A 57,671-nucleotide genomic window follows, 5' to 3' on the forward strand; every position below is an offset into this window, starting at 1 on the left:
CTGGTACGGCGGGCATTACGGCTGGTCCTGGCCGCACGGCTGGTACAGCGTCGGGCAGGCCGCGACCGTGGCGGCACTGGCGTCCGTCGCGGCCACCGGCGACGAGTCGTTCCTCGACCTGGTCCGGTCCACTCTGGACGAGGCCATCGCGCAGGGCAAGACCATGGCGTTCGCTGAGGCGGACTCCAGCCTGCGGTCCAGGTGGGTGGCGCAGTTGGGCGACGACGTCCGTACACCCACGCTGCACGTGCCGATCCGGTACGCCGACCACGGCTGGTTCGACTACAACCCGATGCTGATGGCGGTACCCACGGCGTTGTGGCACCACTCCGCCGATCCCGCCGACCGGGAACGCATCGAGCGGCTACGCGCGGCCAGCGGCCACGACTGGCGCACTGTGCGAGCGTTCCGCGGTAAAGAGGAGGCCGGCCACGAGGAGCCGTGGCTCGCGTTCCTGGCCGGGGACAACCCCGACTACCCGGAGCGGATCCTGGCAGCGGCGCAAGCCCAGGTGCGGCACCGGCTGGCCCGGATGGAGCGCTACCGGGATCAGGACGTGACCGAGGCCGACATCCACTTGTGGCAGCAGTCGAACCCCGTGGTCACCGAGGCATTGGTGCAGCTGACCTGGGGCGGTCCGCAGGTGATGTACAACGGTGGGCTGCAGCAGGCGCGGGTGCGGTACCACGACGCCCAGGCCCGGCGGCCCGGCCTTCCGCCGTCGGTGGCGGCGCTGGTGTCCGGCATCGATCCGGAGGCGACCACAGTCGACCTGGTCAACCTCCATCCGGCAGTCTCGCGATCCGTTGTGGTGCAAGCAGGTGCGTTCGCCGAGCACACCATTCGATCCGTGTCCCACACGGTCTGCGAGGACTCGTCCTGGATCGGCGATCTCTACGACTACGGACACCGCGAGCCGGTGGTCACTTCGGCGTCCACACAGGTCGACGGGCCGTGGCTACGGGTGGAGCTGCCCCGCTCCACCCGTGTCCGCCTGACGTTGCGCCTCGACCTGCGCGACCGGCTCCCGTCCTACCGGACACCCTTCGAGACCTGACGTTCATCCACCCTGCACTCCGGAAAGGTGAAGAAGTCCATGCCTCCCTGCACCAGACAGGTGGTCGCCGCGCTCGCGGCGGCGACTACCGCACTCACCGTGGTGACGCTCGCCGCCGCGCCGGCGCAAGCCGCCGACGCGGCGATCGCGCGAATAGTCGTCTCCCCGGCCGGGAACGACCTCGCTTCGGGCGATCGTGATCGTCCGGTCGCGACGCTCGTCAAGGCCCAGGAAATGGCACGCGCCCTGTCGGACAAAACCGATGTGGTCGTGGAACTCGCGGGCGGCGTGCACCGGCTGTCGGCCCCACTGCGGTTCACCAGCGCGGACTCCGGCCGCAACGGTCACACCGTCACCTGGCAGGCCCTGCCCGGCGCGACACCGACGGTGTCCGGCGGGCAGCCGGTGACCGGCTGGACCCAGCACGACCCGGCCGCGAACATCTGGGTCGCACCGGTGCCCCAGGGCGCCGAGTCCCGGCAGCTCTACGTGGACGGAACGCTGGCACCCCGCGCGTCGATCGGCATCTCACGCAACGACGTACAGATCACCGCCACCGGCATGACGATCACGAACCCCGCCCTCAACTACCTGGCCACGTTGCCCCAGCAGAACCGCATCGAGCTGGAGAGCCTGAACTCGTTCACCGACCGGTACTCGCCCGTGCAGAGCATCAGCGGGACCACGATCACCATGCAGCAGCCCGCGTGGAACAACAACAACTGGGGCTACGACACCCTCGCGCGGCCCTTCGCCGGTGGTGGGCTGACGCTGCACAATTCGTACTCGTTCCTGCGGACCGCAGGCCAGTGGTACCTGGACCCACCCGCCGGGCGGCTCTACTACAAGGCGGCAGCCGGGCAGTCACCGGTCGGACGCGACATCGTGCTGCCGCGGTTGACCTCGCTGGTCCAGATCAGCGCCAGCCACGCCGACCCGGTCCGCGACATCACCATGCGCGACGTGGTGTTCGAGCACACCACCTGGCTCCAGCCGGGAACATCGGTCGGCTACGCCAACCAGCAGAGCGGCACGTTCATCCCGGCCGCCTACCAGATGCCGTCGAACTTCCTGACGTCCTGCCAGTCCGGCTGCCCGATGTTCGAGGCCGCACGCAACGGCTGGGGCCAGATGCCCGCCGCCGTGCAGGTCTCGGCCGCCACCGGGATCACGTTCACCGGCAACACCTTCCGCCACCTCGGTCAGGTCGGCCTGGGCATCGGCAACGACGCCAACGCCAACCAGTCGGGCGTCGGCCTGGGCGCGTCGGCCGTCACCGTCTCCCAGAACACCTTCACCAACCTTTCCGGGGGCGCGATCGTCGTCGGCGGAGTCCGGCCGGACGCCCACCACCCCGCCGGCCCGGCGATGGTGAACAAGGACATCACGATCAGGAACAACCTGGTGACCGATGTCGCGAAGGACTACAAGGACATGGCGGGCATCCTGTCCACGTACGTCACCCACGCCGTCATCGAGCACAACGAGGTGGCCAACCTCGCCTACGACGGAATCGACGTCGGCTGGGGCTGGGGCGCCAACGACCCGGGCGGCAGCCAGGACTACCGCAACCGTGGCCTGTACAACTACCAGCCCGTCTACACGACACCGACGACCCTGCGCGACACCGTCGTCAGGTACAACGTCATCCACGGCACCAAGAAATCCCTGCACGACGGCGGCAGCCTCTACAACCTGTCCGCCAACCCAGGCGGCTCGATCGACCACAACCTCATCTACGACAACCGCGGCACCGTCGGCCTGTACCTGGACGAAGGATCACGCTACGTCTCGGTGTCCAACAACGTGGTCATCGACAGCGGGGTCTGGGCCTTCACCAACGCCAGCGCCACCAACAACACCAACGACAACGTCTTCGCTGGAAACTGGTACAACACCGGTGTCGCCAACGTGGCCACCGGCCCGCCGCACAACAACGTCCTGACGGGAAATGTCCCGGTGACCGGAACATGGCCCACCGGCGCGCAGCAGGTGATGGCCCAGGCGGGCATCGAACCCGCCCTGCGGCCCAGAACCGGTGACGTCCTCGCGCTGGGCGCGGGCAAGTGCCTGGATGTCAACGGCGGCAGTACGACGCCGGGCACGCAGTTGCAGATCTGGGGCTGCAACGGCGGGGCCGGCCAGGTCTGGACGCGGACCGCGTCCGGTCAGCTGACCGTCTACAGCGGCGCCAACACCAGGTGCATGACTGCCCTCAACAACCAGACCGCCCCTGGCACACAGGTCGTGATCGCGCAGTGTGACAGTGGAGCCGGCCAGCAGTGGCAGATCAACGCCAATGGCACTATCACCGGAACGCAATCCGGGATATGTCTGGACATCAACGGCGGCGCCACCGCCAACGGCGGCAAGACCATCTTGTGGACGTGCCACGGCGGCGCCAACCAGCAATGGACCCTTTCGTAGCACCTGTCCTCACCACCCCGGAGGAGTGGCAATGAGACACAGATTCGCGCGCCTGTTATCAGTCATCGGCGGCGCTTTGCTGGTGATCGGGCTGGCCTCGCCGGTCGCCACCGCACACCCGGAAGGTCTGCACGTCCTGCTGTTCAGCAAGACCACGGGCTACCGGCACGACTCGATCCCGGCCGGGATCACGATGTTCGACCAGTTGGCCGCGCAGAACCAATGGGAGGTGACCAAGAGCGAGAATTCGACGGTCTTCAACGACGCCACGCTCGCCACGTTCGACGTGGTCGTGATGTTGCAGACCTCGGGAATGGTGTGGGACAACGACGCCCAGCGCGCCGCCGTGCAGAAGTACGTGCGCGGCGGTGGTGGCATCGTGGCGATCCACAACGCGACGGACATGAACATCGAGCAGCAGTTCCCGTGGTGGGACCAGATGCTCGGCATGACGATGACGCAGCACTCGGCGATCGTGTCCGGCACCGCCAAGGTGGCCGACCGCGAACACCCGTCCGGGCAAGGACTTCCGGACCGGTGGACGCGCACCGAGGAGTGGTACAACTTCAACCGCTCCGCACGCGGTGACGTGCACGTGCTGGCCACCGCGGACGAGACCACCTACGACGCCGGTCCGAACAAGATGGGCCACGACCACCCGATCTCGTGGTGCCGCAACTTCGAGGGCGGACGGTTGTGGGCCACCGCCATGGGCCACCAGGCTTCCAGTTACTCCGAGCCGCTGTTCCGCGAGCACGTCAAGGGCGGCGTGGAATCGGCCGGTGGCCGGGTCGCGGCGGACTGCGGTCCCACGGTGTGGAGCAGCTTCGAGAAGGTCACCCTGGACGACAACACCGTCGGGCCCGCCGCGCTGGACGTCGCCAAGGACGGCCGCGTGTTCTACGCCGAGTACGGCGGCAAGGTGAAGATCCACAAGCCGGACACCCGCACCACCGTCACGGCGGCCACGATCAACGTGTACACCGGGGGCGAGGACGGCCTGACCGGTCTCGCGCTCGACCCGGACTTCGCCACCACCAGGTGGATCTACCTGATGTACTCGCCGGCGGGCGGCAGCGAGCACATCGCGAGGGTTTCCCGGTTCACCGTCAACGGTGACACGCTGGACATGGCCACCGAGCAGGTGATCATGAAGGTGCCGTCGTCACGTCAGGCGCCCGAGCCGGGCCACACCGGCGGTTACATCACGTTCGGACCGAACGGCAACCTCTACATCGGCACCGGTGACGACATCGAGCCGTTCCGCTCCGACGGGTACGCGCCGATCGACGAGCGGCCGGGCTGGGCGAACAACGACGTCCAGGGCACCTCGGCGAACACCAACGACCTGCGGGGCAAGATCCTGCGCATCCACCCGGAGGCCAACGGGACCTACACGATCCCGTCCGGCAACATGTTCGCGCCGGGTACGGCCAGGACGAAGCCCGAGATCTACGCGATGGGCTTCCGCAACCCGTTCCGGTTCTCGGTGCACCCGACGACGGGCGTGATCTACGCGGCCGACTACGGCCCGGACGCGGCCAACGACAACGCCAACCGGGGCCCGGCGGCGATCGTCGAATGGAACATCATCAGCTCGCCGGGCTTCTACGGCTGGCCGTACTGCGTCGGCGACAACATCGCGTACAACGACTACAACTTCGCCACCGGGCAGTCGAGCGGGAAGTTCAACTGCGCCAACCCGGTGAACAACTCGCCGAACAACACCGGGCTGACCCAGCTGCCGGCCGCTCGCAAGGCCGACGTCTGGTACGGCAACGGCGCCAACGGGTTCAAGTTCCCGGAGGTCGGCGACGGTGGCGAGGCGCCGCACGCGTTCCCGGTCTACCAGTACGACCCGGCCAACCCGTCACCGACGAAGTTCCCGGAGTACTTCGACCAGACACCGTTCTTCGGCGAGTGGTCCCGCAACAAGATGTTCGAGTTCCGGCTCGGCCAGGACGGGAAATTGCTGAAGATAAACAGCTTCCTGTCGAACCTGAGCTTCAAGTCGCCGATGGACGCCAAGTTCGGCCCCGACGGCGCGATGTACCTCCTGGAGTGGGGGACCGGATTCGGCCGGGACAACCCGGACTCCGGGCTCTACCGCATCGACTACACCACCGGCGACCGCAGCCCGGTCGCCACGGCGACAGCCACCCCGAGTTCGGGTGGCTCGCCGCTGACGGTGCAGTTCTCCAGCGCCGGATCGAGGGACCCGGAAGGCGGTCCGGTGACCTACCGGTGGGAGTTCGGTGACGGCGGCACGTCCACCGCGGCCAACCCCAGTCACACCTACACGTCGAAGGGACAGTTCAACGCCAAGCTGACGGTCACCGACGCGGGCGGCAAGACAGGCGTGGCGAACGTGATCGTGACCTCGGGCAACACCGCTCCGACGGTCAACCTCAGCATCCCGGACGGCGGCATGTTCGACTGGGGCACCACCATCCCGTACACGGTCACAGTCACCGATCCCGAAGACGGCACCGTCGACTGCACGAAGGTGAGCACGACACCAGCGCTGGGACATGACCAGCACGCCCACGACCTCACGCCGATCCCGGGCTGCTCCGGCACACTGAACCCGCAGACCGACAGTGCGCACGCCGCGGTGAACGTGTTCTACGTCGCGGACGCCAAGTACACCGACAAGGGCGCGACCGGGGTTCCCCCGCTGACCGGCAGCCGAAAGATCGTGCTGCAACCCAAGCACAAGCAGGCCGAGTTCTTCACCGGCTCGTCCGGCGTGCGCGTCGTCTCGCAGTCCGGCGCGCAGTCAGGCGCCCGGGTCGGCGACATCAGCAACAACGACTGGATCTCGTTCAAGCCGTACAACTTCACCGGCATCGACCAGGTGTCGGTCAGGTTGTCCTCGCCGTCCGGTGGCGGCACGGTCGAACTGCGTGCCGGTTCGCCGACAGGCACGCTGATCGCGTCGGTGCCGGTCCAGAGCACCGGCGGCTGGGACAACTACGCCAGCATGCCGGCGGCGAACGTCACCAATCCCGGCGGTACCACGGAGTTGTTCCTGGTGTTCAAGGCGAGCGCGAACAACTCCTACGACATCGACTCGATGACGTTCACCGGTCCCGGTGTCGGCACGCCGGGCAACGGCGGGGCGATCGTCGGTATCGGCGGCAAGTGCGTCGACGTCAACGGCGGCGCCACCGCCGACGGCACCAAAGTCCAGCTGTGGACCTGTAGCGGCGGTGCGAACCAGGCATGGACCCGCACGGGGCAGACACTCCGGAGCCTGGGCAAGTGCCTGAACGTCAACGGCGGCAGCACCGCTGACGGCGCCCTCGTGCAGCTGTGGACCTGCGACGGCAGCTCGGCGCAGAACTGGTCCGTGCAGTCCGACGGCACCATCCGCAACGGCACCAAGTGCCTGGACGCCACCGGCGGCAGCTCCGCGGACGGAACGCAGCTGATCATCTGGACGTGCAACGGCGGCACCAACCAAAGATGGACGCTGTCCTGACAACCAGCTCATTAACCCCACCAAACCCCTCGTGAGTGTTTATCCGGGTTCTAACCCTGATAAACACTCACGAGGGGGTTTCTGGGGGCTAGGCTTTGGTCCAGCGTTGGCCGGCGCCGCCGTTGCACGTTGCCACGTTCACGGCCGCACCGTTGCCGGTGCCACCGATGTTCAGGCACAGGCCGGTTTGGACGTTGGTGATCGTGCCGGTGCCGGTGAGGTTCCACTGTTGGTTCGCGCCGCCGTGGCAGTCCCAGATCTGTGTTCTGGTGCCGGGTGCCGCGTTGGGCGGCGCGTCCAGGCATTTGCCCATGACCTGGAGGGCCTGCCCGTTCTGGGTGAAGTGCTGGTTGGCGTTGGTGTGGCAGTCCCAGACGATCATCTGGGTGCCGTTGGCCGAGCCGCCGCCGTTGGCGTCCAGGCACCGGCCCGCGGACTCGCCGCGCAGCCGGAAGGACGGTGTCGGCGTGGGTGTCTCCCCGGTGAAGAACTTCCACACCTCGTTCTTGACCCAGCTCCTGGCGCCGCTCTCACAGCCCGCGCACCCGTCGACGGGACCTTGCTGGTGGCCGCCGTCGAACGCCGCCCAGACGACCGGGTATCCGGCGCGGCAGCCGGAGTAGGTGGTGGTGATGTGGGTGCGGCTGCCCGACGCGGGCTCGGGCGGGTTCATCGGCGTGCAGCCGTTGTTCCTGACGAACCTGTCCCGCAGTCCTCGTCCCGCGGCGGGGTTGTCCCCGATGCCGTGGATTCCCATGTAGGCGAATGGTTCGTTACCACCGCTGCATCCGCTGATCGGCCCGGGAGCGGCGATCGCCGCGACCGCACGGAAGCTCGTCGCACGGGCACAGGCGAGCGCGTAACTCATCGCTCCGCCGTAGCTGAAGCCGAGGGCGAAGCGTTGTGCCGTGTCGACGCAGAGGTCGTTCTCGATCCGTCTGATCATGTCGTCGGTGAAGGTGACGTCCTCGCCGCCGGAGTTGGCCCAGCCGTTGCCGATGCCCTGGGGCGCGACGAAGATCGCCGTGTTGTTCGCCAGCCGGCGCAGTCCGTAGTGGGCGTAGACGTCACCGTCGCTGCCGCCGGAGGCGACCTGCTCCGCGGTGCCGCCCCACCAGTGGAATCCGAAGACCAGCCGGTGCTGGCGGGTGTTGTCGTAGTTGTCCGGGACGCTGAGGATGAAGCTGCGGTTCTTGCCGTTGCTCTGAATGGTGTGGGTGCCGCTCCGCAATGTGGGAGCCTTGCCGCATCCGGGGGATGCGGCAAGGGGACCGGGATCCGCGGATGCCGCCCCCGCACTGGCGAGAACCAGTGCGGCAGCGGCGATCGGCGTCCACCAGTGCCGAAGTCTCATGGATGCTCCCTAGGCCTTGGCCCAGCGTTGACCGGCGCCGCCGTTGCACGTCGTCACGTTCACGGCCGCGTTGTTCGCGGTGCCGGTGACGTCAAGGCACAGGCCGGTCTGCGCATTGGTGATCGTGCCGGTGCTGGTGAGGTTCCACTGTTGGTTCGCTCCGCCGTGGCAGTCCCAGATCTGGACCCGGCTGCCCGATGCGGCGTTGTTGGGCGCGTCCAGGCACTTGCCCAGCACCTGGAGGGCCTGGCCGTTCTGCGTGAACTGCTGGTTGGAGTTCGTGTGGCAGTCCCAGATGATCAGCTGGGTGCCGTTCGCCGAGTTCGCGCCGGTGACGTCCGCGCACCGGCCGGAGGACTCACCGCGCAGCCGGAACGCGGTCGGGTTCGGGTCCGGAGGCGTCGTGCCACCGGTGAAGAACTTCCACACCTCACCCGAGGTCCACGTCCGCCAGCCCTCACCACCGCCGTCGATGGGGCCGGGGGTGTGGCCGCCGTCGAACGCCGCCCAGACGACCGGATACCCGGAGCGGCAACCCGAATAGGTGGTGGTGATGTGGGTCCGGCTGCCCGCTGCGGGCTCACGCGGGTTCTGCGCTGTGCAACCGTTGTTCCTGACGAACGTATCACGCAACGACCGCCCCATCGAGATGTTGAGCACCGAGTCGCTGATGCCGTGTATTCCCATGTACGCGATGGGCTGCGTACCGCCGCTGCATCCACTCAGCTGAGCGCCGGAGTACACCGCGACCGCACGGAACACGTTCGCCCGGCTGCACGCGAGTGAGTAGCTCATCCCGCCGCCGTAGCTGAAGCCCAGCGCGAAGCGCTGTGTCGTGTCGACACACAGGTCGTTCTCGATCCGCTGGAGCATGGCGTCGGTGAAGGCGACGTCCTGACCGCCGGAGTTCGGCCAGCCGTTGTTGATGCCCTGCGGCGCCACGAAGATCGCGCCGTTGTTGGACAGCCGCCGCAGGCCGTAGTACGACCAGTTGTAGCCGTCGCTCCCGCCTGAGTCGACGTCGTTGGCGGTGCCGTTCAGCCAGTGGTATCCGAAGAACAGCCGGTACTGGGTGTTGCTGTTGTAGTTGTCGGGCAGCCGCAGGATGAAGGAGCGGTTCTGGCCGCCGCTCTGGATCGTGTGCGTGCCACTGGTCAGCGTCGGTGCCTTGCCGCATCCGGGGGACGCGGCGAGCGTCCCGGTGTTCGTGGGTGCGGGTGCGGTGGTCTGCCGGGCGTCGGCCGCGCTGGCACCGGTGAGAACCAGTGCGATGGCGGCGATCGGTGCCCACCAGCGACCGAGAAGGTGCTTCTTCCTCATGGTTGTGCTCCTGTCTGGGTTCAGGGCAGGGTCCAGCGTTGGTTGGTGCCGCCGTGGCAGGTCCAGATGATCAGCTGCGTGCCGTCGGCGGAGCTGCCACCGTTGGCGTCCAGGCACTTGCCCGACTGGGTGTTGACCAGCGAGCCGTTGGCGCCGGCGGTCCAGTTCTGCGCGCCGCTGCCGTTACAGGCCGAGAGCTGGACCTGGGCGCCGTTCGCGGTGCTACCGCCCGCGACGTTCATACACTTGTTCAACGCGCGCACTGTGTTCGCGTTGACCGTCCATTGTTGATTGGCACCGTTGGTGCAGCTCCACAGCTGGATCTTGGTGCCGTCCGCGGTACTGCCTCCACTGACGTCCACACACTTGCCGCCGGCGCCGGTGATCGGCCCGGTGCGGGGAGACGTGCCACCGAGCTCCTTGATCCGGATGTTGCGGAAGGACACGTCGTCGCCGGTGCCGTGGTTCTGGATGCCGATGTGGCCGGAAGCCAGCGACCGCACCGGGTCGGTGTTGGTGAAGTCGTTGATCTTCACGCCGTTCAGGAACACCTGCAGCCGCTCGCCCTCGACGAGCAGTTCGAACGTGTTCCACTCACCCGGCGGGTTGAGCGCGGCGTCCCGGGCGGTCACGTCGGCCGCCTTGAACCCGTAGATCGAGCCCGTGGTCTTGTCCGCCGTGTCGGTGGCGTCGATCTGCACCTCGTGGCCCTGGCTGAGCGCCGCGGCCGGATCGCTGCCCGCCGGGAAGCCGACGATCACGCCGGAGTTGTCGTCGCCGGGCATCCGCCAGTCCAGTTTGAGCGAGTACGAGCGGAACTCCTTGGTGCTGTACCAGAGCATGCCCATTCCGCCCGTGGACGTCAGCGTGGCGTCGTTGTTGGTGAAGCCACCCGGCCCGGCCTGGCTCCAGCCGCTGGTGGATCCGTTGTACAGCGTGGTGTATCCGGTCTCCGGCCGGCAGTCCGCCTTGGTCCGGCCGGCCGCGTACCGGATGCCGCCGAGAACCATGGACCGGAACCCGGGTTCGGCGTAACTCGCCTGGGTGTGACCGCTTCCGGTGTAGAACGAGCGTCCGCTTTGGACCGGCTTGCACCAGGTGTGCGGGTGGTCGCCGCCCATCGAGCCACCGGAGTAGGTCGATTCGTCCAGTGTGGACAGAACGCGGGCGCTGGACCGGACGTTGGTGCGGTAGTTGTACCACTCGTCGGTGCGTACCCAGGCGGGGCTCAGGTGCTGGGTGGCCTGGTGCGCCCGGTTCTCCACGCGCACGGTCGCCTGCTGGATCGCCGGGTGCGAGGCGAAGTACGCGCCGACCAGTTCGCCGTAGAACGGCCAGTCGTACTCGGTGTCGGACGCCGAGTGGATGCCGACGTAGCCGCCTCCACCCCGGATGTAGGACTCGAACGCGCTCTGCTGCGTGGAGTTGAGTACGTCCCCTGTCGTGTTGAGGAACACCACAGCCTCGTACTGGGCCAAGGCGGTGGCGTTGAACTGGTTGCTGTCCTCGGTGGCCGTCACGGTGAAGCTGTTGGCCGAACCGAGGTCCCGGATCAGCTGGATGCCCGCCGGGATCGCGTCGTGCCGGAAACCGGCGGTCTTGGAGAACACCAGCACGTCGTAGGGCGTATCGGCGGAACTGGCAGGCGGACTGGAACTGACGGTGAAGGCGACGAGCGCCGCGGCGGTCGTGCCGAGCGCGCGCCGGGTGAACGAGTGTTTCATCTCCTGGCCTCCGTGCGGGCGGATCAGGGCAGCGACCAGCGTTGGTTGGTGCCGCCGTGGCAGGTCCAGATGATCAGCTGCGTGCCGTCGGCGGTGCTGCCGCCGTTGGCGTCCAGGCATTTGCCGGACGGGGTGTTGATCAGCGAGCCGTTGGCGCCGGCGGTCCAGTTCTGCGCGCCGCTGCCGTTACAGGTCGAGAGCTGCACCTGGGCGCCGTCAGCCGTGCTGCCACCGGCGACAGTCATGCATTTGCCGAGCGCCCGCCAGGTGTCACCGGTGCGGGTCCACTGCTGGTTGGTCCCGCCACCACACGTCCAGAGCTGGATCTTGGTGCCGTCCGCGGTGGCGCCGCCGTTGACGTCGACGCACTTGCTGCCGGGACCGGTGATCGGGCCGGTGCGAGGACCACCTGACGACGCGCCGAACGTGAACGCGTCCACATCGAACAGGAAACCGCTGCCGCCCGCGAACGTGAGGTACAGCGTGCCCGTTCCCGCCGGGGCGTTGGACAGGGCGGTGGACACCTCGGTGAACGTGTCCCAGCCACCGGTGACCGGAACCGTCACGGTTCCGAGCACCGTCCCGGTCGGCGAACCGGTCCGTACGGACAGCGTGCCGCCGGAGCCGCCGGAGGACACCCGTGCGGTGAAGCGGGTTTCGCCCGCGAGCGCGTAGGGCTCGAACGCGATCCAGTCACCGTTGTGGATGTCGCCGACGGTCTTGCCACCCTCGGCGGCAGCCTTGTCGAACAGACTGGTTCCCGACTGGCTGCCGTGGTGCTCGGCCTGGCGGTGCCGCAGTTGCAGGACGTGCTGTGTGTGCGTGGTCAGCGCGGGCTGGCCGTTCGCGCCGAGGTCGGTGTACTCGGCGTCGAACACGGCGTACAAGTTCGCCGCCGTGTCGTGCTCACCGTCCACCGGGACGGGCAAGGTTCCCGAGCACCCGGTCCGGGACGTGATCAGATGCGCGTGGCTGTCATGACCGAGCAGGTAGCTCAGCTTCACCCGGCCGCAGTCGATCGTGCCGTCCTCCGGGTCCGACACAGTGATCGTGTACGGCACGGTGTCACCGAAGTTGACCAACGATCCGTTCACCGGCGTGCTCAACGTGACCGTGGGCGCGGTGTTGCCGACCGTGATCGCCACACTGGCGGAAGCGGTGAGACCGGCTGGATCCCTCACGGTGAGCGTCGCCGTGTGCTGGCCGTTGGCTGTGTACGTGTGGCTCGGGTTGGCCGCGGTGGATGTGGTGCCGTCGCCGAAGTTCCACGAGTAGGTCAGCGTGCCGCCTTCCGGGTCCGAAGATCCTGCCGACGAGAAGCTCACCGTCAGGGGCGCCACACCGGAGGTGCGGTTCGCGCCGGCCCGCGCGGTCGGAGCGCCGTTGGCGTTCCCCTTGTACTCGATACGGTAGAGCGCTGAGCTGGCGTTCCCGCTGCCCCAGCCGGTGCCGTAGTCCAGCACGTACAACGCGCCGTCCGGGCCGAAGGTGCTGTCCATGACCTGGGTGCCCTGCCACGGGAAGTCGTTGATCTGCCCGGCGGACCCGTCGGAGTTCACGTCGACGACCTTGATCCAGCGCCTGCCGAACTCGGTGGCGAAGACGTGCCCGTCCAGCGCGGCGGGGAATTTCACCGTCGACGGGTTCGCGGCGTCGTACCGGTACACCGGCGCGCTCATCGGGGACTCCGAGCCGCAGCCGAACGCGGCCAGCGAGCAGTTGTCGTACTTGATCCACGCCGCGCGTGCGGCAGGCAGGTTGGTCAACCCGGTGTTGCGTGGGGAGTTGTTGACCGGCGCGGCGCAGTTGAACCGCGATCCGGACGGCCCGGACGGGAACGTGTAGTCCACGTAGGCTTCCGCGGTCGTGTTGCCGCCGACGCAGTAAGGCCAGCCGTAGTTGCCCGCCGACGTGATCCGGTTGAACTCCACCATGCCCGCGGGGCCGCGCGTGTTGCTCGACGTGCCCGCGTCCGGCCCGTAGTCGCCGAGATAGACCACGCCGGTGGCCTTGTCCACGTTCATCCGGAACGGGTTGCGGAAGCCCATCGCGTAGATCTCCGGACGAGTCCGCGCGGTGCCGGGCGGGAACAGGTTTCCCGCCGGGATCGAGTACGACCCGTCGGCGTTGACCTTGATCCGCAGTACTTTGCCGCGCAGGTCGTTGGTGTTGCCCGAACTGCGCTGCGCGTCGAACGCGGGATTGCGGGTGGTGCGTTCGTCGATGGGGGTGTAGCCGTCCGAGGCGAACGGATTCGAGTCGTCCCCTGTGGACAGATAGAGGTTGCCCGCCGCGTCGAAGTCGATGTCCCCGCCGACGTGGCAGCAGACACCCCGGTTGGTCGGCACGTCCAGCACCGTCACCTGGCTGGCCATGTTGAGCGTGAAGTCGGCGTTCAGGGTGAACCGCGACAGCCGGTTCACCCCGTTCCACGCGGAGAAGTCCGTCCCGTTCTCCGGGGCGTCCCCGCCCGGGGTGGACAGGGGCGGCGAGTAGTACAGGTAGATGAACCGGTTGGCGGCGAAACCGGGGTCGACGCCGACGCCTTGCAGCCCCTCCTCGTCGTGCGAGTAGACCTGGAGGGTGCCGATCACGCTCGTTGTCCCGGCCGCCGTGGTCCGCCGCAGGGTTCCGTTGCGGGCCGTGTGCAGCACCGAGCGGTCCGGTAACACGGCCAGTGACATCGGTTCGCCCATCTCGGACACCCCACGGGCCAGTTCGATCTGCTGGAAGTCGGCGGGGTTGACCGCGTGCGCCGCGGCGGGCGGCGCGGAACCGATCATGGTCGCCGCCGTGCCGGCGACGACGAGGAGGGCGGCGGAGATCGCCGCCCTGGCTCGGTTTCTCATGGCAGGATCACACCTTTGCTCTCGACAGGCTGGTCAGCCAGGCGCGCCGGGCGGCTCACGTGCGCGCCCACTTCTGGTTGGCCTGGTTGTTGCAGGACCACAGGATCAGCCGTGAGCCGTTCGCCGTGGCGGCCTGGTTGACGTCCAGGCAGAGTCCGGAATGGACGCTGGTGATCGACCCGTCGGGGTTGAGCGTCCACTTCTGGTTGCTCTGGCCGTTGCACGACCAGATGACCACCCGGGTGCCGTTGCTGGTGCCCGAGTTCTCGGCATCCAGGCACTTGTCGCCGTAGACGCGGATCTCGCCGGTGGGCCACGTTGTCCACGTCTGGCTCGCGGGGGTGTGGCAGTCCCAGATCACCACGCCCGCGCCGGATGCGGTCGACGAGCCGGCCACGTCCAGGCAACGGCCGGAGCCGGTGCCCCGCAGCCGGGACGTCGTGCTGGGCACCGGGGTACCGCCAGAGACCCGGTACGCCACCACGCCGTGCGCTGGAACGCTGGCGCTGATCTGCCCGCTGTTGCTGGATGTCGCTCCGGTCCACAGGTCGGTCACGGTGAACGATCCGCCGGACAGGCCGACCTGTGCCGCGGTGGTGGTGATGGTCGCGGTCGAGCTGCCACGGTTGAACAGGCCGACCGCGACCGAACCGTCCGACAACGGCTTGGCGAAGACTTCGGTGTTGCCGTCGTCGCGTACCCGGCGCCCGCCCGCGCCGAGCTTGTCCTGGTTCACCGCCAACAGGTGCTGGTTCCGCAGGATCGCGCTCACGTCGGCGGACATGCCCCGGATGTCGTTGCCCGCCATGAGCGGTGCGGCCATCAGCGCCCAGAGTGTGAAGTGTGAGCGGGATTCGGTGAGTGTGAGGCCGGGACGCCCGACGACCAGCATGTCCGGGTCGTTCCAGTGGCCCGGGCCGGCCTGCGAGGCCAGGGGAGCGGTGACGTCCACGACGTTGCCGACACCCATCGGATAGCTGTTGGTGTTGCCGTTCTGCCAGATGTCGAGCAGGTCCTCGGTGGTGCGCCACAGGTCGGCGACCTCGCCCCAGTCGTACTTGTCGCCGGTGGCGGCGTGATAGCTGTTCGGGTTGATGCTGTAGACGATCGGGCGTCCGGTGGCGCGCAGGGCGTCGCGCATGATGGTGAACCGGGCGACCTGTTGGTCTCGCGTGCCCTCCGGGGAGCACCAGTCGTATTTCAGGTAGTCCACGCCCCATGAGGCGAACGTGCGAGCGTCCTGCACCTCGTGGCCCATGCTGCCGGTGGCCCCTGGGTGCGTGCCGCCTCGCTGGGCGCAGGTGCGTTCGGTGGGCACCTGGTAGATCCCGAATTTCAGGCCGCGGCTGTGAATGTAGTCGCCCAGCGCCTTCATGCCGCTGGGGAACTTCGTCGGGTGGGCCCGCAGGTTGCCCTGAGCGTCGCGCTGCGGATCGAACCAGCAGTCGTCGACGACCACGTACTGGTATCCCGCGTCCCGCATTCCCGAGGAGACCATCGTGTCCGCCGCCTGACGGATCACTGTCTCGTTGACGCCGGCGCAGCCGAAGCTGTTCCAGCTGTTCCAGCCCAGCGGGGGAGTGTCCGCCGGGCTTCCCGGCGCGGCCTGTGCCACGGGCCGGTCGGGTGCGACCGTGACCATCGCCAACGCCGTGGCCGCGACCGCCAGCAGGTGGACGAGCCGTCCACGTGATCGGGTGAGCATCATTGCCCCTTGTCGTGTGCAGGGTTGAATTCCTGGGCTACCTACCGCCCCCGGTAGCCTCGTGAGCGTTTATCAGGGTTAGAACACGGATAAACGCTCACGAGGTCAGTTGGTTGGCGCCCAGCCGAAGACGTCAGGGCCGAGCACTGTTAGCGCTAACATTTCAGTGCCGGTGGCCTGGCATCGCAGCGGGGCATATGCCGTCTGCTTGTCGATCAGACGCGCTGGAGCTGGAAACGCTGGTTGGCGTTGCCGGTGTTGGTCCACTGCGAGATGCGTGCGCCGTCGGCGGTGGACACCTCCCACACGTCCATCGCCAGGCCGCTCTGCCGGTTGACCAGACCGATCACGCCGCCGCCCTGGTCGATCACCTGCCACTGCTGACCGGTGGCGTTGGTGTCCGGCTGCTGGGTGATGTCCGCGCCGCTGGCCGAGCCCGTCACCTGAAGCACCAAGCCGCTGTGCCGTGCCCTGATCCGGAAGTAGCCGCCGCCGGAGTCGAGGAAGTCGAACTGCTGGTTGGTCGCGCCGGTGGCCGACCACTGCCGCAGCACGGCACCAGCGGCCGTGGACGAGTTGGCGATCTCGGCGGTTTTACCGCTGTGCTGGGCCACCAGCCGATACTGCACGCCGACTTGTACCGGGCTTCCGCCGCCCACGCTGTTCAACGTGGCGAGCACCGACTCGTACGCGGCTTTCTTGTTGCCGCTACGGTCGAACAGCAGCGGGTTCTCGCTGGAGCGCCAGGAGTCGCTGTCCCGGATGCCCCACGTGGTGATGCCGGTGCATCGCGGCACGTTCAGGCACGCCCGGACGGAGTTGGCATACCCGCTCGACGGCGCCTGCGCGATGTCGAGTTCGGTGATCTGCACGTCGACGCCGAGCGCGGCGAGGTTGGCCACGGTGGTCTGGAACGTGCTGGGCGGGCCGCCGCTGCCGAAGTGCGCCTGAAGGCCGACACAGTCGATCGGCACCCCGCGGGATTTGAAGTCGCGCACCAGGTTGTAGACACCCTGTGTCTTGGCGGCGTTCCAGTCCTCGATGTTGTAGTCGTTGTAGCAAAGCTTGGCCGCGGGGTCGGCGGTGCGGGCGGTGCGGAACGCCTCCTCGATGAAGCCGGTACCGAGCACGTCACGGAACACCGAGGAGCGCAGCTGTCCGCTGTTGCCGTCGGCGAAGGCCTCGTTGACGACGTCCCACGAGTGGATCTGGCCGCGATAACGGCCCGCGACCACGTTGATGTGGTTGTTCATCACGCTGCGCAGCGTGTTCGCGTCCCGGATGGCCTTGACCCAGTCGGGCAGTTGCTGGTGCCAGACCAGGGTATGGCCGCGGAGCTGCTTGTTCTGGCCGCGGGCGTGGTTGGCGATCCGGTCGGCCGAGCCGAAGGTGAAGGTGTTGCGGGACGGCTCGGTGGCGTCCCACTTCATCTCGTTCTCGGCCGTGATCGAGTTGAACTCCCGGTTGAGGATGGTCGTGTACTGGGAGTCGCCCAGCCTGCCCGCGGCCACGGCGGTGCCGAAGTACCGGCCGGACTGGGCCGCCGCGGCGCCCAGGGTGGTGGCGGCTTGGGCGGCGGTGGGCGCGAGTGTCACGGCGCTGGCCACGGCGAGGGCGACGACCGCCGGGCGGACCAACGGCAAGCGGCGCCATCGGACGGAATGGGTTTGCAGGGGCATGGTTCTCCTTCGTCGTTGAAGGCGTCGACCGGATCTGGGAGCGCTCCCAGGCAGGTGCGGAAAACGCCCAGGACAACGGTGGGATTGTGAGGGGTCAGCGGCCTCGGAAGCGCCTGGTCGAGCAGGCGTCCGCATCGGACGTCGGACGCACGCCGGTTCGCCGGCCGGGCGGCGCGGTTGTCCGTGTGCCCACCTTGACAGGCAGGCCGGCTGCGGTGGCGAGTGTGCAGGGAACAGTTCGCCGTTGAACCATGGGGACTCTCCCGATCGCGGTCGAACGGGTTCGATCAACTGGTAACCGTACGCGACCCGTTGTGCACAGCGCAATGCTTCAGTCTTATCCATGTCACTCGCCCGAAATGTTTCGGCCTTATCCACCACCGCGGAGTGCGTCTCCGGCGTGGTTTCGGCCGCTGTCACCCGGGAATCCGAGTGTCCTGGCTTCCCAGAATCGAAGGTGGCCCAGGTGACTGACGACGACGAGGAACTTGTGCGATTGCGGGCCGACGCGGAGCAGGTCGGCATCGTGGACAGCTCGAAGCTGTCCGTCGAGCAGTTGCGGCGAGCGTTGGCCGACCGGCGTCGGGGGCTTGATCCCAAACAGGCGGAACAAGAGGCGACTGGCGAGCAGCACTGACGCCATGCGCCGGATGCGGGCCACCGTGAGCTGAGGAGAGGACGACATGTCTGCTCACGCCGGGGAGAAAGCGCAGAAGACCGGGACGTTCCACTGCGCCAAGTGCGACGAGAAGGTGCGCGTCAAGCAGGGAGAGAAGATCCCGAAGTGTCCCAACGGCCACAGCGAGTTCGACAGCCGCACCCAGGAACCCGGCAACAAATGACCACACTCCCGAAGGCCGGTCACATCTCTTCTCCGGCCCCGGTGGTGTACTGCCTGTGACCAGGGGTAGTCCGGTCGCATGACGACCACGCAGACCCGTGCCACCGAAGCGGTCCGGCGCTGCCGCCGGGCGTGCGACTACGCCGCGGCGGCGATGATCTACTTGAAGGACAACGTGTTGCTGCGCGAGCCGTTGCGGCGTGAGCACCTCAAGCCGCGGCTGCTGGGGCACTGGGGCACGTGTCCGGGGATCACGCTGCTCTACAGTGGACTCAACGGCCTGGTGCGGCGGACCGGGCAGCGGGTGTTGCTGGTCACCGGTCCCGGGCACGGCGCGCCGGCCGTGCACGCGAATCTCTGGCTGGAGGGCACGCACGCGCGGCTTGACCCGGCGCTCAGCGTCGACGGCGCGGGCCTGGCGGAGCTGGTCCGCCGGTTCTCCTGGCCCGGCGGCTTCCCCAGCCACCTCTCCCCGGAGGTGCCGGGGGTGATCCACGAGGGCGGGGAGCTGGGTTACGCGCTGGCCACGGCGTTCGGCGCGGCCCTGGACAAACCGGATCTGCTCGTGGCCTGCCTGGTCGGTGACGGGGAAGCCGAGACCGGGCCGACGGCCGGATCTTGGCAGGCCAACAAGTACCTGAGTCCGCGCACCGACGGGGCGGTGCTGCCGGTGTTGCACGTCAACGGTTACAAGATTTCCTCGCCCACGGTCTACGGCTGTATGGACGATGAGGAACTGGTCGCGTATTTCAGCGGCGCTGGGTGGTCGCCGTACGTGGTGGACGTGACGCAGACCGACGACCCGGACGGGTTGCTGGCCGAGACGCTGGACCTGGCGCACGCCGAGATCGCCGCGGTGCGGGAGCGGTGGCAGCCCGGTGAGCGGATCGTGTGGCCGATGCTGGTGCTGCGTTCCCCGAAGGGCTGGGGTGTACCGGAACGCGACGCTGAGGGCAAACCGCTGGAGGGCACGTTCCGCGCGCACCAGGTGCCGTTGGGCGGGGTGCACGACAACGACGCCGAGTTGGCGCTGCTGGAGCAGTGGCTGCGGTCGTACCGGCCCGACGAGCTGTTCGACGCCGATGGCCGCCCACACACCGACCTGCTCGCCGAGTTGCCGCCCGAGGACCTGCGCTTGGGCCGGGTGCCCGAGGCCAACGGCGGCCGGCTGCGCCGCGACCTGCCGTTGCCCGGCGTGGCGCGGTTCGCGGTGGACGTGCCCGCGCCCGGCGCCGGGCCGGCAAGCCCGACCGGCACGGCGGGAGAGTGGCTGGCCGAACTGCTGCGGGCCACCGAGGACCGCCGCGACTTCCGCGTGGTCTGTCCCGACGAGCTGGAGTCCAACAAACTCGGCGCGCTGCTGGAGGTCACCGACCGCGCGTTCACCTGGCCGTTGCCCGATACCGCCGAGCACGTCGCGCCTGGCGGGCGGGTGATGGAGGTGCTCTCGGAGCACCTGTGCCAGGGCTGGCTCCAGGGCTACCTGCTCACCGGACGGCACGGACTGTTCCCGTGCTACGAGGCTTTCGCCTCGATCGTCGACGGCATGGTCAACCAGTACGCCAAGTTCCTCAAGATGGCGGGCGAGGTGCCGTGGCGGGAATCGGTGGCGAGCCTGAACTACCTGCTGACCAGCGAGGGCTGGCGGCAGGAGCACAACGGTTACAGCCACCAGGGCCCTGGGTTCCTCAACAACCTGCTGACCAAGAAGGCGTCGGTGAGCCGGGTCTACCTGCCGCCGGACGCGAACACGCTGTTGGTGACCCTACGGGACTGCCTGGCCTCGACCGACCGGATCAACCTCGTCGTGGCGGGCAAGAACGCGGGCGCGCAGTGGCTGGACCTGGACGCCGCCGAGCGGCACTGCGCGGCGGGCGCGGGCGTGTGGGAGTGGGCCTGCCACGGCGACGGCGATCCGGACGTCGTGCTGGCGTGCGCCGGTGGTATTCCCACCGTCGAGGTGCTTGCGGCGGCGTCGATCCTGCGTGACCGTGCGCCCGGCCTGAACGTCCGGGTGGCCAACGTGGTGGACCTGCTGTCCCTCGCGCCCGCCGACCGTCACCCGCACGGCATGGCAGACGAGGACTTCGCCGCGTGCTTCGGTCAGGACGTGCCGGTGGTGTTCGGCTTCCACGGCTACCCCTCGGCGGTCCACGAGACCTTGCACGGCAGGCCCGCCACCGAGCGGTTCCATGTGCACGGCTACCGGGAGGAGGGCACCACGACCACGCCGTTCGACCTGCTGGTCAGCAACGGCATGAGTCGCCACGACCTGGCCGCCGACGCGCTGCGCCGTGCCCGTGGCGACGACAGACTGGCCGATCAGCTGCTCGCCGAACGCGACGAGCTACGCGCGGCGGCGCACCGCGACGGCGTGGACGCCGACGAGATCACCGGCTGGCGGTGGGGTACGTGAGCGCCGTCCTGACTGTGAACGCCGGTTCGAACAGCCTCAAAGCACACCTGGTCGACACCGGCTCGGCGGAGGTCCGGGGCTCGGCCGAGGTCGAGCAGCCGCCCGACTCCGACGAGGCTCGCCGCGCCTTGGACGAGCTGCTGGACGACGTGGACGGCGTCGTCGCGGTCGGCCATCGGCTGGTGCATGGCGGCCCGGACCTTCGCGCGCCCACCGTGGTCGACGACGCGGCCCTGGCCTCCGCCCGCCGGGCGGAGGCGTTGGCGCCGCTGCACGTGCCGCCCGCGCTGCGGCTGCTGGACGTGCTGCGTGAACGGCTGCCCGACGTGCCGCACGTGCTGTGCCCGGACACCGCGTTCCACACCGATCTGCCGGAGGTCGCCGCCACCTATCCGCTGCCCGCCGAGTGGCGCGAGCGCCACGGCTTGCGCCGCTACGGTTTCCATGGCCTGTCCTACCGGTGGGCGCTGGACAAGGCGGCACAGATCCTCGACCGGCCCGCCGAAGGACTCAGCGTGCTGATGACGCATCTGGGCGGCGGCTGCTCGGTGTGCGCGGTGCGCGACGGCCGCAGCGTGGACACCTCCATGGGCTTCACCCCGCTGGAGGGCGTGCCCATGTCCAAACGCTCCGGCAGCGTCGACCCCGGGATGCTGCTGTGGCTGCTTCGCCACGGCGAGGTCGGCCTCGACGCCCTCGAACACGGCCTCAACCACGAATCCGGCCTGCTCGGCCTGTCCAACGGCCGGTCGGGCGACACCCGCGACCTCGTCGCCGCGGCCGGTCAGGACCCGGCGGCGGCGCTGGCGCTGCGCGTGTTCGCCCACCGCGTGCGCCGCGAACTGGCCGCCGCGGCCACCTCGCTGGACAGGCTCGACGCGCTCGTGTTCACCGGCGAGATCGGCTGGGACCAGCCCGAGGTCCGGACCGACGTCGTGGCCGGCCTGTCCCTGCTCGGCGTGCCCCGTGATCTGGTCCCGGACCCTGATGGTGACGGGCCGGTCAGCCCGCCCGGTGCCACCGTTCCGGTGCTGGTCGTGCGCCCGCGCGAGGAGCTCCAGCTCTGCCGCGACACCGTCGCCGCGCTGTGACCGGGCGCCTCAGGTGCCGCTGGGGTAGGTCTCCGGTTCCAGGACGTCGACCTGGCGGGTGTGCAGCGGGTGCAGTGCGCGGGTCTGGTCGATCCAGAGGAAGGCGTCGTAGCGGTCGCCCGCGATGGTGGGCATGTAGTTGCCCCACCGTTCGCGGTCGGGATCGTAGACCACGCCGATGGCACGGTGACCGAGTTCGTCGGTGAGCAGCTCTGGCCGGTGTTCACGGGGGAAGACGAACAAGGCCCGCTCGGGTGCGGCGACGTGCAGCGCGTCCTCCAGCGACCCGGACCGGGCCGCCGGTACGGGCATCTCGCGCATCGGCGCGCCCCACGAGTCACCCGCGACGACCGTGCCTCGGTGGCTGCCGAACCCGGCCAGCACAACCTGGTCCTCGCCGTACCGCTCGCGGGCGAGCTGGCCGATGTTGACCTCGCCGTGAGCTGCCATGCTGGTGGCGCGGGCATCCCCGACGTGGGTGTTGTGGGCCCAGACCACCGCCTTGGCGCCGGCGCCGTAGTGCGACAGGAGCCGGTCCAGCGTGTGGTCCATGTGGCGGTCGCGGACGTTCCACGACTCGCGCCCGCCGGCGATCATGGCCCGGTAGTAACGCTCGGCCCCGGCCACGACCTCGGCGTTCTGCCACGCTCCGAACGCGCCGCCGCCGTCGGCCGATGCCCGCTCGCGCAGCCGCACCAACAGGTCGACCACCTCGTTCTCGCAACTGGCGGGGATCATGCGGGTGGCCATCGCGTAGTCCTGCGCGCTCTCGCCGTAGGGCTCGAAGCAGCGGTAGGCGGCCAGGGCGGTGGGGACCTCGGCGGGGTCGTGCTCGCGCAGGTGGATCAGGATCTCGCGGAGCGACTCCCACAGCGAGTACACGTCCAGGCCGTGGAAGCCGACCCGTTCCCGAACGTCCACTGTGGTGTTGTGGGCGCGCAGCCACCGGCTGAAGTCGGCGACCTCCTCGTTGGCCCACATCCACGTCGGCCACCGCTCGAAGGCCGCCAGCGCCTCGCGCGGGTCCCCGGGCGCGTCGGGTGAGCAACGCACCGCGCGGTTCACCCGGTCGCAGTCGGGCCAGTCGCCTTCCACGGCGACGAACGAGAAGCCCTTGTCGGCGATCAGCCGCTGGGTGAGGGCGGTCCGCCACTGGTAGAACTCGTGAGTGCCGTGGCTGGCCTCGCCGATCATGACCACCTGCGCGTCACCGACGCGGTCCAGCAGCATGTCGAAGTCGCCTGCGTCGTCCAGCGGCGCGGCCAGTGCCGTGACGTCGTCGCCGTAACGGGACATGACGTCCTCCTCGCGGTCGTCGGCCGGTATCGCCAACTGCCTACCCGGACCGCCGCGGCGGAAACCGGCCACCGGCCGGTGTTCCGAAGTGGACGGTCCGGTCGGGTGGTTCCTCCTCGCTGACCCGGCAAGCCCACCCGGCCGCTACGGGTCAGCGAGGAACCAGGTCGCCCGGGTCTATCAGGCCGTCCTGGATGGCACGCTCGAGAAGTGCGCTCTTGGTCCGGGCCGGGCGCCCCACGTTGGCGTACTTGATCCGCACTCGCTCGATGTAGGTTTCCACGGTCTTGACCGACAGCCGGAGTTTTCCCGCGGCCAGCCGTTTGGAGTCGCTTTCGAACCATGCCCGCAGTGTTTCGCGTTCACTGACGCTCAGGGTGGGCCGGTCCGGTGCGTCGTCGGCGTAGAACGCTCCGCTGAGCGTGGGCGGCGTGTATGGCGTGTCCTGAGCCGCCGCGTGGATCGCCGGGACGAGGTGGTGTTGCCCTTCGGCTTTCGTGAGGTACGTGAAGGCACCCAGCTCGATGCACTGCCGGGCGGTTGCCCCGTCGGTCCGCTGGGAGTACACGACGACCCGGCGTCCGGCAGCGGCCAGCCGCTCCAGTTCCCGGAACAGCGGCGGGCTGCCGCCGAGCTGCAGATCGAACACGACCACGTCGGCCGACCCGCCGGGTTCCGTCCACAGCCTGCTGATCTGGCCGTCCGCGTCGATCAGGCCGATCGGTGGATCGGCGGTCACGCACCAGGCGCCGACCCCCGCGACGATCGCCGGATGGTCGTCGAGGATTACCGCTGTGACCATCCGGCCTCCCGCCATGTCGCCTCCACCCAGACCCGTTCGCCGTCAAAGATAGACGTGGTGCGGACGCCCGCGGTTTCCGCGAGTCGCGGGACAGGTGCGTCGCTGTCGGCGAGGACACTGACCGAGACGGTGTCCCGGGTGCCGATGAGGGTGACCCGCGCGGTTCGCGAGTTCCGGCTCAGCGTGCTCAACACCTGCATCGGCCCGTCGGTCAAGGCACGCCGGATTTCCCGCGGCAGGTCGCGCCAGTTGCCCTGACTGATGAGGTCGACCGCCACGCCGCGGCGTTCGGCGATGTCGACGCACGCGCGTAGCTCGTGCGACAACTTGTCGCCGGTGTCCTTGTTCTCGGCGAACAGACGGCGCATCCGGGCGGCTTCGATCGCGCACTTCCTGACCACCTCGGGGTCGCCCGGGTCGAGCGATCCGTCAGCGAGGCCGGAGAGCACCGGCCCAGCGGTGGTGGCGATGTCCCGGTAGCGGCTTTGCCGGTCCAGGTGCACCCGCTGGGCGACGGCCCGGCGGGTGCGGGTTCGCTCGGCCGACGCCGAGACGAGCGCGGCGGAGAAAGCCACTTGCCGCAGTGCGCCCGCGGCGGTGGCCGTCAGCGTCTGGAACCCACCGATGGACACGATCGTGATCGCCAGGCCCACCACGTCGTTTCCGTTGCCGGGACCCGAAACGAGGATCGGCAGGACGCTCACCGCGACGCATCCGGCCAGGAAGCCGACGAACGACAGCAACGGCTGGTCGAACAGCAACGCGACACCGAACCAGCCGATGGAGTTGAAGTACCAGTTGTCCACGGTGAACACCGAATCGGCCGGCAGCAGCAGCGTGAACCCCAGGTACACCGCGAGCAGCAGCACGAGAACCGGCCAGCGCAGCCTGCCCCACGACCGGTCCCGCAGCACCAGCACGACGTCGGCGGCGGCGACCGCCATGAGCAACAGGAAACACGCCACCTGCACGGCTGGTCCCGGCGGTGCGTCGATGCGGGCCACCAGGTTGGGCAGGGTCAGTCCGAACAGGATCGTCACAGCCACTGTCAGAATGGCGATTCGCAGGCCTCTCAGGAAGCCCACCACGGTCACCTGCCGCGTATGGTCGATCACGGCACCGGCCAATCCAGGCGGACGGTCGTGCCACTGCCTCGGGCGGAGGTCACTGTCGCCCTACCTCCCACGCGCGCCATTCGCGCGACGATCGATTCCGACACGCCGTACCGGCTTGGCGGTATCGCGTCCGGATCGAATCCCGCGCCCTGGTCGGCGACCCAGACGGATATCTGGTCGTCACTCCGTTCCACCCGCACGTCAGCCGCCTTGGTCCCCGCATGGCGACTGACGTTGGTCAATGCCTCCTGAACCGCTCCGCACAGCGACGCACAGACCGATGCCGGTGCGGTCCATGAGTCCGGCAGGTCCGCGGCGACCGTCACCGGGACATTCGCGATCACGTCACGCAGCAACGGAACCAGGTCCTGCGTGGCTCCGTCGGAGGCGGGCCAGTGGCCCAGGGATGCGAGATCGCGTCGCGCCTGGTCCCGCAGCCACGGTTCAGGCTTGCCCACCTCGCCCAGTCCCACCATCAGCAGAGTGCTGGCGGCGGTGTCGTGCAGGGACGCGAGATGCGCCCGCTCATCGGCTCGCAGCGCCTCGGCCACAGCCTCAGCTTGCCGGGCACGTTCAGCTTGTGCGGTCAACAAGTCGGCGCGCTCGCCACCACGCCGCACGAGGATCCACAACAGTCTCGACAGCACGGCCTCGATCGGCAGCCAGAGGACCATCACCAGTGCGGCACCCGTCTGTCCGGGGACGGCGAGCAGAACACCGGCCAGGAACGCGGCGTCGATCGCCACGAGCGCACACAGGCCGACCGGCACGGTGGTATGCCACTGGTAGACCACGACGGTGATCGAGGCCAGGGCGATCACCCAGCCCTGGTTGGCGGCCAAGGCGTCTGCCGGGACAGTCCAGCGCTGAGTCAGGCAGGCCGCCGCTACCACTGCGATGTCGGCAACCAGCAACCACGGGCGATGACGATGGGTGAGCAGCCAGGCGTATGCGACGCTCCACGCGACCACCACGACGACTGCCGCGATCGCCGGCCAGGTCTGCGGCGCCGCGATGCTGCCCAGCACACCGGCGAACGTCGCGATCACGGTCCGGCCGATCGCGGCGTAGCGAAGCGCCAGTCGTCGCAACAACCGCTGTGCCGCACCAGGCCCGTCGACCACTGGATGGATTCCCCGCCCCGTACACGTGACGGGTCAAATCATTCCCGGGAAACCCCTCGCCGGGCAACTGCTGAACGGAGCATCACCTGACGAGCCGCCAGCGGATGCGGTCCAACTCGGCGCCCACGACGCCCGCGTCGGCAGGCACCGCGGTTGTGGTCCCGTTGCCGCGTCGCAACAGCCAGCGCCCTCTTGCGGTGTCCACGTACTCGATCGCTTGCTCGTACTGTCGCCGCCGACCGAGCTTGTCGCGTACCGCGACGAAGAACTGGCCGTTACCGGTGATGGCGTCGCCGACGGCCCGCTCGAAGTCCTGGCGGGTATGTTCAGTCGTCACCGGCCGGCTCCGGGCGGGTGGGTGCGGCGGGAGCCGGTGCCCCACAGCCGAGGCGAGATTTCCCGCGTTCACCCGAATCAGTTCGACCATCGAATCGGCCACAGTGGACAGAACTGCGGCGTTCCCGGCCGCCGCGGCCTGCACCCCGAACACCGGCCCGCCGGCCGGCACGACCCAGCCGTAGTACTCAGCGGCGGGCATGGCGAGCAACCGCAGGGCCACGACCAGTTCGTGGTCGATGTCGTGGCCCCGGCCGATTCCCAGCCGGGTCAGCTCTTCGGCGGCGGCGCGCTCGACGCGGGACCGCTCGCCGGCAGTCGCTCCGGGTGAAGGCGCGAACAGCGCTCGTGGGAGCGTCCCGAGACCCAATTTCTCCCACAGGACAACAAAAGCCGAGCCGGACAGGCGCAGCGGCCACGCGCTAGTCATAGTCTCCGCCGATCACCGCCGGTGCGTGCGGCGGCAGGTCACCGACCAGTTCACTCTCGTGCTCGGTCTTCATCACGTACTTGCTGAACCGGTCCTCGTCCTCTTCGCGCCTGCCACCGGCCGCGGGCGCGCCGAGGCCCGACACGGTGGCAGGCGCGAGTCTGGAGCGCCCACTTGCACTCAGGCCACCAGGCCTGTCCGGGCCGGCGCCCCGGTCACCCGTGTGCGGACCGATGGGCCGTCCGCCCGGACCCCCTCCGGGCGGACGCGGGCCGCCGCCACTGCCGACGGCGTGCGGCGGTGGCGTGAGCTGCGAGACCTGGCCGCCGTGGCCCGGCTGGGCCGGGCCGATCGGACCGGCCGGTGTCCCCAGGGGCGGTGCGCCCGGTGGCGGGCTCCACGGCGACGGCAGCCCTCCGGGCGTCAGATGGTTCGGGCCGGTCGAGCCAGGAGGCCGGATTCCTGACGGTGGCGGTCCCGGCGGCCGGACCCCGGATGGCGAGGTCCCCGGTGGCGGGACCGCCGGGAGTTCGGCTCCTGCCGGTGGTCGCGAAGGCTGGGGCCCGGGTGCCTGCGTTCCCGGCGGCTGCGTTCCCGGCGGCTGCGTGCTTGGCGGCTGGGTTGCTGATGGCTGCGTGCCTGGTGGTTCTCCGGGCGGTCGTGCCGCGGACGGCGGAGTTCCCGGTGGGGCGGCGGACGGTCCCGGTACCTCGGTGGGATGTGGTTCGGTGCCGTGCGGCGGGTTTCCGCGCCCGCCTCTGCCGGGTGGAGCCGCCGCCGTGTCCTGCGGCAAAGCCTTGCCCTGCGGTTTGGTCTGGTTCTGGTAGCCGCCGTAGGCGTCCTGGTTGGTGAACGCCGCCACCTGGTACGCGGCCACAGTGGCGTTCGCGGTGAGGTTGTCCGGTGAGAACGGTTCGGTGAACTGCTTCATGCCGGGCCCGGCCGGTGGCTGGGCCGCGACCGGGACCACGCGGTGTTTGGTGTCGTTGAAGGACGTGATCTGTCTGGCGACGGAGTTTTCGGCGTTGGCGGCGTGCTGCCGGAGTTTCGTGGCCGCCGCGAGCAACGGCTCGAACGAGCGTGCCGACTCTTCCGCCGCCGGTCCGCTCCACCCGGACGTGACCTCGTCGCGTGCTGCCTTGAGCAACTCCGCGTACTCCTCGAACACGGTCGCCAGTGAGCCGAGGGTGTCCCTCGTGTGTTCGTAAGCGCCGGTCCCTGGGCCGTCGTGGAACCACGAATGGATGTCCGCCGGGTTCGTGCCCGCGGGCAGCGATCCGTCCGCGAAGATGATGCCTTCGGCGATGTCGACGGCTGTGTCGACGGTTTCGGCAACGGGCACGGGCAGCTGCGTGGCCGCCTGCTGGATCCAGTCCAACGGAGTCTTCACGCCACGCCCCTCTCACACCTGTTCGCCGATGGTCACGAACGTCTCGGCCCCGTCCCGGTCGACCGCCGTGTACGCCGCCTTGGTCTTCCTCAGTACCTCGATCTGGTCCTCCACGTGCCGCCGGAGCGCGTCGTGTTTCTCGCGCAACCGGCCCATCGACCGGCCGAGCAACGCGTGGAAGGCCTGGGTGCTCGGCGCCTCACCAGGTCTGGTCCCGTGCCGCAGGCCGCCGACCTGGCTCTCGTGCCGGTCCATCAGCGCGAGCACCTTGTTCAGGTGCTGGATGGCCCGGTCGATGGTGATGGGATCGAACTCGAACGTCTCGTCCATCCGGTGTCACCACCGCTCAGTTCGCCATGGCCGACGGCCGGGCACCGGACGGATCACCGGCGAGCCGGCTGCTGATCCTGCTGGTGGGCCCACCGGCCTGCTTCGGCATGACCAGCGGGTCGTCGTTGGCGGGCTTCGGCGCGTTCATGCTGTCGGGCAGACGGAACTTCTCCGGATCGAACCGCTGCCCGGTGATGATCTGGGGCGGCGGCGGTTGCACCTCCCGGACGTGCGGCGGTTTTCCGATCCACGCGAAGAGGTTGACCAGTCCGTCGGCCATCTTGCCGGCGCGTTCGCTGGTGGCGTCGTCGAGCTTGCCGAGCGCGTCGAGCAGGCTCTGCACGACGGAGAACCGTGACTCCCCACCGCCGCTGATCCCGACCGAGATCAGCTCGACCGCCGCCTCGGCCACGGTGGCGGCCAGTTCGAGGGTGGTCGCCTGGGGCGCGATGAACGTCACCCCGACCTGCGCGACGGTGAGCAGCGTCTCGGTCTCCTGCTGGTGGACGTCCTCCAGCGCTCCCTTGGCCTTCTCCAGGATCGCGACCAGGTCGGTGTGGCAGGCTTCGACGACCCGTTTGTAGCTGTCGTAGAAGTTCTTCAGGTCCGCCACCGCCGTGCGCATCAGGGTGCTGGCGCTTTCGGCTTCCGCCAGCCAGTCCCCGAAGTTCTCCGCCGCGTCACCGGACCAGAAGGCGAGGTGGTCACGGGCCCGGTCGAAGCCCTCGGTCTCGTCCTGCGTCAGCACGTAGACCGCGTTGGCGAGCGGGATGAGCAGGTCGTCCACCGCACCGGGCTCGCCCGCGGCCAGCCGGGCCACCGCGGGGCGCACGAGCGGCCGGATGCGGTTGACATCGGTCTGGAGGATGTTCGGGGGCTGGGCGAGCTGCTCGATCTCCCCGACCAGCTCCATCGCCCGCTTGCACGCCATCTCGTCTCCCCCTTAGGCCACAATGGTCGTCTGGCCGTCGGCTTCCGCGTACCTGCGGACGACCTCACGCAACGCCTGCGACGACAGATCCACGTTGTGCCCCAGGTCCTGCAGACATTTCCGTAGTTGCTGCCGTACCGAGGCGAACTCCTGCTCGAGGTTCTTGTACAGCCCGCCTGGCTGGCTGTTCTCCAGGAACGGGTTGCCTTGCACGACCGAGGCGTAGTCACCGTTGAACATCAGGGCGGTCTGCGCGGTCCGGTCCTCGAACGCCTCGCCGTGCGCGAGGCTGATGTTCTGCAGGTACCGGTCGGCTCCCTCAAGGGACTCCCGCGCGGCTGGCAGGTTCTTGTTCGCGATCGTGAGCAGCTTGTCCAGCTGGACGTGAAAGTCGGCCATGCTCCTGTCCCCGGTCAGCGGTTTTCCCCAAGTTAGGACGCGTGCGCCCGCCGCGGTGTCCGGTGAACAACCCTCATTCGGCACCCGGGGTTTCCGCGCCTCGCAAGCGGGTCCGTTGCGTTACGCGAGCCCTTCGTCCCAGTCGCGGACAAACCAGTTCCGGATGACGCCGTTGACCACGAAGGGATCACCCTTGGCGAACTCCTCGGCCGCCTCACGGGTGGTGAACACCTACATGGAGCCCTCCTGCTGCGGGTCGCCGAAGGCTCCGCTCATCAGCAGCGTTCCCCGTTCGATGAACTCGGCCAGCCTGGCCGCGTGCGCGGGGAAGTGACGAGGGGCGTTCGCCAGCACGTCGTCCGCGGACTCGTAGAACAGCACGTACTTCATGTCGTTTCCCTTTCGGGGGTTAGCCGGTCACGCAAGAAGTCCTGCACCAGTTGCCAGGCGCTCTCGCACGTGGCCTGGTGCTCGTCGTGCCGGACGTCGAAGAATCCGTGTGGGGCACCGGGATAGCTGCTGATCGTGTGCGGTACCCCGGCGGCGGTCAGCGCCAGCTCGAACTGCTCGACCACGTCCGGCGGGATCGCCTCGTCCGCACCGCCGAACAGCCCGAGGATCGGGGCGGAGAGCTCGGACGCGTGCTGTGCCGGGCCGGGGCCGTACGGGCCACCGGTGCCGGGGTGCCCGTAGAACCCGATCACGCCGTCCAGTCCGTACCTGGGCGCGGAGGCGAAGAAGACCAGCCGGCCGCCGAGGCAGAACCCCAGCGCGACCACCGACTCCGCGCCCCGTTCACGCACATGCCGCGCGGCGGCGAGCAAGTCGGCGTCCATGCCGTCCCTGGTGAGACCGGCAAGGTCCGACGGGGCCGGGAAGTTCTCGTTCCGGCGGTGGTCGGTCCCGGCGGTCCGCCCGAAGTAGTCGATCACCACGGCCGGGTGCCCGTGCGCGGCGAGCGCGACCGCGAGACGTTCGTAGAACGGGCACAGACCGCGATGGTCAAGGAGCACCACCAGCGCCGCCCCGTCCGGTCGTGCCGGGTCGGCCCGGAACGCGGCGAAGGCCGTCCCGTCGGCCGAGACGAGGACGAGTTCGTCGACGGCGACGCTCGCCGTGTCCACGGCTGGGACGGGCGGCCGGGCGTCACGGTCATAGCACATCTGGACTGTCCTTTCGGGAATATCGAGACCAGGAGATGCTATGGCCTGGCGAGGTTCCGCGATGTCGGGTAAACGCAGGACATCCCGGCCGGTCAGCGTGCCCGGCGGACGAACTCCTCGGCGTGGTCGAGCGCGGCCAGGGCGAGTTCGGCCTTGTTCGCGACCCCGAGCTTGGTCCTGATCCGTGCCACGTAGGTCTCGACGGTGCCCTTCGACACGCCCATCCGGGTCGCCGTTTGTGCGTGCGTATGACCGCTGGCGAGGTAGCCCAGCACCTCCCGCTCCCGGTCCGACAACGGCCTGAGTGGTTCCAGCCGACCGGTCGTCCGGCCGGCGGCACGGTGCTCGCCGCGGGCGACATCGCGTACCGCCGAAGGAAAGGCGTCCTCCGGTGCCGACCAGGTCAGGTGTGCCGCCGCACCGGCGGATCGCAGTGCCCGCGCGTCCGCGGCGTGGAGCGATTCGGACACCACGAGCAGATCGAACCGGTCGGCCAGTGCGCTGATGCCGCGCAGCACATGGTCGTCGGACCGGCGGCCGACGTCGACCACGGTGACGTCGGACGGCAGAGCCGTGTCGCTGAACCGGGCACGCGCCCGGCTCAGAAGCTCGACCACCTGGATGTCCGGTGCCTGATCCAGCAGCTGGGCGAGCCCGGCCCGGACCACGGTCGGCCGGGCGATCACCGTGACCCGGATGGTGGGCGACGGTTGCCCGCCTGGCACTGCCGCGCTGATCATGGTCGCGGTTGCCGGCCGGTCCGTCGTTCCGGCCAGTGCGATGTCCGACTCGATGGCCCAACAGCAACGGACGGCATAGGCCTGGACGCCCCCCTCGAAACCATGGCGATCGACCAGCCGAATATTCGGGTGACAGTCTCCGGCCGGTTTGGGCAGGGTACTGGCCCGTGGACGACCCGGGCGAGCGTGACTGGCGGGTGCTGCTGCTGGGCGGCGCATCCGGCAGCGGCAAGAGCAGGCTCAGCTATCCGCTGGCCCGGCGATATCAGGTGCCGATCGTCGAAGTGGACGATCTGGTCCTCGCGGTGCAGCGGATGACCACCCCGGACCAGCAACCCATGGTGCACTACTGGGACACCCATCCAGATCCCGGCAGCCTGCCGGTCTCACACGTCGTGGAGTCACAGATCGCGGTCGCCGAGGCGCTGTGGCCGGCACTGGACGCGGTGATCGGCAACCACCTGGAGACCGGCACCCCGGTCATCATGGAGGGCGACTACCTGCTGCCCGCACTGGCCGCGCAGAGCTCGTTCGCCGGTCATGCGGCCAATGGCCATGTCCGCGCGGTGTTCCTGCACGAGCCCGACCCCGGCCAGGTGGTGGCCAACTACCTGCTGCGTGAACCGGACAAGGGCGAGCAGCGAACCCGGGCGCAGGGCAGCGTCCGCTACGGCGACTGGCTGGCCGCGCGGGCCCGCGAACACGGGATTCCGGTGATCGCCGCGCGACCGTGGGCGACCACGCTGAGCCGAGTGTGTGCCCTGCTGGACGAACCGGCGTCCGCACTCGGCACATCGGTACCATCGGCCGGAGTCGCGCAGGAGAAGTCCTCCCGGGCCACCGCCGGGAACTCCAGCCCGGGCACCGGAAACCGCGAGCTGCCCGAAAGGGAGCCGAACAGTGCCTGAACGGCACGTGTCGCGGGTGGTGGAATCGGTGCTGCACGGCGGGACACTCGGTGGGTGGGGACTCGATCGCCGGGTACCTCCCGGCAGCCGGACGACCCTCGCCTGCCCGAAGATCAGGTGATCCAGGCGCGAGAGGCGGGGCCGGTCGCTGTGCCCGCGACGGTCGTCCAGCGTCAGCCCGCCCCGGACCTGCTGCGGTTGCAGCGCAGTGCCGGAAACGGCGCGGTGCAGCGGTTGGTCGGCCCGGCCGAGCCCGAGTCGGCGGCGGAATGGCTCGCCGACGGCACCGAAACCGGTGATGGCCGGCAAGGCAAGGACGCGTACCTGGCTGAACTGCGTCAGGCGATGACCGCGGCCGTGGACGAGGCGTTGGCCGGAACCGGCCGGCAGGCGGCCGACTGCCCGGCCTTGGCGCACTGGTTCACGCACTACGCCGGGCAGGACGCGGCGCACGTGGAGCGGGCCGTACGGCAGTACGCCCCGGAAACGGCGACCGCCGCCACCGCGAAGGACACGATCCCGCTGGTGTGCTCACGGGTCGCCCGCGGGGTCAGTCGATGGGCCGAGACCGGCGAGGTGAAAGACGTGCCGCCCGAGCTGCTGGTCGCGAGTGCGGGCGTGGTCGCGCAAGCGCCTGAACAGTTGCCGGTCCAGCGGCTCGTCGACGCCGAGGCCCCCGAGTCGATCCAGGCGCGGCTGGGCACCGGGCGCCCGCTCGGCGCCGCTGGAACCCGGATCGGCGACGTGCTGGGTGTGGATGCCGGCGAGGTGCGGATCCACGACGACGCGAACGCCGCCACCCTGGCCGCGTCCCTGGGAGCTCGGGCGTTCACCATCGGCACTGACGTCGCGTTCGCGTCGGGGCAGTACCAGCCGGGAACACCGGTGGGCGACGCGATCCTCGCCCACGAACTGGCCCACGTGGCTCAGCAGAGCGGAAGTACCGGCACCGTGCCGGTGATGCGGGAAGCCACGTCGTCGGCGCTGGAGCACGACGCCGACCGGTCGGCGACGAGCGTGCTGCTGTCGATGCTCAGCCAGGCGAAGGACTGGGCCGGACAGCAGGCGATGCCACGGCTGAGGTCCGGGCTGCGGCTGCAACGCTGCGCGGCCGGGAACACCCAGCAGGGTACGACGATCCCGTCGCCGGCCGCGTGCACCACTCCGACACTCGAGCAGTGGCAGGCCGGCCTGGCCGCGGCACGTGCCATCACCGACGTGGACCAGCGGGGCGCGGCGATGACGGCGCTGGCACAACAGGCGGTGTGCACGCTGGGCATCACCGTGCACCAAGCCGGGAGTTCGCATCCGCGCGAGGAAGACCCCGCGGACTACCAGGCGACTCCCGTGCTGAACTTCGACGTCCGCCTCAACGACAAGACCCGCTGGCGGAACTCGAGACGTGCCGGACAGGGCCTGCGGACGAACGCCGGGCACAACTTCACCGACGGCCCGACGCACTACGCCATCATCGGCCCCGAGTCCCTGAAGGACACCAGCCCGCTGATCACGGCACAGTACGCACAGCACGAGCTGGAACTCGTGGCCAGAACCCCGCAGGAGGGGCAGGGCCCCGACGACCTGGAGTTGCTGACCTGGACCGAGGATTTCCGGCGCTACTTCCACCAGTACGTGGCCACGATGCCCACGAACCGGCCGGGCTGGCACCCGTTGCTCCAGTACTACGACGCGGCCAACGCGGCCACCCGGACGCAGTCGATCGAGCGGATGACCGACTACTACAACAACCCGCCGGTCGCCGCCGACCAGGTCGGACAGTTCCGCCGGGCGTACCGGTCGTGGATGAGACTCCGCGCGGGAGCACAGATGATCACGGACCTGGAAGCGGCGCTTCCCCGGGAGCCGGCACAATGAGGTGCACCACGCCGTGGCGGCCAGGGGACAGCGCGCCGTCGCGCGCTTCCGGGTGGCGCACGCGGAGAATCGCACTGGCCACACCCGTGAGATCCACTGTGGACGCGCCGGACAGGCCGTAGTGGACGTGGTGGCCGGTGTCGTCGTGGATCGTGCCGACTGAGATCCGGACGCCGAGCGATGTGGTGCCGGCGACGCGCACTTCACCTGTCCGAACAGGGTTCTCGTGCAGCAGCGCGGCCATTTCCGCGACATGGCACGGATGCGTGAACCCGGTCCGGCGCGCCACTCCAGGCAGCGCGAAGACCACGAGCACGGCGAGCGGCAGACCCGTGAATCCCGGCCCGGCGGGCAAAGCGCCGAGCAGGCCGGCCAGGGCGATCAGGAACGCGAGCACCAGGGTGAGCCACTGGTTGTGCGAGAGTCCCCGGAAATAGGGCCTGTGCAGATCACCACGAAGGTACTCGAGGACGAACCGGCCGACGCCGTACACCGAGACATACCAGGCGAAGGCCACACCCGGCGGGTATCCGGCGGTGACGATACCGAGGCCGACGATGACGACGAGCAGCACCCAGAGTGCCTCGAACAACTGCACAGGCAGCAGGCGAACACCGGAATACGGCGCGAAGAACCCATCCTTGACGTGGCTCGGACCGTAACGCACACCCCACTGCGCGGGTCGCCCATGACAACAACCCACGAGCAGGCAGCCGGTACGGCCACACACCAGGAAACCGCCGATGCCCAACGCGACCGCGTCGAGATATGCGAGGACCGGAAGGCCCAATGCCCACAGGACGCCGCCGCTCGCCGCCAACAGGGCGATCTCGTGGTGCAGGTACACAAGCGTCTCCCGGCCGACCAGGACGGATGTGACCAAGGCGAGCGCGAGAAAGGTCATCACGCCGACAACCGCGAGCAGCACGACGACACCAGGAGACAGGCCTCGGCAAGCGGCCACGAACTGGGACACCGCGACAGCGACCATCAACCCGGCTGTCCCGCACAGGCGGAACGCCGGGACGTCCCGGGCGAACAACCGCACCCTGGTCCGGGCCAGACGATCGAGACCGGGATTGACCATGCCGAGCGGACCCGGCGTTCCCGGCCACGTCGACACCACCCGCATCGACTCATTCTCCGTCCGGCCGCCGCGGGACCCGAGGTGCGGGACGCGGTCTTTCGGGCAGCGTCACCGGCCCTTCAGGCCCGCCGGACCGTGCTCCGGCGCGACAGCGACGGCCGCGGCCAACACGACGACTGCATCACTTGACGCGCGGCGAGGACTTCGAGCGGCACGCGCCGGTGTCCGGCTCAAGAGGCGTTTTCCTCCTCCGATGGTTTCCTGACGGCGGACGTGCCGCTCTCGGCATCCCTGGCCACAACCTGCTGAGCGAAATCCGCCCACGCCTCTGCGCAGCGTCGCGCGGCATTGGCGACAGCGCCGACGCAGTGCGCGGGCACCGCGTCGACATAGCGCTGCCACTGGTGCGTGCCCAGCATGCCGACCTCCAGCAGCCGGAGAATGTTCCGCCCTGCTTCGTTGAAGCGCATCGACGGGTCGCGCTTCAACTGGTCGAGGCCGAGTGCGTACCACGGCGGTGCTATCCGGACAGTCTCACGGTTGGCGTTACGGTGCCTGGTGGTGCCGTCCTTCGTCTTGTTCTCTGCTTGACGTTGCCTCGGCGGCACCGGATCGCTGCCAGCACGCAGCCGCTGCCGGACGTCGCGCGCGGTACCCACGGAGACGCCTGCCTTCCGAGCCACTTCCCGCAGACTGGCGTCCGGTCGTTCGGCGAACAGTTCACCGACGTGGCGGCGCGCTTCGGCCGGATTGAGTGGGCGTACGCGGCCGTCGCGGCCCATGCGCGCGCCGGACGACGTGTCGTCACTGTCCATCAGTCGTCGCAGGGAGGCCACGGTCTTGGCGGAGAGCCCGGTGACCGCTGCGATGGCGCGGTCCGACCACGCCGGATGGCTGGTGATGATCCGCTTGGCCGCGGCGTTCCGATCAGCCTGGGAGAGCGGGAAGCCGTGTGCCGCGTTCAGCCGGACTGCCAGGACAAAGGCGTCCTCGGCACTGCCTTCGAACAACAGGACGTCGATGTGCGTGTCTCCGCGCAACGCGGCGGCCCGCAGGCGGTGCATGCCGTCGATCACACGTGTCGTGGGGCGATGGACGATGATGGCGGGCAGGCGTTCCTCAACCGCGGCGAGTGCCTGGATGTGGGCGGCGTCCTCGCCGTTGATCCGTGGCGAGTCGGCGGACAGCAGTGTGTCGACCGGCATGGTCGATCGGCGGCATCCCGACAGTTCCGCATCGACCTTCTCGGCGGTGAGCCCGACGTCCCGCATCAGTTTCCGCTGTGCGACAGCGGTGTCTCTGGCCAGCATCGCAAAGCCCTCTCATCGTCCGCGTGAACAGGGCGGTAGTCCACGGTGCGCTCGTCGCCCGCATGGACACTGTGTCCGGAAGGGGCTCGAAGCCGGGCAGCTCGCGTCCATTGTGGACGTCGAGCGCCGGGCTCAGCCTTTGGTCCGGTCGAAGTTCTCGCTTCCCCATGAGCTTCGCGTGGGTCACTCTCGGTTCGTACTCAAGCGCTTTGCCGGTGGCCGACAAGCTGCGCAGGGCTGCGGATACCCCTCGGGGTATCGCAGCCCTGCGATGTCGCGGACGCGGTGGACTGCTCGGCCGTCACCACCCTTCTGCTTCGGGCGATCGCGACGTAGTGAAAATGTCCCTTGTGGACGTCGGCGCTGTGCTCCGCCACGAGCTTTCCGCCACGTCCCAACTGTTCAGGACGTGCCCGTCCTGGGACCGATAGCGTCGTGAACGCCGCAGATCGGCCAGGACAAAGGTGCGCTGCAGCCAACGGTCGTAGCCGTCGTAGCGGGCGCGGAAAGCGGAACGGCCGTGAAGGGCGGAGCGGTTGTCCACCACGACGAGGTCGCCAGGGGAGAGGTACACCGAAAGCGACACGGCCTCGCAGCAGTCGCGCAACCTCGCCAGGGCACTTCCGGCACGGCGGGTCATCGGCCGGGTGGCCACCAGATCGACTCTGATCTCGGGGTCGTCCTCGTGACCGTGCAGCACCGCATGCGGCACTCCCTCGGCGCCGGCCCTCGTGGCGAAGGACGGCGGCGGCTCGGTGACGAACTCCTCGGCCCACAGCGCCTCGCGAGTCCGGTCGTCGAGATAGGGAAGCAAGGCCCGCACTGACACGACACGCAGTCCCGCACTGCCGTCCTGGTCGGCCCGCAGGCAGTTCAACAGCACGTAGTCCGGCCGATGCGCGTGAAAGGCGTTCTCGGTGTGGAACATCAGCGGGACGGAGCCGGCGTTGCTCTGTGACGTCTCTTTGTCGGGGACGGGAACCACATCCTGGACCAGGGCACCGGACTTCTCCGCCATGAAGGCCACCGGGTCGCCGAGGCCGCTGGCCACCATCATCAGCACGGCGGCCGGGCACGTCGCGGTTCGCTGCACGGAGTTGTCGGCGTTCGGAGTCGGCGGCAGGGGGTCTGACCCGAGCGGCAGGCCTCGCAGCAGCAACGTGCCGTGCCGCCCGGAGTCACGCCGGAACGTCCGGACGGCCTGACGCAGCATCGGAGGTGTCTCCTCCCAGGCTTCGCCGGCCGCGGCGACCCAGCCGACGTTGTCCACCCGTCCATCGGCACGCGTACACAACCGGCGCGCGACGCCTGCGAGCGCGTCGGACTCCTCCGTGCCCAACGTGACGACGGTGATCTCCTCGTGAAGATCCAGCAGGACGCTCACCGCTGATCACCCCCAGCAGCCGGGGCGCTGCGAAGCAGGTGCGGTCGCCTGGGCGCGCCCGGTGCCGGGTTGTGCGGCCAGGCATGGACACGTGCGTCCCAGCCGCCGGTGACCGGGATGTCGCCGAGCCAGTTCACCGAGCTGATCGCGTTGCCGTGTCCTTCAAGCCGTTCGATCCGGACGACTTGCCACGTCGTTGGGTCGAGGACCCAGATACGCGCCGTGAAATCGTAAGATCCGGTCAGCAGGACTGGTGCCCCGCCGGGTTGCCATGCGACGGCCTTCACGGACTCGTCGTGACCCACCAGGACCGCGAGCAGTTCGCCGGTGTTCAGGTCGTACACGCGAGCTGTACGGTCCCGGGAGACGGTGGCGAGCACCGTGCGGTTGCCAATGGTGGTCACGGAGCCGTCGTTGATGAGTTCGCCGTGCCCGGTGAAAGTGCGCTCGGTCCCACCTTCGCGGGTCACCAGGCAGGCCGTGCGATCCGTGGACATGGTGACGAGCCTGTCGTCCGTCAGCCAGACGACATCCTTGATGGCGCCGTCGTGCCCGTGGTAGGCGGAAACCTCGCGCAGGGTGTCACCGTTCCACTCATAGATGTCGAGCGTGCCCTCGTAGTCGGCGACCGCGAGCTGGTCACCGGACGGGGACCACGAGACCCGGTTGACCGGATGGTGCCGCTGGACGAGGGCCAACGGGTGGCCGTCGGTGAGCCGCAGTACACCGATCTCACCGGAGAACGTCCCGTACGCCAAGACCTTCGGCGCCGTCGCCGGGAGGGCCACAGTGTTGACAAGGCTTCCGTTGCCCACGGGGAAGATCACGGCCGGCTCGGCGAGGTCACGCCAGACTCGGACAATGCTGTCGTCACAGCCCGCGGCCACCAGCCCGCCACCGACACTCAGGTGGTTGACCCCTTGGGTCCCGGGCGCCTGGTCCACGGTCTGGTGGTTGTCGAACGCCTCATCGTCGAGCGTCGCCGGAAGATCCAGCACCGCGGGCCGGGTGGAGATCGTGCCCGTGATCAGTGCCAGGCCATCGGACGAGAAGTCCAGGGAACGCGGCCAGAGCTGGCTGCCGTACCAGCGGACCAAGCGTCGGCCCGAAGCAGCGTCCCAGAGGGACACCGTGCTGTCGTACGCGCCCACAGCCAGCCGGCTGCCATCCGGCGACCACGCCACCGACTTCACCGCGGCCGTGTACGGCCCCACCTTCGACAGCAACTCGCCTGCACTGGTCAGCAGGTGGACGTAGCCGTCGTCGCAGCTGACCGCCAGCCGTTCGCCGTCGGGTGCCCAGCGGCACATCTCAGCGTGGCCCACCTGCTGGAGTGTCTGGCGCAGGCTCCCGTCGGACTCCCAGATGCGGATCACGGCGTCCTCGCCGCACGTGGCCAGGACTCCCTCGGGTGATGCGTCGACGGACATGCAATGGTCGCTGTGGAAGAGAACGCGGTCGTCCAACCGTCCCGTGGCGGTGTCCCAGATCCGTCCCGTGCCGTCCTGCGAGACCGTGACCAGCGTCGAGTCGTCGATCCAGGCAAGGGAATTGAGGTCGTCAGGCTGCCGGGCCAGCACCTGGACCAGCTCGCCCGTGGCCACGTCCCAGATGCGGCAGGTCTTGTCCGCCGAGACGCTCGCCAGCCGCTTTCCGGCGGGGGAGAACCGAAGGCCGTTGACCAGGCGCTGGTGCTGGGCTGTCCATAGTGGACGACGGTGCTCCCGGTCCCACATCACGACCCTGCCGTCATAACCGCCGCTGACATAAAATCGGCCGTCCGGGCTGAACGCCACTGACGTCTGCGGGGAAGCGTGGGCCGCTGAATCGGCTTCCCCGGCCTCCGGTGACAGGTACGCGACATCGATGGGGAACATGCGGAACTCCTTTCGACGTGTGCCACTGTGCTTGCGCGGAAATTCAGATACGCACGGCCAACTCGTGCCTCGTGGTCCGAACCTTGGCCTCGAGGTAGCGACGGTTGTGCGCGGACAGGAACACCCCGGTCCGCTCCATCCCGTACACGTGAATCCCGTGGCGCCGCAACTGGACCACCTTGTCGGGATTGTTGGTGAGGACGTCGACGTGGGTGATTCCCAAGGCTTCGAGCATCTGCGCGGCGGGCCGGTAGTCGCGCTCGTCGTCGGCGAACTCCAACTGCCGGTTGGCCTCGAACGTGTCGTATCCGAGGTCCTGAAGCGCATATGCGTCGAGTTTGTTGTAGAGGCCGATGCCCCGGCCTTCCTGGCGCATGTAGAGCAGCACCCCGCCGCGTTCGGAGATGCGCTCCAGTGATTCATGCAGCTGCGGGCCGCAGTCGCAGCGGGCCGAACCGAGCACGTCGCCGGTCAGGCACTCGGAATGGATGCGCACCAGCGGGCGAGTGGCTGCGGAGTAGTTCCCCAGGCCTATCGCGAGATGCTCCAGGCCGTCGCTCAGTCCGGAGAACGTATGGACTTCTCCGGTCATTTCCCGGCCTGCCGACGTGATCAGCGGGACACGAATCTTGGTGCGGATCAGTATCTTTTCCCTGGAACGTTGCTGGACTTTCATGGCGATCCGTTTCCGTAGTGGGATACGTGGGCACACCACTGGATTGGTCGTATGTGTGACGCGTGATCGTGCACGTACCTGGGCAATGCGGAGAGATGCTGCCCTTCTGCGAAAAAGGTAAGCGCACGCCGGTCTGTCCGTCAAACTTCCCGCAGGCGACACGCATTCGCGCGGCAGGGCGATCCCCCTGTCACGGGAGCGCGTTTCGATCTTTCCCGCGTCGCGACGGTGCGGAAGTGGTGTTCAAGCGAGGAAATTCCACACTTGAACACGCCACCGAACCGGTCCTGCCCGCCCGGCAGTGGTATCAGTTCCGGCCGGTGGCCGCGTGCTCATCGGTGAGCGTTGCGGGAGCAGAAGGTCCAGTGTGCCGGTGCATTCCTCGCTGGGGAACTTACGACGTCCGGACAAGCCGGAAGCCGATCGGCGAGCCGGGTTCGTACAGCGCGTGCCGGCGGGCGCATCGCGCGACATCCCGGTTGAGCCGGAAGGACCCGCCCCGGGTCACGTGCGCGTCCAGAGCCCAGTCCTCGGTCAGGGGGACCGACGACGGCGCACCCGGATAGGGCGCGTAGATCGTGGCCGTCCATTCCTCCACGTTGCCCGCCATGTCGAGCACACCGAACGGGCTCGCACCGTCCGGGTGCGCGTCGACCGGGGTCGTCCCGGCTCTGCCGGATTCCCGGACGTTGGCGCGGGCGGGGGAGAACTCGTCACCCCACGGGAACTCCCGCCGGTCATCGCCACGGGCCGCCCGCTCCCACTGCGTCTCGGTCGGCAGGCTGATCGGGTGACCGGAGCTCGCCGACAGCCAGGAACAGAAGGCGTCCGCCTCGGCCCAGGTGACGAGCGCCGGGTGGTCGGCGGGCCCACTCGGCCGCCAGTCCAGCCCGAGTGCCGGTACCGCGAGGGCGAAAGTCGCGTTGGTGACCAGGCATCGGGCCATCTGGAAGGCGTCGACGGTCAGCTCATGGATCGGGCATTCCTTGAGCAGCCAGTCGTACCGCACCCCCAGGTCGGCGTACTCGGCCAGCACTGCCGCGCAATCGCGCTCACTCGTTCCCATCGAGACGACGCCGGCTGGAACCCGCATCCAGGTGGTCCCGGCCAGGATCGATCGCGCGATGGCGTTGTTGTCGACCCGCATCACCGGAGCCTATCGTCGGCCTCACCCAGCCTGGCGCGGACGGAATGCCAGGTGTCGATCCCACGGATCAGCTCGACAGTCCCACGCCACGCGGAAACCGATTCGACGAGCTCGAAGGGCAACAGCAGGAACCAGCCGTACGGCGACACGACACCCCGCCATTGCGGCATCTGGGCAAGCCGTCGGATCCGCATCAGTTCGACCACGAGCATTCCGGCTGCCACCGGCCTGGCCCGCTTGCTCACCACGGCGGCGGCGAGGAGCGGGCCGGCGAGCATCTGGGCCAGGATGCTCGCGGTGAACAGCGCGGCCGTTCGCCTGCCAGGCCCCCGGCGGGCGGTGCCGAGGGTGCGCAGGCCGATCTCCAGTTGGCCACGCAGCCAGCGGGTGCGTTGTGCGACCGCACCACGGACCCGGCCGGTCGGCAACCCGTAGGTGTACGACCGCACCTGGCCGATCCGCAGCCCGTTCTCGGCCGCCCGCAGCGACCAGTCGTAGAACTCCTCGACGCCCTGCTCGGGCAGATTCCCCACACGGGTGAAGGCGTCCCGGCGGAAGTAGACCGAGCTACCGAGCAGCATGTGCACACCGAAGACCTGGTTGGCGAAGGTCATCCCGGCGAAGAACGACGAGGCCGAGGCGAGGGTGGCCTGGTTGACCGCGCCGGGAGCGATGCCGGAGAACTCAAGGCAGTCGACCGCGTCGTGACCGTCGACGGTCAGCGCGCAGACCGCGCGCCGGACCTGGTCGGCGGCGGGAACCGAGTCGGCGTCGTAGATGCCCACGATCTCGTCGGGGATGCCAGGCACGACGTGGTTGATCGCCACCGCCTTCGGGGTGAGCGAGGGGACCGGCCGGACCTCGAGGCGACCGGCGAAGCCGGGACTCGCGATCGCCGCCGCCGCACGCGCGATCGCCAGGTCGGCCGGTCGTCGATCGTCGACCAGCCAGAGCACGGTCAGCAGTTCGCCGGGGTAGTCCAAAGTGGGCAGCCAGGCGCCCGCCCGTGTGAAGACGTCGGCTGTCTCGCGGTAGAAGGGGACGAGCAGGGTCACCGGGACCAGGTCGAGATCGGCGGGCAGATCCCGCGGGGGCGGCAGTTGCGCGACAGGGAGCAGGAAGCCGGTCATGTTCTCCTCCACCGATTCGTCGGAACCACCTCAGCCCACCGGTTGCCGCGCGACACCGGTCCGCGCGCCGCGCACCGACAGTCCGATGGCGACCATCAGCAGGCCGGTCGCGCCGATCGCGGCGAATCCCCATTCGACGCCGGAAACGTCGATGATCGCGCCGGCGATCGGAGCGCCGAGCGCGTTCCCCGCGGTGGCGGCCGCGCCCTGTAAACCCATCGCCTCGCCGCGGACAGCCGCCGGAACAAGTGTGCTGACACTCTCGCCGGTCGTGGCCACTGTCGGCGCGCACAACGATCCGGCGGGGATGAGGAGCAACGCGAGCAGCCACCAACTGGTGGCCAGTCCGGCCGGCATGATCAGGACACAGAGCAGGACCATCAGCGTCGCCAGTCGCAATGACCGGGGAATGGCGCCGTGGACCACCGCGCCGATCAATGACGCGACACCCCAGACAATGAGCACGAGCCCGGTGAAGCCGACCTGGTTGTTGTTCTCGAGCGTCGCGACGATCGCGACACTGTTTCCGGAGAGCACGATCGTCAGACCGGCGTTCACGATGATGACAAAGAGGAGCGGCCTGGTCAGCCACTCCCGACGGGACGGGCGGCGTTCACCAGCCGACGCCGGTTCCTCGTGAGCGCCGCGGATCGGCGGATCGAGCCACCACAGCACGAGACCGGAGAGCAGCATCGCCACCCCGATGCCCGCCATCGTCGCCGAGGTGGACACCCTGGTCGCGGCGAGCACGGCGAGCGCGGGGCCGGCCATGAACGACAGTTCGACGCCGATCGAGTCGAGCGAGTACGCCGTCCGCCGTTCCGCCGCCGGGACCAGCGCCGGCAGTGCCTGCCTGCTGATGGCGAAGACGGGCAGGGTGAGCAGCCCGGCGAACAACGCTGTGCCGAGCAACAGTTGGTAGCTCAGCAGCGGGGCGAGCAGCCAGAAGATCCCCTGCGCGGTCGCGGTCAGCAGCACGGTGAACCGCAGGCCCTTGCGGTCGGTCAGCCTGCCGAGCCACGGCGAACCCACCGCTGAGCCGATCGTGAACACCGCACCGAGCAACCCTGCCGACCCGTAACCGAGGTCGAGGGTCAGCACAACGTGCAGCGTCAGGGTCACCCCGGCCGCGGTGACCGGCAGCCGGGCGAAGAACATCGTCCCGACGAATGCGCCGAGCCCTGGCCGCCGTAGGACGCTGGAATAGCGCCAGAACAACATTTCACCACGCTCACCTGGTTGTCATGGGAGGCGTGCTCAATGAGCAGCAGGCCATGGCACTGTCAGAAAAGTGCCGGAGCCCGCGCGTGTCTGTCAAGCGACCGGTCCTTACTTTGTCAGGTTGTCCCGGTCGGTGAAATCGACGATTCCGGGAGACCGTCCCGACAAATGACGAAGTACGACGGTCCGCTGGGGCCGCGTTTGCCGTCAAGCAGTCGTTGAGGTGTCCGTCGGTGGTCCGAATTTGGTCCATGCCTGGTCCGCGACAGGCCGTTGACCGCCCGGCCGTGGCTAGCGTCCGGCGTTGCCCGCCTTACGTATCCCGCACGAGGGAGAGGAATCCATGGAATCGTTTCGTGCAAGACGGCTGGCGGTGATGGCCGCGGCCCACATTGCCGCCGTCCTGACGGTGCCCACCGCATCGGCTGTGCCCGCTGTGACCACGACGGCTGAACCCGCGTTCGGCGTGAACATGTCGTTCTACAGCGCCGACGACACTCTGGTGAACCGCGAAACCACCCAGAAACTGCTACGGGACAAGGGCGTGCCGCTGATCCGTGTACCGCTGCGCGGAAACTTCGACGGCAATCCCGCCCCGATCGGCGACGACCTGCTGGTGAAAGTCATGCGAGCCGCGCACAACACCGGTGCCACCCCGATGCTGATCCTGCGCGGTCCCGCCGCCGGGGACGACGCGTTCGTGCTGCGTGAGAACCTTCGCCGGATAGCTCTCGCCAAGCAGGTGTTCGGCGAGGGCCGGGTGTACCTGGAGTTCGGCAACGAGTCCGACCTCGCGGGAATCGACGCCAAGGAATACGCGCGGACATGGAATGCGGTCGTCCCTGAACTGCGCAGGCAGGCGCCCGCCGAGTACAAGTTCGTCGGCCCGGTCAACTTCCAGGCCAACGCCGACTACGTGGCCGATTTCGTCGGCCTCGCCGTCGACAAGCCGGATTACCTGTCCTGGCACGAATACGTGTGCGACAAGGCGAACGAGACCTGGGAGGCGTGCCTGGCCGACATTCCGAAGTGGGCCACCCACGTGACGGACATCGAGAACAAGGTCAAGGACAAGATCGGCCGGACGCTGCCGTTCTTCGTCTCGGAGTGGAACGTCGACCCGCGCTTCCCCAGCCCGGCCTACGGCGACGCACCGAACATCAAGCAGTGGACCAGCAAGGCCATCGCGCAGCTGCGTGGCCTTGGCCCGCTGTTCGCCGGCGCGATGATCTACACCGCGACCGACCACGGCGACTTCGCGCTGATCAAGGGCGAGACCGCGTTGACCCATCAGGGAGAGGCGTTCTTCGCCGCGATCGGTGGCGGCACCCCGCCCGTCGGGCCGAGGTTCGACTTCGAGGACGGCACCACCCAGGGCTGGTCGCGCTTCTACGGAGATCCCCGGCCACGCATCACCTCCGAGATCGCCCAGCACGGCAGCCGCGCGTTGATGCTGGACGCAACCGCGGACGGCCACGCCGCCGTCGGCACCACGAGCGGACTCACCGGCCTGCGAACCGGCACAACAGTCACCTACCAGGTATGGGCCGATCGCGACGGCATCACCGTGCGGCCGTTCGTCCGCGACGCTCAACACCGCCCCGTCTTCCCCACCGGTGCCGAGCACCGGCTGCCGGCCCGGCAGTGGGTGACCGTCACCTGGCAGGTCCCCTCCGTCCCGGCGGTCGGTGCCATCGGCCTGGAAGTCGCACCCGGCACCGGAACCGTCGCGCTCGACGCACTCACCTGGTGATTCCGAAGGAGAAACGGAGATGTCAGCAAACCTCCGCCAGAGAACAGTAGTAGCACTACTCGCGGCGAGTACCGCGTTCACCGTCGCCGCGTCGCCGTTCACCGCGAACGCCCGACCGGGTGCAGGGGAGTGCGGGCCAGCATTGCGGACCGTGTGGCAGAGCGGCGTAGGCCGCTTCACCACCGCGCCCTGCACCGTTCTTCCGCCGATGACCATTGACCAGAAGGACCTGCCCCAACCGCGGTCGGATGCCGACCGCTGCCGGCAGAACCAGTTCCTGGCCCTGGTCGCCGCCGACGAAGAGGCAGGCAGGCTCTACCGCGCCCGCCTGTTCAAGGAGTTGCTGGAGCAGGCGGCGGCCAAGGGGGCTTCGTCCGTCGCGGACCAGCCGCCTGACCTCGCCAGGCTGATCAGCGACGTCGCCCTCACGCCGATGGAGATCGCCCAGGCGATGAGCCAGGCGGCGGCGGACACGAGCACCACCGTCAGGATCGAGTCCTGCGAGGGCCAGGCCAAGGCCGCTCAAAGCGGGGACACGGTTCTCGCCAGCCAGGAGCAGCAACTCGACCCGCCCAAGCCGCCGCCGGTGGTGGACCAGCGGACACCGTCGAAACTCATCGACTATCTCCGCGCGCTTGTCGACTACCTGAAGCGGAACGTCTCCGAGGAGTTCAGACAGGCCGTGACCGTGGGCTTCTCGATCACCCTCTCCAGCCAGGGCGGAGCCACGAAGTTCCGCGTCGCCTTCGCCGCCAACACCCAGAAGTACCTCGACGAATGGTTCAAGAACAACCCAGTCCTGGCAAGCGTTCGCAACATCGAGCAGGACGGGAGGAAACTGCTGAACCAGGAGATTCAGTCGGTCGTCGACGCGCTCAGGAAGATCGGCATCACCACTTCGCTGCGAGGCGGGCTGCACGCCGAGGAGCAGCTCGTCAATGCCGAGGCGAGGAACACGGGTGTCGACATGATCTTCATCGGCGCCACCAACAACATCTGTGCCGGGAAATGCCAGGCGAGCATCCGGAACAGCCCGCACAAAGTGATCCCGGCAACGCGGCTCGGCGACGTACCGAACGAAACGGCCGTGGACTTCTGGGGCGACCCGATCGTGGTGGAGTCGGGGGTCGACATGTGGTCGCTCGCCAACCTCCGCAACAAGATCAACGCCGCGGATCTGCCGGCCCAGCGGGTGATCATCAATAACATCAACGACATCATCAAGGCCAACGCCGACCCGGAGACGCTCTGGAAGGCACTGCGGAGTTACAACCGCACTCTTTGACCACTACCGTGCCCGCTCGCTGTCGTGGCGCATGCCCGACAGCGAGCGCGTCTGCATCCCTTTTCGCCGGTACCACGATCAGCGGCGGCCGGCGCTTCTGGTGGGTCCCCGGAGAACTTCGGCGAAAACTCGTCATCGGAGGAGCTCGCCGGGCCCAAGGGCGTCACCCGTCGCGCCGCTCACCCTGGCGTGGCTGCTCGCCGAGAGGGACGACATCGTCCCATGTCCCGGGCCCGCATGCGGGCCGCCAGAACGTCCCCGTGGCGACCTGAAAGCCGCCGCGGAGGACCTCGCCGAGGTCGTTCCCGGGCGGCGCCGGTAACCGGCTTGGTTGATATTCTCGGGTGAGCTCAGGTCACGACGGCTTGTCTTTCGTGGGGCGCGTTCTGGACGCGTGCGACCTCCGCGGGACTTGGCGGTGACCGACTGGAACGTCATAGGATGTCAAAAAATGTCTGAGAAGTACGTGGAATTCGTCAACCGGTATTCGGCCTTCATCGAGTCGACGATGCCCGACCAGCGGGCGTTCGCCGCCGGGCTGCCGGACTTCATCACCGACGAGTCGGTGCTTCTCGAGCCCAGCAACATCTTCGGCCGCCTGGTCGGGTTCGACGGGTGGGAGCAGTGGCGTGCGGCCGCGTCCGCGATGGCGGTGAACAGCGGGGTCCGGTTCACCACCAGCGCGTCGCAGTGCTTCGCGAACGGGGACGTGGTGCTGCATTACTACGAGGTCGAGTTCTCGCCGCGGCCACGCTATCCGGACGGCTGGCGGACGTCCATCATCGAGCGGTTCGAATTCGCCGACGGAAAGATCGCGACGCTCACCGGGTACTACGCCGACGCCGCCGCGTTCGTCGACTTCTTCGCCTGAAGGCTCCTCATCGGACGGTCGACTGTGGAGCATCATGGTCGTCGGGCTGTTCCCAGGTCGTGTCTCCTAATGGGACTTCACACTCACGGCCAGGTGTTGTCGGCAGCGAGAAGCAGCTCTACGATCCGCCACTCACTTCCGGTGCGGTTGAGCCGGAAGGTGAAGACGCCGGTCCCGAGCACGGCCGCGTCGGATGTCAGCATCAGGTAGGCGGTCGCCAGCGCGGTTGTGGTGTCCGCGCCGCGGACGACGACGTTGGTCAGGTGGTGCCGCCGCTGCCCGGTTTCGGTGATCCACGCGGTTCGCGTGAACTCCAGGATCGCCTCGCGTCCGGCGATGGGGCCGAGAGCTGGCTCGCCGGGGATCTTGAACGTCCAGATCGCGTCAGGAGTCAGGACGGTTTCCAGTGCCGTCGAGTCGTGCTGGTCCAGCGCGAAGGCGTAGCGGGCCAGGGTTTCGTGGACGGCGAGCCGCTCTGCCGGGCTCATGCGACGGTGAGCACGATCTTGCCCTGGAGGTGCCCCCGCGCGGCTCGCTCGTGCGCGGCCCGGGCGTCCTTGAGCGGGAAGACGCTGTCGATCGCGACGCGGAGGGTGCCGTCTTCGAGCAGGCGGCCGATCTCGGTCAGCTGCGCGCCGCTCGATCGGACCTGCGCGGCCGTGACGGTGATGCCCAGCCTCGCGTTCTCCTCGTCGTCGAACTCGCCGAAGTAGACCGGGTAGAGGGAGCCGCCGCGCTTGATCGTCTTGAGGAACCGCCTGCTCTGTGGTCCGCCAACACAGTCCAGGACGAGGTCGACGTCGTGGGCGACCTCCTCGGGGCGTTCCCGGGTGTAGTCGATGACCACGTCGGCGCCGAGGTCACGCAGGAATGCCTCGTGGGCACCGGAGGCGACGGCGATCACCCGCGCGCCCTGCCGCTTGGCGAGCTGTAGCGCGAGGTGCCCGACGCCGCCGGCGGCACCGTTGACCAGGACCGTGCTCCCCGCGTCGAGCGCCATCGGGCGGTGCTGGGCTTGCTGGAACGGCGAGGGGACGTCGTGGCCGAGCTCGACGAGGAACTGCCACGCCGTCAGGCCTGACATGGCCACGGCCGCGGCGTGTTCGTGGTCGACACCGGCCGGCTTGTGCGCGAAGTCCGCCGCCGACGCGGCGACGTACTCGGCGTAGGCGTTGCCCTGCAAGGAGTTCGGGAAGTTCAGCAGGCCGAACACCTCGTCGCCGACCGCGAAGCCCTCGACGCCGTCACCGATCGCCGCGACGACACCCGAGGCGTCGGTCCCCGGAATCAGGGGCAGCTCGACCGGCGGCTTCAGCTCCGCCGGCACGTTGGGCATCCCCTCGCGCGCATACCAGTCCGGCGGGTTGACGCCGACCGCGTGTACCCGGACAAGCAGTTGCCCCGGCCCCGGCTCGGGCATGGGTGCCGCCTCGTAGCGCAGCACTTCGGGGCCGCCGTACTCGTGCAGGCGGATCGCGTTCATGGTCTCTGTCGGCACAGCTCTCTCCCATGTCTCACAGGGGTAAACTCGAAGTGAGTCACCAGACCCGTTTTTCCGGGTCACTGACCCGAATATACGAGTCAGTGACCCGTTTAGGCAAGGAGTGCGGATGAGGGCGGACGCCCAGGCCAACCACGACCGCCTGCTCGTCGTCGCCGGCGCCGTCATCACCGAGCAGGGCACGGAGGCGTCGATGCGCGAGATCGCGCGCCGCGCCGGGGTCGGGCTGGCCACGTTGCAGCGGCACTTCCCGACCCGGGAAGCGCTGCTCGAAGCCCTGCTCCGGGCAAGTTTCGACGAGCTGACCGAGCGGGCGGTGCAAGTCGAGACCTCGAACTCGCCTGGCGAGGCGCTGGTGCTGTGGCTGCGCGACTTCATCGCGGTCTGCACGAACTACCGCGGCGTCGTGTCGGCGATGGTGCAGGCGATCGAAGACTCCGAATCGCCGCTGCACGCCTCCTGCGTCGCGATGCGCGGGTCCGGCGCGCGGCTGCTCACCCGCGCCCAGGAGGCAGGCGCGGCGCGCACCGACCTTGACGGCGCCGACCTGTTCGCCCTGGTTTCCTCGCTCGTCTGGCTCAGCGACCATCCGGGACTCGAAGCACGTGCCGAGCGCCTGTTCGACATCGTGATGAGCGCCATCGTGACGAAGGCGCGTCCCGCCTAGATTTCAGCGAGTCCGTGTGTCACTGGAATCCGCGGCCGATCACGGGGACGAGCGCCAGTGGCCGGACATCGGTGGCGAAGGTCTGCGCACCGGCACGGCGTTGTGGCTCCGCAACGTCGTGAGGCCGGTCGAAGGCCCCTTCGGCGAACAGGTCCTCGATGAACGCGTCGACCTTCTCCTCAGTGACCGACGACATGGCGAAGACGTGTGCGTAGTGGCGTATCCGGCCTGAGCCGGTGCGTATCGGCTGGCACGACAGCGACCACTTTTCGATGACGTGGTCGGCGGGTTTACGGAAGCGCACAGTCAGGGCCATGGGACTGCGGTCGACGTACAGGCCGCCATCGGGGAGCCGGTCCTCGCGGTCGAGGCGGTCCTCCAGTTCACGCAGCGAGCTCTCCAGATATCGGGTGGTGCGCAGCGCCCGCACGGCTTCGGCGGCGTGCTCCCGGATGGACTTGGACGCGAGGTCGTTCCACAGCACCAAAGGGGACAGTCCGTTGCGCGACCCGGCGAACGTGGTGTCCGGGGAACCGGTGTACGCGGGCTGGGACGGTGGTTCGACGCGGAACTTGTTCTTGGTCATGAACACTCCGCACGGCCATGGTGCGCCGGGCCATTTGTGGCCGCTCATCACCAGCGAGCTGACCACGTCGACGCCGTCGACCACCAGGCCGAAGTCGAACTCCGGGATCTTGCCCTTGATCTCCCGGCGCAGTTGCAGGGCCAGGTCGCTGCCACGGTCCTCGGCCGCGGCGATCCGCAGGAACGGCATGAATCCCGCGCCCAGCGCGCCGTCCACGTGCACCCAGAAGCCGCGCCTGCGGTCGGTGCGGCCCGGCTCGAACTCGATCTCGCGTTCCAGCAGGCCGGTCCGTTCGAAGACCGGGATGAGGCGGGCGGCGACCTTCTCGATGTTGTCGTACGCGCCCTTGAACGTCGTGCCGAAGTTCAGCAGCAGCAGGACAGGGTGCCCCCGCTCGGCGAAGAACGTCACGAGCTGTTCCAGTGCGTCCACGTCGATCTCGCCGGTGCCGTCCGGCCCGCCCCGCGAGGGCACCTCCATCGGCCAGTCCATGCCGAGCGGGCACTGCCCCGGGTACTCCGCGCGGCCCACGGCGGCGAACGTGTCGATCGCCAGTGTGCGCACGGCTTTGATGACCGAGTAGTGGGTGTCCTCCGAGTAGAACGCCACCGGCCGGTTGGCGTTGCCCGGTTCCTCGCTCGCGGGCACCGCCTGCACGTACACCATCTGGTCGCCGCCGTCGCCCGGCTCGGTGATCAGTTTCTTGCCGGACAGGTAGTCCCGGGCACTGGCGAGCGCGTACAGGTTGCCCTCGGTGGACCCCATGGTCAGCACGTAACCCCAGTAGCTGTCCGGGTTTTCCGCGTCGTAGGGCCAGGCCGCCCGCCACAGCGACGCGTAGTGGTCGAGTACGGCGCGTTCGACGATTTTCGTGTTGGGCTTGTAGTTGCCCTGCTGGAACGGGTCGCCCACGTTGTTGAGGTGGAACTCCATGAACCGCGCCAGGTCCTGCTGGTAGCGGGCCATGTCCTGGTTTCCCTGAAACCCGACCATGGTCTCGTGCTTGCCGACCAGGTACGTCTCCAGGCGGTTGAGCGCCCGCTTGCGCTGCTGCGCGCTCATTCCTTCCGCCGGGATCTCGAAATCCGCGATGTCCAGCTCGTCCTGTTCAGGGTAGGCCTGCCTCGGGTCACGCGCGGGTTCGGCGATCACCGTCGCCCGCCCCTCGCCCAGCCCGGCCGAGGTCACCAGCGCGGACCAGCTCGTGCCGTCCGGTCCATAAGGGAAGTCGACGTGCTGCGGCTCAGTGGCGTGCCCTGTCATGGCATTCCTTCGCGACAGGCGGATATGGTCCTGCCCGAGGCTGCCAGCGTGGCGTCGTGGTGTCCGCATTTCCGGCGCGGGATCGCCGGTTCGAGGCGGAGGTTCACCCAGCTGCTCCCGCGCTCGTGGCGCTCAGTGCGGCTTCTCAAGGGCGCCACGCCGTTGGCCGACTCGACCGGGTGTACGGTCCGGCCAGCGTCTTACGTACGCATGCCGTGGCATAATCGCGCGCGGGGACCAAAGCTCTCACGGCGGTGGACATGTGGAGAATCAATGTCTTGGGAGCACTGTTCGCGCTAGTCGGAATAGTGGCATGGTTGTCCGCCTGTTCCAGGCTATGGCTCGTTTGGCGGTTGCGGCGCGGGGTCCGCACCACGGCGACGGTGATCGAACACGTCGCTGACCCGGACGAACGCCTCCCGACGCCGGTGATCCAGTTCGTGGACCACCGGGGAAATCGGCGAACGTTCACGCCTGCCTCCTCCTGGACACGTGCCCACGGAGCGCTTCCGGTAGGCGCCGACATAGAGGTCTCCTTTCTCCCGAAAGACCCGGAGCAGGTTCGGCTGCTCAGCGACACAGTGGAGCTCGACGCCGACAAATCGCTCGATGGCCGTGTCCGACGTTTTCTCACCTACACGCTGGCGCCGCCGCCTTTGCCCGGGATGTCGCTCAAGCGCCAGGAAAACCGGCTTCGGCGGAAGTTCCGGGAGCGTGGAATCCGCACCACGGGCACCGTCATCGGCACGAAACCGTCCGAGTCCAGGGTCGAATTCCACGCCCCGAAGCTCCGCTTCGCGAACCAGCGGGGCGAAATGGTCACCTTCGTCGATCGCACAGCGCAAGGCAGCGTCAACGGCCGGCAGTACGGACTTCCCGCGATCGGCGAGCAGGTCCCGATCGTCTACCTGCCGGAATCGCCACAGACAGCCATCATGACCGGCGCCATGCGGACGTTCAGAGACCTCGTCGGCCGGTTCGTCGTCGGGCTCGTTGCCATCGGGTGCGGCCTGGTCGTCATCCTGGCCGCTCCGGAATGACGACGGGCTGCGGATGGACAGGTGATCGGCTCCGCTACTCGAACACTCCGTAGCCCGCGACGGCGTGTGCCCGGACGCCGTCCATGTCGAGTTCCACTCCGATGCCGGGAGCGTCGGGAAGCGTGATGTAGCCGTCCTTGACGATCGAGCCGCTCCCGTCGGGGGCGTGGACGTAGCTGTCCCACACCGCACGCTCCTCCAGGGCGTGCCATTCCTGGACGAGGAAGTTGGGGATCGCTCCGCACTGGTGTGACGTGGCCATCGTGCCCAGCGGCGTCGAGACCAGGTGCGGTGCGAAGGGAATGTAGTGCAGCTCCGCGAGGTTGGCGATCTTCTTGGCCTCGGCGAGGCCACCGCACTTCGGCACGTCCGGTTCGATGACGTCCACGGCGCCGCGTTCGAGCAGCTCGCGGAAACCCCACCGCAGGTAGAGGTTCTCGCCCGCGCAGATCGGCGTGCGGGTCTGCGAGCGCACCCGCACCAGGGCGTCGATGTTCTCCGCGGGCAGCGGCTCCTCGAGCCACATCAGGTGGAACGGTTCGAGCTCCCACGAGATCCGGCATGCGCTCGGCACGTCGTAGCGGGCGTGCAGGTCGATGGCCAGATCGATGTCCGGTCCGATCGCTTCCCGGACGGCTGCCACGCGCTCGACCATCGATCGCAGCTCGGCGGCGTTGATCGTGTGGTTGAAGGCGTCGTACTTGGCGGGGTGGCGCAGGTTGTCGATGTCGAACTTGATGGCGGTGAAGCCTTCGGCGACCATCCGCTGGGCCCGGTCGACGCATCCGGCGACCGAGCCCGCCGGGTCGTCGCCGTCGCCGCAGTCGGCGTAGAGGCGGATCCGGTCGCGGAACTTCCCGCCGAGCAACCGGTGGACCGGCTGGCCCGCGGCCTTGCCCGCGAGGTCCCACAGCGCGAGCTCGATCCCGGACAGGGCGATCACGAACACCCCGCCCTGGGGGCCCGCGAAAACGTTGCCGCGGCGCAGCTTCTCCCAGCACCGCTCGACGTTGCGCGGGTCCTCGCCGATCAGCAGGGGCGTCAGGAAGTTGATCATTCCGACGACGGCGCCCGCGCCGGCGTCGGGATTGGCCTCGCCGTATCCGCTGAGGCCCTCGTCGGTGTCGATCCGCACCAGCGTGGCCTCACCGTGGTAGGCCACCACTGCTGTCGTGACGTTCACAATCCGCATTGCTCTCCCGCCGCCGGGTCGTGCCCAGGAAAGGACTGTCGCGAGGTCCAACTTGTCATATAAGCTGCTGACATGCAAAGGGGACAGGAGTCTCCGGACGCGGTCAGGATCCGGACGCTCCCGGTGCAGGTGGCGGCACACCTGACCCGGCGGATCGTCAGCGGCGACATCGAGGACGGCCGGGCCCCGTCGGAGCTCGACATCTCCCAGGAGTTCGGGGTGTCCCGGGTGGTGGCGCGGGAGACGCTCAAGATCCTCGCCTCGCTCGACATCGTCGACGTCGCGCAGGGCCGCCGCGTCGTCGTGCGCCCCCGCGCGGAGTGGGACTACCTGAGCCCGTTGCTGATCGAGTGGCTGCCCACGGAGATCGTCGGCGAGCTGTTGCAGGAGCTGCACCAGATGCGCGTGCTGCTCGAGCCCGAACTCGCCGCCATGGCCGCGGCCAGCATCACCGAGGAGACGCTGGACCGGCTCAAGACCGAGCTCGACCGCATGTCGGCGCTCGAGGCGGACCCCGACGCCTACCTCGAGGTCGACCACGAGTTCCACATGGAGATCTGCCGGGCGGCCGACAACCGCATTCTCGACCGGATCATGTACTCCGCCCGCTGGCTCGGCACGGCCAGCCGGCGCATCACCAACGAAGCGCCGGCCGGGTTGTGCCGCGCCACCGCCGAGCACGCGGAAATCTACGAGGCGCTGGTGGCGCGCGACCCGGAAGGTGCCCGCGCCGCGATGCGCAGACACCTGAGCAACAACTACTCCACGCTCATCGAGGAGAAGGGGAAGCAGACCAAGCGGGCCGCCCGGCGGCGCTAGCGCACTGCACGACCGGGATCCTCCAACCGACGACGAGGACGGACGAGGCATGGCAGCACCTGCGACACCGCGGATCCGGCTGGGGCTGATCGCGGGCGGGACACTGCACTGCCCGGCGTCGCGCAGGCTCGCCGATCGGTACGTGGCCACCCCGTTCACCGACCGGTCCGCCAAGCAGAGCAGACGGTTCACCGGCACGCCGTGGCAGCTGTCGCAGTACCGCGGCGGCGTGCACCACATCGCCCAGATCCGGGTCGTCCAGCGGGTTCTCGGCTCCGCGCAACGGGCGACCGTACTGGCGCTCGACCCCGAGTCCGGTTCGGGCCCGGTACCGCTGTGGCGGCCCCGTGGCTCGACCGGGCTGGTCGACGGGCTGCCAGCACAACACATCAGCAGTTCGGCGTCCTTCGCCGCATGAACGACCCGCAGCGTGGCGCTCGCCGCGCTGTCCCGCCGGTTGCAACGTCGCCCCGTCGGTACGTGTCCGCTCGATCGGGCGCGAGAGGAGTGGTCATGGAAGGGAAACAGGACTGGTCGAGGCGCTCGTTCCTCGGGATGAGCGCGCTGGGCGTGCTCGGTCTCACCGGGTGCGGGGGTGAGCCCGCCGCGCCGCAGGTCGACGTCCAGGTGCCCAAGGAGTTACTCGACCAGGCGGCCGGGCTGCGTGGCGGCTCCGTCGGGATGCTCTCCCAGAAGTTGTACGCCGAGGCCGCCAACAAGGCGCTGGACAAGTCCCTGCAGGTGTTCGCGCAGGCCACAGGCACCACGATCCGCAACGACCTGGTCTCCGGCGACGCCGGCGACATGGTCGCGAAGATGGACGCCGAGGTGAAGGCGGGCACCAGCCGCGACCTGGCCTTCATGAGCGACCGGCGGTTCGTCGGCCAGCTCCACAACCTCGGCCACCTCACCGACGTCACCGACGTGGTCGAGGAGATGCGCAAGCTCTACGGGGAACCCGCGACGGAGGCGGCCAACTACTGCGTGTTCGACGGTCGCTGGTACGCGATCCCGTACCACTTCATCGCGACAGGGATGTACCTGCGCAAGGACTGGTACGAGGAGAAAGGGCTCCCGCTCAAGCCCCACTACACCTGGGAGGAGTTGCGCGACAACGCGTTGGCGGTCTCCGACCCGGCGAAGCGGCGCTTCGGCTGGGGGCTCACGGTGAACCGCTCCGGCGACGCCAACGGTTTCATCAACAACGTCATCAACACCTACGGCGGGGCGATGGCGGACAACACCGGCACGAAGGTGGTCTTCAACTCGCCGGAGACCGTCGAGGCCGTCGCGTTCATCGGCGACATCTACACGAACCCGAAGTACGCGCCGATGCTGCCACCCGGGATCGGCAGCTGGACCGACTCGAGCAACAACGAGAACTGGCTGGCGCAGATCCTGGGGCTGACGCTCAACCAGTTCAGCGTCTACGCCGACTCGAAGACCAAGAAGAACCCGGTCTACGCCAACACGCACGTGTTCAACGGCGCCACCGGACCGGCGCTCGACCGGCCACTCGCGTTCGGCGAGTCCAACTCGTTCGTCGTGTTCAAGGGGGCGAAGAACCCGGACCTCGCCAAACTGGTGGCGAAGTACATGGTCAGCGGCAGCGCGCTGCTCGGCGTCGCGAAAGAGGCACCGTGCCTGGTCAACCCCTCGTGGGACAAGGTCTGGGACTCCGACCCGTACTACACCAGCGGTGACCCGGCCTTCGCCGCGCTGCGGGAGCAGACCCGCACGCCGCTCCCGGTGACCACCAAGACCGGCTACGCGTTCCCCCAGGCCCCGAGCCCCGGTGAACAAGCGGCCACCGCCGCCTATCTGCTGACCGACATGATGCAGTCGGTCATCCAGGGCACCCGGCCGGCCGACGCCGTCGCCTCGACCCACGCCCGGATCGTCCAGGTCTTCGAGCAGCAGGGCTACAAGCAGTGACCGTCCTGCGTCCGCGCCCGGCGCCGGCCCGGCCGGCGCCGGGCGCGTCGTCCTCGCTCACCAAATCGCAGCGGCTGCTCGGGCGCGACTGGCGCCTCGCAGCGCTGTTCATCGGGCCGACGCTGGTGCTGGTCGCCGGCC

Annotated in this window: 48 protein-coding genes (2 of these 48 cut by a window edge); 18 read left to right on the top strand and 30 right to left on the bottom strand. The window is 68.6% G+C overall.

Translation table 11 applies throughout. From position 1 onward, the window contains the following. The 3 genes in view from GC106_RS35745 to GC106_RS35755 are tightly spaced (at most 39 nt apart) and all read left to right on the top strand, a layout consistent with a single transcriptional unit that may run on beyond the window. Positions 1 to 1,057 carry the 3' portion of a DUF8034 domain-containing protein gene (locus GC106_RS35745; RefSeq protein WP_173139759.1) on the top strand. 854 nt of this gene lie to the left of the window's left edge, so the window shows 1,057 of its 1,911 coding nt (coding positions 855-1,911); the start codon falls outside the window, past its left edge; it ends in the stop codon at positions 1,055 to 1,057. 39 nt (positions 1,058 to 1,096) lie between these two features. Further along, on the top strand, positions 1,097 to 3,484 hold the full coding sequence (locus GC106_RS35750; protein ID WP_173139761.1) for a ricin-type beta-trefoil lectin domain protein: 2,388 nt from the start codon (positions 1,097 to 1,099) through the stop codon (positions 3,482 to 3,484). A gap of 31 nt (positions 3,485 to 3,515) precedes the next feature. Continuing rightward, positions 3,516 to 6,968 (top strand): ThuA domain-containing protein, encoded by a 3,453-nt coding sequence (locus GC106_RS35755; RefSeq protein ID WP_173139763.1) that lies wholly within the window; start codon positions 3,516 to 3,518, stop codon positions 6,966 to 6,968. Between the two features lie 88 nt (positions 6,969 to 7,056). Here the strand turns inward: GC106_RS35755 and GC106_RS35760 are convergent, their stop codons facing one another. The 6 genes from GC106_RS35760 to GC106_RS35785 form a co-directional block, all read right to left on the bottom strand. Further along, positions 7,057 to 8,322: a ricin-type beta-trefoil lectin domain protein gene (locus tag GC106_RS35760; protein ID WP_173139765.1), complete on the bottom strand. Its 1,266-nt coding sequence runs from the start codon at positions 8,320 to 8,322 to the stop codon at positions 7,057 to 7,059. A 9-nt stretch (positions 8,323 to 8,331) separates the two neighbouring features. After that, complete coding sequence (locus tag GC106_RS35765; protein ID WP_173139767.1) at positions 8,332 to 9,642, bottom strand: ricin-type beta-trefoil lectin domain protein; 1,311 nt, start codon at positions 9,640 to 9,642, stop codon at positions 8,332 to 8,334. 20 nt (positions 9,643 to 9,662) lie between these two features. Beyond that, entirely contained in the window at positions 9,663 to 11,366 is a 1,704-nt protein-coding gene (locus GC106_RS48330) for a ThuA domain-containing protein (RefSeq protein ID WP_173139768.1), read from the bottom strand. 23 nt (positions 11,367 to 11,389) lie between these two features. After that, positions 11,390 to 14,215, bottom strand: a complete 2,826-nt coding sequence (locus GC106_RS35775) for a PQQ-dependent sugar dehydrogenase (protein ID WP_173139770.1) — start codon at positions 14,213 to 14,215, stop codon at positions 11,390 to 11,392. 55 nt (positions 14,216 to 14,270) lie between these two features. Continuing rightward, on the bottom strand, positions 14,271 to 15,920 hold the full coding sequence (locus GC106_RS35780; RefSeq protein ID WP_173139772.1) for a glycoside hydrolase family 27 protein: 1,650 nt from the start codon (positions 15,918 to 15,920) through the stop codon (positions 14,271 to 14,273). Positions 15,921 to 16,135: 215 nt separating this feature from the next. Further along, a complete protein-coding gene (locus GC106_RS35785; protein ID WP_173139774.1) occupies positions 16,136 to 17,599 on the bottom strand; it encodes a glycoside hydrolase family 10 protein in 1,464 nt (487 codons plus the stop codon). Between the two features lie 466 nt (positions 17,600 to 18,065). Between GC106_RS35785 and GC106_RS35790 the strand changes: the two genes are divergently transcribed. The 4 genes from GC106_RS35790 (at position 18,066) to GC106_RS35805 (ending at position 21,947) form a co-directional block, all read left to right on the top strand. Continuing rightward, on the top strand, positions 18,066 to 18,236 hold the full coding sequence (locus GC106_RS35790; protein ID WP_173139776.1) for a hypothetical protein: 171 nt from the start codon (positions 18,066 to 18,068) through the stop codon (positions 18,234 to 18,236). Between the two features lie 46 nt (positions 18,237 to 18,282). Beyond that, entirely contained in the window at positions 18,283 to 18,441 is a 159-nt protein-coding gene (locus tag GC106_RS35795; RefSeq protein ID WP_173139778.1) for a zinc ribbon-containing protein, read from the top strand. Between the two features lie 78 nt (positions 18,442 to 18,519). Continuing rightward, on the top strand, positions 18,520 to 20,856 hold the full coding sequence (locus GC106_RS35800) for a phosphoketolase family protein (RefSeq protein ID WP_173139780.1): 2,337 nt from the start codon (positions 18,520 to 18,522) through the stop codon (positions 20,854 to 20,856). Continuing rightward, positions 20,853 to 21,947, top strand: a complete 1,095-nt coding sequence (locus GC106_RS35805) for an acetate/propionate family kinase (protein ID WP_173139781.1) — start codon at positions 20,853 to 20,855, stop codon at positions 21,945 to 21,947. Before GC106_RS35800 ends, GC106_RS35805 begins: the two co-directional genes overlap by 4 nt. A gap of 9 nt (positions 21,948 to 21,956) precedes the next feature. On the opposite strand, the gene GC106_RS35810 is transcribed toward GC106_RS35805, so the two are convergent. The 12 genes from GC106_RS35810 to GC106_RS35865 form a co-directional block, all read right to left on the bottom strand. Next, positions 21,957 to 23,243 carry an erythromycin esterase family protein gene (locus tag GC106_RS35810; protein WP_173139783.1) on the bottom strand — a complete coding sequence of 429 codons (1,287 nt, stop codon included), beginning with the start codon at positions 23,241 to 23,243 and terminating at the stop codon, positions 21,957 to 21,959. Between the two features lie 151 nt (positions 23,244 to 23,394). Further along, positions 23,395 to 24,045, bottom strand: coding sequence for a response regulator (locus GC106_RS35815; protein WP_246367537.1), 651 nt, complete (start codon positions 24,043 to 24,045; stop codon positions 23,395 to 23,397). Then, positions 24,030 to 25,130 carry a hypothetical protein gene (locus tag GC106_RS35820; protein WP_173139787.1) on the bottom strand — a complete coding sequence of 367 codons (1,101 nt, stop codon included), beginning with the start codon at positions 25,128 to 25,130 and terminating at the stop codon, positions 24,030 to 24,032. The genes GC106_RS35815 and GC106_RS35820 overlap by 16 nt, the downstream gene beginning before the upstream one ends. A gap of 26 nt (positions 25,131 to 25,156) precedes the next feature. Beyond that, positions 25,157 to 26,284: a sensor histidine kinase gene (locus GC106_RS49530; RefSeq protein WP_173139789.1), complete on the bottom strand. Its 1,128-nt coding sequence runs from the start codon at positions 26,282 to 26,284 to the stop codon at positions 25,157 to 25,159. Between the two features lie 82 nt (positions 26,285 to 26,366). Further along, positions 26,367 to 27,050, bottom strand: a complete 684-nt coding sequence (locus GC106_RS35830; RefSeq protein ID WP_173139791.1) for an ESX secretion-associated protein EspG — start codon at positions 27,048 to 27,050, stop codon at positions 26,367 to 26,369. Continuing rightward, a complete protein-coding gene (locus tag GC106_RS35835) occupies positions 27,043 to 28,440 on the bottom strand; it encodes a PPE domain-containing protein (RefSeq protein WP_173139798.1) in 1,398 nt (465 codons plus the stop codon). The genes GC106_RS35830 and GC106_RS35835 overlap by 8 nt, the downstream gene beginning before the upstream one ends. A 12-nt stretch (positions 28,441 to 28,452) precedes the next feature. Further along, on the bottom strand, positions 28,453 to 28,770 hold the full coding sequence (locus tag GC106_RS35840) for a hypothetical protein (RefSeq protein WP_173139800.1): 318 nt from the start codon (positions 28,768 to 28,770) through the stop codon (positions 28,453 to 28,455). Positions 28,771 to 28,786: 16 nt separating this feature from the next. Next, positions 28,787 to 29,701 (bottom strand): hypothetical protein, encoded by a 915-nt coding sequence (locus GC106_RS35845; RefSeq protein WP_173139802.1) that lies wholly within the window; start codon positions 29,699 to 29,701, stop codon positions 28,787 to 28,789. Between the two features lie 12 nt (positions 29,702 to 29,713). After that, entirely contained in the window at positions 29,714 to 30,100 is a 387-nt protein-coding gene (locus GC106_RS35850) for a hypothetical protein (RefSeq protein ID WP_173139803.1), read from the bottom strand. A gap of 231 nt (positions 30,101 to 30,331) precedes the next feature. Next, positions 30,332 to 30,490 (bottom strand): YciI family protein, encoded by a 159-nt coding sequence (locus GC106_RS48340; protein ID WP_246367538.1) that lies wholly within the window; start codon positions 30,488 to 30,490, stop codon positions 30,332 to 30,334. Beyond that, positions 30,487 to 31,263: a dienelactone hydrolase family protein gene (locus tag GC106_RS35860; protein ID WP_173139805.1), complete on the bottom strand. Its 777-nt coding sequence runs from the start codon at positions 31,261 to 31,263 to the stop codon at positions 30,487 to 30,489. The genes GC106_RS48340 and GC106_RS35860 overlap by 4 nt, the downstream gene beginning before the upstream one ends. Before the next feature lie 92 nt (positions 31,264 to 31,355). Then, entirely contained in the window at positions 31,356 to 32,003 is a 648-nt protein-coding gene (locus GC106_RS35865) for a response regulator transcription factor (protein WP_173139807.1), read from the bottom strand. A gap of 167 nt (positions 32,004 to 32,170) precedes the next feature. On the opposite strand from GC106_RS35865, the gene GC106_RS35870 reads away from it, so the two are divergent. Together GC106_RS35870 and GC106_RS35875 are read left to right on the top strand one after the other, a co-directional pair. After that, complete coding sequence (locus tag GC106_RS35870) at positions 32,171 to 32,911, top strand: hypothetical protein (protein WP_173139809.1); 741 nt, start codon at positions 32,171 to 32,173, stop codon at positions 32,909 to 32,911. Positions 32,912 to 32,965: 54 nt separating this feature from the next. Next, entirely contained in the window at positions 32,966 to 34,786 is a 1,821-nt protein-coding gene (locus GC106_RS35875) for an eCIS core domain-containing protein (protein WP_173139811.1), read from the top strand. Here the strand turns inward: GC106_RS35875 and GC106_RS35880 are convergent. The 8 genes from GC106_RS35880 to GC106_RS35915 form a co-directional block, all read right to left on the bottom strand. Beyond that, a complete protein-coding gene (locus tag GC106_RS35880; protein ID WP_173139813.1) occupies positions 34,743 to 35,918 on the bottom strand; it encodes a prolipoprotein diacylglyceryl transferase in 1,176 nt (391 codons plus the stop codon). The genes GC106_RS35875 and GC106_RS35880 overlap by 44 nt on opposite strands. A 185-nt stretch (positions 35,919 to 36,103) precedes the next feature. Then, positions 36,104 to 37,183: a ParB/RepB/Spo0J family partition protein gene (locus GC106_RS35885; protein WP_246367539.1), complete on the bottom strand. Its 1,080-nt coding sequence runs from the start codon at positions 37,181 to 37,183 to the stop codon at positions 36,104 to 36,106. A 301-nt stretch (positions 37,184 to 37,484) separates the two neighbouring features. Continuing rightward, positions 37,485 to 38,567 carry a TauD/TfdA family dioxygenase gene (locus tag GC106_RS35890; protein ID WP_173139823.1) on the bottom strand — a complete coding sequence of 361 codons (1,083 nt, stop codon included), beginning with the start codon at positions 38,565 to 38,567 and terminating at the stop codon, positions 37,485 to 37,487. Beyond that, a complete protein-coding gene (locus GC106_RS35895; protein ID WP_173139825.1) occupies positions 38,564 to 40,444 on the bottom strand; it encodes a WD40 repeat domain-containing protein in 1,881 nt (626 codons plus the stop codon). The genes GC106_RS35890 and GC106_RS35895 overlap by 4 nt, the downstream gene beginning before the upstream one ends. 43 nt (positions 40,445 to 40,487) lie before the next feature. Then, positions 40,488 to 41,120, bottom strand: a complete 633-nt coding sequence (locus GC106_RS35900; RefSeq protein WP_173139827.1) for a GTP cyclohydrolase II — start codon at positions 41,118 to 41,120, stop codon at positions 40,488 to 40,490. Between the two features lie 394 nt (positions 41,121 to 41,514). Continuing rightward, positions 41,515 to 42,267: a formylglycine-generating enzyme family protein gene (locus GC106_RS35905; protein WP_217281394.1), complete on the bottom strand. Its 753-nt coding sequence runs from the start codon at positions 42,265 to 42,267 to the stop codon at positions 41,515 to 41,517. Continuing rightward, on the bottom strand, positions 42,267 to 43,397 hold the full coding sequence (locus tag GC106_RS35910; RefSeq protein WP_173139829.1) for a glycosyltransferase family 2 protein: 1,131 nt from the start codon (positions 43,395 to 43,397) through the stop codon (positions 42,267 to 42,269). The genes GC106_RS35905 and GC106_RS35910 overlap by 1 nt, the downstream gene beginning before the upstream one ends. 30 nt (positions 43,398 to 43,427) lie before the next feature. Further along, on the bottom strand, positions 43,428 to 44,618 hold the full coding sequence (locus tag GC106_RS35915; protein ID WP_173139830.1) for an MFS transporter: 1,191 nt from the start codon (positions 44,616 to 44,618) through the stop codon (positions 43,428 to 43,430). 343 nt (positions 44,619 to 44,961) lie between these two features. Between GC106_RS35915 and GC106_RS35920 the strand changes: the two genes are divergently transcribed. The 3 genes from GC106_RS35920 (at position 44,962) to GC106_RS35930 (ending at position 48,527) form a co-directional block, all read left to right on the top strand. Then, positions 44,962 to 46,371 carry a hypothetical protein gene (locus GC106_RS35920; RefSeq protein WP_173139832.1) on the top strand — a complete coding sequence of 470 codons (1,410 nt, stop codon included), beginning with the start codon at positions 44,962 to 44,964 and terminating at the stop codon, positions 46,369 to 46,371. A 208-nt stretch (positions 46,372 to 46,579) separates the two neighbouring features. Further along, a complete protein-coding gene (locus GC106_RS35925; protein WP_173139834.1) occupies positions 46,580 to 47,656 on the top strand; it encodes a hypothetical protein in 1,077 nt (358 codons plus the stop codon). Between the two features lie 451 nt (positions 47,657 to 48,107). After that, on the top strand, positions 48,108 to 48,527 hold the full coding sequence (locus GC106_RS35930; RefSeq protein WP_173139836.1) for a nuclear transport factor 2 family protein: 420 nt from the start codon (positions 48,108 to 48,110) through the stop codon (positions 48,525 to 48,527). 83 nt (positions 48,528 to 48,610) lie between these two features. On the opposite strand, the gene GC106_RS35935 is transcribed toward GC106_RS35930, so the two are convergent. Together GC106_RS35935 and GC106_RS35940 are read right to left on the bottom strand one after the other, a co-directional pair. Then, a complete protein-coding gene (locus GC106_RS35935; RefSeq protein WP_173139838.1) occupies positions 48,611 to 49,015 on the bottom strand; it encodes a nuclear transport factor 2 family protein in 405 nt (134 codons plus the stop codon). Next, positions 49,012 to 50,025 (bottom strand): NADP-dependent oxidoreductase, encoded by a 1,014-nt coding sequence (locus tag GC106_RS35940; RefSeq protein WP_173139840.1) that lies wholly within the window; start codon positions 50,023 to 50,025, stop codon positions 49,012 to 49,014. Before GC106_RS35940 ends, GC106_RS35935 begins: the two co-directional genes overlap by 4 nt. A 112-nt stretch (positions 50,026 to 50,137) precedes the next feature. Here GC106_RS35940 and GC106_RS35945 point away from each other — a divergent pair, with 112 nt between their 5' ends. After that, a complete protein-coding gene (locus GC106_RS35945; protein ID WP_173139842.1) occupies positions 50,138 to 50,695 on the top strand; it encodes a TetR/AcrR family transcriptional regulator in 558 nt (185 codons plus the stop codon). A gap of 19 nt (positions 50,696 to 50,714) precedes the next feature. Here the strand turns inward: GC106_RS35945 and GC106_RS35950 are convergent, their stop codons facing one another. Continuing rightward, a complete protein-coding gene (locus GC106_RS35950) occupies positions 50,715 to 52,544 on the bottom strand; it encodes a PLP-dependent aminotransferase family protein (protein ID WP_173139844.1) in 1,830 nt (609 codons plus the stop codon). 581 nt (positions 52,545 to 53,125) lie between these two features. Here GC106_RS35950 and GC106_RS48345 point away from each other — a divergent pair. Further along, entirely contained in the window at positions 53,126 to 53,584 is a 459-nt protein-coding gene (locus GC106_RS48345) for a DUF3592 domain-containing protein (protein ID WP_246367540.1), read from the top strand. A gap of 34 nt (positions 53,585 to 53,618) precedes the next feature. Here GC106_RS48345 and GC106_RS35960 read toward each other — a convergent pair whose 3' ends face one another. Next, complete coding sequence (locus GC106_RS35960; RefSeq protein WP_173139848.1) at positions 53,619 to 54,776, bottom strand: mandelate racemase/muconate lactonizing enzyme family protein; 1,158 nt, start codon at positions 54,774 to 54,776, stop codon at positions 53,619 to 53,621. A gap of 72 nt (positions 54,777 to 54,848) precedes the next feature. Between GC106_RS35960 and GC106_RS35965 the strand changes: the two genes are divergently transcribed. The 4 genes from GC106_RS35965 to GC106_RS35980 form a co-directional block, all read left to right on the top strand. Beyond that, positions 54,849 to 55,595: a FadR/GntR family transcriptional regulator gene (locus tag GC106_RS35965; RefSeq protein WP_217281395.1), complete on the top strand. Its 747-nt coding sequence runs from the start codon at positions 54,849 to 54,851 to the stop codon at positions 55,593 to 55,595. Positions 55,596 to 55,644: 49 nt separating this feature from the next. Next, positions 55,645 to 56,013, top strand: coding sequence for a hypothetical protein (locus GC106_RS48350; protein WP_246367541.1), 369 nt, complete (start codon positions 55,645 to 55,647; stop codon positions 56,011 to 56,013). A gap of 95 nt (positions 56,014 to 56,108) precedes the next feature. Continuing rightward, the gene (locus GC106_RS35975) at positions 56,109 to 57,530 is read left to right on the top strand and encodes an ABC transporter substrate-binding protein (protein ID WP_173139855.1); all 1,422 of its coding nucleotides are present in this window, start codon (positions 56,109 to 56,111) and stop codon (positions 57,528 to 57,530) included. Then, positions 57,527 to 57,671: the 5' portion of an ABC transporter permease gene (locus GC106_RS35980; RefSeq protein ID WP_173139857.1), read on the top strand. 1,865 nt of this gene lie beyond the right edge of the window; 145 of the gene's 2,010 nt are visible here — the first part of the coding sequence; the start codon lies at positions 57,527 to 57,529; its stop codon lies off the right edge, out of view. The genes GC106_RS35975 and GC106_RS35980 overlap by 4 nt, the downstream gene beginning before the upstream one ends.

The organism is Kibdelosporangium persicum, assembly GCF_013280595.1.
Lineage (GTDB): Bacteria > Actinomycetota > Actinomycetes > Mycobacteriales > Pseudonocardiaceae > Kibdelosporangium > Kibdelosporangium persicum.

What these genes read in the sequence shown, in the direction of transcription:
- GC106_RS35750 (WP_173139761.1), top strand. Translation starts at nt 1,097, where the DNA reads ATGCCTCCCTGCACCAGACAGGTGGTCGCCGCGCTCGCGGCGGCGACT.
- GC106_RS35755 (WP_173139763.1), top strand. Translation starts at nt 3,516, where the DNA reads ATGAGACACAGATTCGCGCGCCTGTTATCAGTCATCGGCGGCGCTTTG.
- GC106_RS35760 (WP_173139765.1), bottom strand. Translation starts at nt 8,322, where the DNA reads ATGAGACTTCGGCACTGGTGGACGCCGATCGCCGCTGCCGCACTGGTT.
- GC106_RS35765 (WP_173139767.1), bottom strand. Translation starts at nt 9,642, where the DNA reads ATGAGGAAGAAGCACCTTCTCGGTCGCTGGTGGGCACCGATCGCCGCC.
- GC106_RS48330 (WP_173139768.1), bottom strand. Translation starts at nt 11,366, where the DNA reads ATGAAACACTCGTTCACCCGGCGCGCGCTCGGCACGACCGCCGCGGCG.
- GC106_RS35775 (WP_173139770.1), bottom strand. Translation starts at nt 14,215, where the DNA reads ATGAGAAACCGAGCCAGGGCGGCGATCTCCGCCGCCCTCCTCGTCGTC.
- GC106_RS35780 (WP_173139772.1), bottom strand. Translation starts at nt 15,920, where the DNA reads ATGCTCACCCGATCACGTGGACGGCTCGTCCACCTGCTGGCGGTCGCG.
- GC106_RS35785 (WP_173139774.1), bottom strand. Translation starts at nt 17,599, where the DNA reads ATGCCCCTGCAAACCCATTCCGTCCGATGGCGCCGCTTGCCGTTGGTC.
- GC106_RS35795 (WP_173139778.1), top strand. Translation starts at nt 18,283, where the DNA reads ATGTCTGCTCACGCCGGGGAGAAAGCGCAGAAGACCGGGACGTTCCAC.
- GC106_RS35800 (WP_173139780.1), top strand. Translation starts at nt 18,520, where the DNA reads ATGACGACCACGCAGACCCGTGCCACCGAAGCGGTCCGGCGCTGCCGC.
- GC106_RS35810 (WP_173139783.1), bottom strand. Translation starts at nt 23,243, where the DNA reads ATGTCCCGTTACGGCGACGACGTCACGGCACTGGCCGCGCCGCTGGAC.
- GC106_RS35815 (WP_246367537.1), bottom strand. Translation starts at nt 24,045, where the DNA reads ATGGTCACAGCGGTAATCCTCGACGACCATCCGGCGATCGTCGCGGGG.
- GC106_RS35830 (WP_173139791.1), bottom strand. Translation starts at nt 27,050, where the DNA reads ATGACTAGCGCGTGGCCGCTGCGCCTGTCCGGCTCGGCTTTTGTTGTC.
- GC106_RS35840 (WP_173139800.1), bottom strand. Translation starts at nt 28,770, where the DNA reads ATGGACGAGACGTTCGAGTTCGATCCCATCACCATCGACCGGGCCATC.
- GC106_RS35845 (WP_173139802.1), bottom strand. Translation starts at nt 29,701, where the DNA reads ATGGCGTGCAAGCGGGCGATGGAGCTGGTCGGGGAGATCGAGCAGCTC.
- GC106_RS35850 (WP_173139803.1), bottom strand. Translation starts at nt 30,100, where the DNA reads ATGGCCGACTTTCACGTCCAGCTGGACAAGCTGCTCACGATCGCGAAC.
- GC106_RS48340 (WP_246367538.1), bottom strand. Translation starts at nt 30,490, where the DNA reads ATGAAGTACGTGCTGTTCTACGAGTCCGCGGACGACGTGCTGGCGAAC.
- GC106_RS35860 (WP_173139805.1), bottom strand. Translation starts at nt 31,263, where the DNA reads ATGTGCTATGACCGTGACGCCCGGCCGCCCGTCCCAGCCGTGGACACG.
- GC106_RS35865 (WP_173139807.1), bottom strand. Translation starts at nt 32,003, where the DNA reads ATGATCAGCGCGGCAGTGCCAGGCGGGCAACCGTCGCCCACCATCCGG.
- GC106_RS35880 (WP_173139813.1), bottom strand. Translation starts at nt 35,918, where the DNA reads ATGCGGGTGGTGTCGACGTGGCCGGGAACGCCGGGTCCGCTCGGCATG.
- GC106_RS35885 (WP_246367539.1), bottom strand. Translation starts at nt 37,183, where the DNA reads ATGCTGGCCAGAGACACCGCTGTCGCACAGCGGAAACTGATGCGGGAC.
- GC106_RS35895 (WP_173139825.1), bottom strand. Translation starts at nt 40,444, where the DNA reads ATGTTCCCCATCGATGTCGCGTACCTGTCACCGGAGGCCGGGGAAGCC.
- GC106_RS35900 (WP_173139827.1), bottom strand. Translation starts at nt 41,120, where the DNA reads ATGAAAGTCCAGCAACGTTCCAGGGAAAAGATACTGATCCGCACCAAG.
- GC106_RS35905 (WP_217281394.1), bottom strand. Translation starts at nt 42,267, where the DNA reads ATGCGGGTCGACAACAACGCCATCGCGCGATCGATCCTGGCCGGGACC.
- GC106_RS35910 (WP_173139829.1), bottom strand. Translation starts at nt 43,397, where the DNA reads ATGACCGGCTTCCTGCTCCCTGTCGCGCAACTGCCGCCCCCGCGGGAT.
- GC106_RS35915 (WP_173139830.1), bottom strand. Translation starts at nt 44,618, where the DNA reads ATGTTGTTCTGGCGCTATTCCAGCGTCCTACGGCGGCCAGGGCTCGGC.
- GC106_RS35920 (WP_173139832.1), top strand. Translation starts at nt 44,962, where the DNA reads ATGGAATCGTTTCGTGCAAGACGGCTGGCGGTGATGGCCGCGGCCCAC.
- GC106_RS35925 (WP_173139834.1), top strand. Translation starts at nt 46,580, where the DNA reads ATGACCATTGACCAGAAGGACCTGCCCCAACCGCGGTCGGATGCCGAC.
- GC106_RS35930 (WP_173139836.1), top strand. Translation starts at nt 48,108, where the DNA reads ATGTCTGAGAAGTACGTGGAATTCGTCAACCGGTATTCGGCCTTCATC.
- GC106_RS35935 (WP_173139838.1), bottom strand. Translation starts at nt 49,015, where the DNA reads ATGAGCCCGGCAGAGCGGCTCGCCGTCCACGAAACCCTGGCCCGCTAC.
- GC106_RS35945 (WP_173139842.1), top strand. Translation starts at nt 50,138, where the DNA reads ATGAGGGCGGACGCCCAGGCCAACCACGACCGCCTGCTCGTCGTCGCC.
- GC106_RS35950 (WP_173139844.1), bottom strand. Translation starts at nt 52,544, where the DNA reads ATGACAGGGCACGCCACTGAGCCGCAGCACGTCGACTTCCCTTATGGA.
- GC106_RS35960 (WP_173139848.1), bottom strand. Translation starts at nt 54,776, where the DNA reads ATGCGGATTGTGAACGTCACGACAGCAGTGGTGGCCTACCACGGTGAG.
- GC106_RS35965 (WP_217281395.1), top strand. Translation starts at nt 54,849, where the DNA reads ATGCAAAGGGGACAGGAGTCTCCGGACGCGGTCAGGATCCGGACGCTC.
- GC106_RS48350 (WP_246367541.1), top strand. Translation starts at nt 55,645, where the DNA reads ATGGCAGCACCTGCGACACCGCGGATCCGGCTGGGGCTGATCGCGGGC.
- GC106_RS35975 (WP_173139855.1), top strand. Translation starts at nt 56,109, where the DNA reads ATGGAAGGGAAACAGGACTGGTCGAGGCGCTCGTTCCTCGGGATGAGC.